General features: G+C 71.2%; 50 protein-coding genes, 1 tRNA gene, 1 rRNA gene and 2 other RNA genes (1 of these 54 only partly in view). 32 read left to right on the forward strand and 22 right to left on the reverse strand.

What is annotated here, in order from left to right; genetic code table 11:
* Window positions 1-10 precede the first annotated feature (10 nt).
* From rrf to FV233_RS07690, 5 genes are all read left to right on the forward strand, one after another.
* Window positions 11-126: ribosomal RNA gene (gene rrf, locus FV233_RS07670) — 5S ribosomal RNA — on the forward strand.
* 128 nt (window positions 127-254) lie between these two features.
* Window positions 255-331, forward strand: a tRNA-Met gene (locus FV233_RS07675).
* A gap of 549 nt (window positions 332-880) precedes the next feature.
* Window positions 881-2,827 (forward strand): BamA/TamA family outer membrane protein, encoded by a 1,947-nt coding sequence (locus FV233_RS07680; protein ID WP_187277854.1) that lies wholly within the window; start codon window positions 881-883, stop codon window positions 2,825-2,827.
* Between the two features lie 228 nt (window positions 2,828-3,055).
* Window positions 3,056-7,324 (forward strand): translocation/assembly module TamB domain-containing protein, encoded by a 4,269-nt coding sequence (locus tag FV233_RS07685; protein ID WP_246689938.1) that lies wholly within the window; start codon window positions 3,056-3,058, stop codon window positions 7,322-7,324.
* Window positions 7,325-7,598: 274 nt separating this feature from the next.
* Window positions 7,599-7,916, forward strand: a complete 318-nt coding sequence (locus FV233_RS07690) for an HPr family phosphocarrier protein (protein ID WP_147857130.1) — start codon at window positions 7,599-7,601, stop codon at window positions 7,914-7,916.
* A gap of 9 nt (window positions 7,917-7,925) precedes the next feature.
* Here the strand turns inward: FV233_RS07690 and nth are convergent, their stop codons facing one another.
* From nth to FV233_RS07710, 4 genes are all read right to left on the reverse strand, one after another.
* Complete coding sequence (nth, locus tag FV233_RS07695; protein WP_147857129.1) at window positions 7,926-8,633, reverse strand: endonuclease III; 708 nt, start codon at window positions 8,631-8,633, stop codon at window positions 7,926-7,928.
* 57 nt (window positions 8,634-8,690) lie between these two features.
* On the reverse strand, window positions 8,691-9,203 hold the full coding sequence (locus tag FV233_RS07700; RefSeq protein WP_147897128.1) for a hypothetical protein: 513 nt from the start codon (window positions 9,201-9,203) through the stop codon (window positions 8,691-8,693).
* Between the two features lie 103 nt (window positions 9,204-9,306).
* On the reverse strand, window positions 9,307-10,395 hold the full coding sequence (locus tag FV233_RS07705; protein ID WP_147897129.1) for a GTP-binding protein: 1,089 nt from the start codon (window positions 10,393-10,395) through the stop codon (window positions 9,307-9,309).
* A 64-nt stretch (window positions 10,396-10,459) separates the two neighbouring features.
* A complete protein-coding gene (locus FV233_RS07710) occupies window positions 10,460-11,965 on the reverse strand; it encodes a D-alanyl-D-alanine carboxypeptidase family protein (RefSeq protein ID WP_147897130.1) in 1,506 nt (501 codons plus the stop codon).
* A gap of 254 nt (window positions 11,966-12,219) precedes the next feature.
* Between FV233_RS07710 and queE the strand changes: the two genes are divergently transcribed.
* Window positions 12,220-12,852: a 7-carboxy-7-deazaguanine synthase gene (gene queE / locus FV233_RS07715; RefSeq protein ID WP_147856631.1), complete on the forward strand. Its 633-nt coding sequence runs from the start codon at window positions 12,220-12,222 to the stop codon at window positions 12,850-12,852.
* 135 nt (window positions 12,853-12,987) lie between these two features.
* Here the strand turns inward: queE and FV233_RS07720 are convergent, their stop codons facing one another.
* From FV233_RS07720 to fumC, 4 genes are all read right to left on the reverse strand, one after another.
* Window positions 12,988-13,605 (reverse strand): ParB-like protein, encoded by a 618-nt coding sequence (locus FV233_RS07720; RefSeq protein ID WP_147897131.1) that lies wholly within the window; start codon window positions 13,603-13,605, stop codon window positions 12,988-12,990.
* Between the two features lie 81 nt (window positions 13,606-13,686).
* Entirely contained in the window at window positions 13,687-13,917 is a 231-nt protein-coding gene (locus FV233_RS07725) for a ribbon-helix-helix domain-containing protein (RefSeq protein ID WP_147856633.1), read from the reverse strand.
* A gap of 25 nt (window positions 13,918-13,942) precedes the next feature.
* Complete coding sequence (locus tag FV233_RS07730; protein ID WP_147856634.1) at window positions 13,943-14,146, reverse strand: DUF4169 family protein; 204 nt, start codon at window positions 14,144-14,146, stop codon at window positions 13,943-13,945.
* A gap of 63 nt (window positions 14,147-14,209) precedes the next feature.
* The gene (fumC, locus tag FV233_RS07735) at window positions 14,210-15,625 is read right to left on the reverse strand and encodes a class II fumarate hydratase (RefSeq protein ID WP_147897132.1); all 1,416 of its coding nucleotides are present in this window, start codon (window positions 15,623-15,625) and stop codon (window positions 14,210-14,212) included.
* Between the two features lie 122 nt (window positions 15,626-15,747).
* Here fumC and FV233_RS07740 point away from each other — a divergent pair, with 122 nt between their 5' ends.
* A complete protein-coding gene (locus FV233_RS07740) occupies window positions 15,748-17,154 on the forward strand; it encodes a cytochrome P450 (protein ID WP_147897133.1) in 1,407 nt (468 codons plus the stop codon).
* Between the two features lie 35 nt (window positions 17,155-17,189).
* On the opposite strand, the gene FV233_RS31605 is transcribed toward FV233_RS07740, so the two are convergent.
* From FV233_RS31605 to ssrA, 4 genes are all read right to left on the reverse strand, one after another.
* Window positions 17,190-17,324 carry a hypothetical protein gene (locus tag FV233_RS31605; RefSeq protein WP_279596777.1) on the reverse strand — a complete coding sequence of 45 codons (135 nt, stop codon included), beginning with the start codon at window positions 17,322-17,324 and terminating at the stop codon, window positions 17,190-17,192.
* A gap of 4 nt (window positions 17,325-17,328) precedes the next feature.
* Complete coding sequence (locus FV233_RS07745) at window positions 17,329-17,577, reverse strand: hypothetical protein (RefSeq protein ID WP_238260008.1); 249 nt, start codon at window positions 17,575-17,577, stop codon at window positions 17,329-17,331.
* 52 nt (window positions 17,578-17,629) lie between these two features.
* Entirely contained in the window at window positions 17,630-18,244 is a 615-nt protein-coding gene (locus FV233_RS07750) for a ClpXP protease specificity-enhancing factor SspB (RefSeq protein ID WP_147856589.1), read from the reverse strand.
* A gap of 66 nt (window positions 18,245-18,310) precedes the next feature.
* Window positions 18,311-18,692: a transfer-messenger RNA gene (ssrA, locus tag FV233_RS07755) on the reverse strand.
* Here ssrA and FV233_RS07760 point away from each other — a divergent pair.
* The 6 genes from FV233_RS07760 to FV233_RS07785 all read left to right on the forward strand — a co-directional run bounded on the left by FV233_RS07760 (window position 18,684) and on the right by FV233_RS07785 (window position 25,016).
* Window positions 18,684-19,529: a CPBP family intramembrane glutamic endopeptidase gene (locus FV233_RS07760; RefSeq protein WP_187278073.1), complete on the forward strand. Its 846-nt coding sequence runs from the start codon at window positions 18,684-18,686 to the stop codon at window positions 19,527-19,529. The two genes, ssrA and FV233_RS07760, sit on opposite strands and share 9 nt — an antisense overlap.
* A gap of 110 nt (window positions 19,530-19,639) precedes the next feature.
* A complete protein-coding gene (locus FV233_RS07765; protein WP_147857356.1) occupies window positions 19,640-20,434 on the forward strand; it encodes a thymidylate synthase in 795 nt (264 codons plus the stop codon).
* A complete protein-coding gene (locus FV233_RS07770; protein ID WP_147857355.1) occupies window positions 20,431-20,922 on the forward strand; it encodes a dihydrofolate reductase in 492 nt (163 codons plus the stop codon). The genes FV233_RS07765 and FV233_RS07770 overlap by 4 nt, the downstream gene beginning before the upstream one ends.
* Before the next feature lie 292 nt (window positions 20,923-21,214).
* Window positions 21,215-22,408, forward strand: coding sequence for an FtsH protease activity modulator HflK (gene hflK / locus FV233_RS07775; protein WP_147897135.1), 1,194 nt, complete (start codon window positions 21,215-21,217; stop codon window positions 22,406-22,408).
* Window positions 22,405-23,358 (forward strand): protease modulator HflC, encoded by a 954-nt coding sequence (gene hflC, locus FV233_RS07780; protein ID WP_147857461.1) that lies wholly within the window; start codon window positions 22,405-22,407, stop codon window positions 23,356-23,358. Before hflK ends, hflC begins: the two co-directional genes overlap by 4 nt.
* A 107-nt stretch (window positions 23,359-23,465) precedes the next feature.
* Complete coding sequence (locus FV233_RS07785) at window positions 23,466-25,016, forward strand: Do family serine endopeptidase (RefSeq protein ID WP_147857445.1); 1,551 nt, start codon at window positions 23,466-23,468, stop codon at window positions 25,014-25,016.
* Window positions 25,017-25,324: 308 nt separating this feature from the next.
* Here FV233_RS07785 and serB read toward each other — a convergent pair whose 3' ends face one another.
* The gene (serB, locus tag FV233_RS07790; RefSeq protein WP_147897136.1) at window positions 25,325-26,218 is read right to left on the reverse strand and encodes a phosphoserine phosphatase SerB; all 894 of its coding nucleotides are present in this window, start codon (window positions 26,216-26,218) and stop codon (window positions 25,325-25,327) included.
* A 26-nt stretch (window positions 26,219-26,244) separates the two neighbouring features.
* On the opposite strand from serB, the gene miaA reads away from it, so the two are divergent.
* The 5 genes from miaA to FV233_RS31610 all read left to right on the forward strand — a co-directional run bounded on the left by miaA (window position 26,245) and on the right by FV233_RS31610 (window position 34,237).
* Complete coding sequence (miaA, locus tag FV233_RS07795; protein WP_147897153.1) at window positions 26,245-27,147, forward strand: tRNA (adenosine(37)-N6)-dimethylallyltransferase MiaA; 903 nt, start codon at window positions 26,245-26,247, stop codon at window positions 27,145-27,147.
* A gap of 153 nt (window positions 27,148-27,300) precedes the next feature.
* On the forward strand, window positions 27,301-28,659 hold the full coding sequence (locus FV233_RS07800; RefSeq protein WP_147857108.1) for a hypothetical protein: 1,359 nt from the start codon (window positions 27,301-27,303) through the stop codon (window positions 28,657-28,659).
* Window positions 28,623-30,182 (forward strand): hypothetical protein, encoded by a 1,560-nt coding sequence (locus tag FV233_RS07805; protein WP_147897137.1) that lies wholly within the window; start codon window positions 28,623-28,625, stop codon window positions 30,180-30,182. The genes FV233_RS07800 and FV233_RS07805 overlap by 37 nt, the downstream gene beginning before the upstream one ends.
* Window positions 30,179-30,667: a hypothetical protein gene (locus FV233_RS07810; protein ID WP_147897138.1), complete on the forward strand. Its 489-nt coding sequence runs from the start codon at window positions 30,179-30,181 to the stop codon at window positions 30,665-30,667. Before FV233_RS07805 ends, FV233_RS07810 begins: the two co-directional genes overlap by 4 nt.
* A gap of 3 nt (window positions 30,668-30,670) precedes the next feature.
* Window positions 30,671-34,237, forward strand: a complete 3,567-nt coding sequence (locus tag FV233_RS31610) for a tubulin-like doman-containing protein (protein WP_147856452.1) — start codon at window positions 30,671-30,673, stop codon at window positions 34,235-34,237.
* 12 nt (window positions 34,238-34,249) lie between these two features.
* On the opposite strand, the gene FV233_RS07820 is transcribed toward FV233_RS31610, so the two are convergent.
* Complete coding sequence (locus FV233_RS07820) at window positions 34,250-35,182, reverse strand: hypothetical protein (protein ID WP_147897139.1); 933 nt, start codon at window positions 35,180-35,182, stop codon at window positions 34,250-34,252.
* A gap of 286 nt (window positions 35,183-35,468) precedes the next feature.
* On the opposite strand from FV233_RS07820, the gene rfbC reads away from it, so the two are divergent.
* From rfbC to rfbA, 4 genes are all read left to right on the forward strand, one after another.
* Window positions 35,469-36,020 (forward strand): dTDP-4-dehydrorhamnose 3,5-epimerase, encoded by a 552-nt coding sequence (gene rfbC, locus FV233_RS07825; protein WP_147897154.1) that lies wholly within the window; start codon window positions 35,469-35,471, stop codon window positions 36,018-36,020.
* Between the two features lie 109 nt (window positions 36,021-36,129).
* Window positions 36,130-37,179 carry a dTDP-glucose 4,6-dehydratase gene (gene rfbB, locus FV233_RS07830; RefSeq protein ID WP_147897140.1) on the forward strand — a complete coding sequence of 350 codons (1,050 nt, stop codon included), beginning with the start codon at window positions 36,130-36,132 and terminating at the stop codon, window positions 37,177-37,179.
* Window positions 37,179-38,084 (forward strand): dTDP-4-dehydrorhamnose reductase, encoded by a 906-nt coding sequence (gene rfbD / locus FV233_RS07835; RefSeq protein WP_147897141.1) that lies wholly within the window; start codon window positions 37,179-37,181, stop codon window positions 38,082-38,084. The genes rfbB and rfbD overlap by 1 nt, the downstream gene beginning before the upstream one ends.
* Window positions 38,081-38,971, forward strand: coding sequence for a glucose-1-phosphate thymidylyltransferase RfbA (gene rfbA, locus FV233_RS07840; protein ID WP_147855039.1), 891 nt, complete (start codon window positions 38,081-38,083; stop codon window positions 38,969-38,971). Before rfbD ends, rfbA begins: the two co-directional genes overlap by 4 nt.
* A gap of 62 nt (window positions 38,972-39,033) precedes the next feature.
* Here rfbA and FV233_RS07845 read toward each other — a convergent pair whose 3' ends face one another.
* Window positions 39,034-39,300 (reverse strand): hypothetical protein, encoded by a 267-nt coding sequence (locus FV233_RS07845; RefSeq protein WP_147897142.1) that lies wholly within the window; start codon window positions 39,298-39,300, stop codon window positions 39,034-39,036.
* A 161-nt stretch (window positions 39,301-39,461) separates the two neighbouring features.
* Here FV233_RS07845 and FV233_RS07850 point away from each other — a divergent pair, with 161 nt between their 5' ends.
* From FV233_RS07850 to FV233_RS07865, 4 genes are all read left to right on the forward strand, one after another.
* Entirely contained in the window at window positions 39,462-40,559 is a 1,098-nt protein-coding gene (locus FV233_RS07850; protein ID WP_147897143.1) for an OpgC domain-containing protein, read from the forward strand.
* A complete protein-coding gene (locus FV233_RS07855; protein WP_147897144.1) occupies window positions 40,520-41,407 on the forward strand; it encodes an SGNH/GDSL hydrolase family protein in 888 nt (295 codons plus the stop codon). Before FV233_RS07850 ends, FV233_RS07855 begins: the two co-directional genes overlap by 40 nt.
* A gap of 190 nt (window positions 41,408-41,597) precedes the next feature.
* The gene (locus FV233_RS07860) at window positions 41,598-42,953 is read left to right on the forward strand and encodes a lipopolysaccharide biosynthesis protein (protein WP_147897145.1); all 1,356 of its coding nucleotides are present in this window, start codon (window positions 41,598-41,600) and stop codon (window positions 42,951-42,953) included.
* Window positions 42,950-44,095 carry a GNAT family N-acetyltransferase gene (locus tag FV233_RS07865; protein ID WP_147897146.1) on the forward strand — a complete coding sequence of 382 codons (1,146 nt, stop codon included), beginning with the start codon at window positions 42,950-42,952 and terminating at the stop codon, window positions 44,093-44,095. Before FV233_RS07860 ends, FV233_RS07865 begins: the two co-directional genes overlap by 4 nt.
* A 57-nt stretch (window positions 44,096-44,152) precedes the next feature.
* Here FV233_RS07865 and FV233_RS07870 read toward each other — a convergent pair whose 3' ends face one another.
* Window positions 44,153-44,437 carry a hypothetical protein gene (locus FV233_RS07870; protein ID WP_147856825.1) on the reverse strand — a complete coding sequence of 95 codons (285 nt, stop codon included), beginning with the start codon at window positions 44,435-44,437 and terminating at the stop codon, window positions 44,153-44,155.
* Between the two features lie 173 nt (window positions 44,438-44,610).
* On the opposite strand from FV233_RS07870, the gene FV233_RS07875 reads away from it, so the two are divergent.
* Window positions 44,611-44,865, forward strand: coding sequence for a hypothetical protein (locus FV233_RS07875; RefSeq protein WP_147856824.1), 255 nt, complete (start codon window positions 44,611-44,613; stop codon window positions 44,863-44,865).
* A 13-nt stretch (window positions 44,866-44,878) separates the two neighbouring features.
* Here the strand turns inward: FV233_RS07875 and FV233_RS07880 are convergent, their stop codons facing one another.
* From FV233_RS07880 to FV233_RS07905, 6 genes are all read right to left on the reverse strand, one after another.
* The gene (locus tag FV233_RS07880) at window positions 44,879-47,209 is read right to left on the reverse strand and encodes a PAS domain-containing sensor histidine kinase (protein WP_147897147.1); all 2,331 of its coding nucleotides are present in this window, start codon (window positions 47,207-47,209) and stop codon (window positions 44,879-44,881) included.
* A gap of 179 nt (window positions 47,210-47,388) precedes the next feature.
* A complete protein-coding gene (gene pepN / locus FV233_RS07885) occupies window positions 47,389-50,010 on the reverse strand; it encodes an aminopeptidase N (RefSeq protein WP_147897148.1) in 2,622 nt (873 codons plus the stop codon).
* Window positions 50,011-50,126: 116 nt separating this feature from the next.
* Window positions 50,127-51,314 carry an MFS transporter gene (locus FV233_RS07890; protein ID WP_147855463.1) on the reverse strand — a complete coding sequence of 396 codons (1,188 nt, stop codon included), beginning with the start codon at window positions 51,312-51,314 and terminating at the stop codon, window positions 50,127-50,129.
* A gap of 4 nt (window positions 51,315-51,318) precedes the next feature.
* Entirely contained in the window at window positions 51,319-52,614 is a 1,296-nt protein-coding gene (locus FV233_RS07895; RefSeq protein WP_147855464.1) for an arsenic transporter, read from the reverse strand.
* A gap of 27 nt (window positions 52,615-52,641) precedes the next feature.
* On the reverse strand, window positions 52,642-53,082 hold the full coding sequence (arsC, locus tag FV233_RS07900; RefSeq protein WP_147855465.1) for an arsenate reductase (glutaredoxin): 441 nt from the start codon (window positions 53,080-53,082) through the stop codon (window positions 52,642-52,644).
* Window positions 53,075-53,425, reverse strand: coding sequence for a metalloregulator ArsR/SmtB family transcription factor (locus FV233_RS07905; RefSeq protein ID WP_147855466.1), 351 nt, complete (start codon window positions 53,423-53,425; stop codon window positions 53,075-53,077). The genes arsC and FV233_RS07905 overlap by 8 nt, the downstream gene beginning before the upstream one ends.
* A gap of 50 nt (window positions 53,426-53,475) precedes the next feature.
* Between FV233_RS07905 and arsH the strand changes: the two genes are divergently transcribed.
* The 5 genes from arsH to FV233_RS07930 all read left to right on the forward strand — a co-directional run.
* Window positions 53,476-54,222 carry an arsenical resistance protein ArsH gene (gene arsH, locus FV233_RS07910; protein WP_147855467.1) on the forward strand — a complete coding sequence of 249 codons (747 nt, stop codon included), beginning with the start codon at window positions 53,476-53,478 and terminating at the stop codon, window positions 54,220-54,222.
* Window positions 54,223-54,351: 129 nt separating this feature from the next.
* Window positions 54,352-54,792: a VOC family protein gene (locus FV233_RS07915; protein WP_147897149.1), complete on the forward strand. Its 441-nt coding sequence runs from the start codon at window positions 54,352-54,354 to the stop codon at window positions 54,790-54,792.
* 52 nt (window positions 54,793-54,844) lie between these two features.
* Window positions 54,845-55,243: RNase P RNA component class A (rnpB, locus tag FV233_RS07920), an RNA gene on the forward strand.
* A 404-nt stretch (window positions 55,244-55,647) separates the two neighbouring features.
* Window positions 55,648-56,715, forward strand: a complete 1,068-nt coding sequence (gene rsmH / locus FV233_RS07925) for a 16S rRNA (cytosine(1402)-N(4))-methyltransferase RsmH (protein WP_147897150.1) — start codon at window positions 55,648-55,650, stop codon at window positions 56,713-56,715.
* Window positions 56,712-56,973: the 5' portion of a hypothetical protein gene (locus FV233_RS07930; RefSeq protein WP_147856841.1), read on the forward strand. The gene runs 152 nt beyond the window's last position; only the first 262 of its 414 coding nucleotides appear in the window; the start codon lies at window positions 56,712-56,714; the stop codon falls past the right edge of the window. Before rsmH ends, FV233_RS07930 begins: the two co-directional genes overlap by 4 nt.

Below are 56,973 nucleotides of genomic sequence, written 5' to 3' on the forward strand. Positions count from 1 at the left end.
GATGCGCCGGTCTGGTGGCTTGAGCGGCGTGCCCAGAACCCGATCCCATCTCGAACTCGGCCGTTAAACACGCCAGCGCCCATGGTACTGTGTCTCAAGGCACGGGAGAGTCGGTCGCCGCCAGACCCGCACATCGCAAACACACAGCGCACCCGCTCACATGAGCCCGCGCCATTCCCTCGACACGACCATCGCTACGGCCCCGGAGCGCGCCAACCAGCGCCAGCCAGCCCGGATCAGCCGCACAACCTTGGCGCGGGGTGGAGCAGCCCGGTAGCTCGTCAGGCTCATAACCTGAAGGTCACAGGTTCAAATCCTGTCCCCGCAACCAAATCCCTTCCGACCACCCGACCACCACCAAAAACCCGGCCCGCTCACGCGGACCGGGTTTTTCGTGTCTCAACACAGGATCTCGAAACCACTTCCGGAGGTCGCCTTGGTTCCAATGCCGGACTTCGCGCTTTTTTTCGGGGGAGGGGGGTCGGAACGCCGTTTGGGCTGTTCCGGTGTCAGACGGACACGGTCGCAATATTCCCGACTTGCAAGCGATCCAGATGATCGACGGCGCCCGGTCGTGCGTATCGATGCCGGCCTTACCCCACTGGCGCGCTGGCTCATCCGCGATACCGTGATTGTCGCGGCGCATATGCCATGATGCGACAAACTTCATCCCCGACCTAACCCTGAGCCGTTATTGGCCTGGGATCGCGAGACCGTTAAGGAGGGTCGGGGTACGCTGCAGGGCGTCTGGGGGGGAATGCGATGGATTTTGAAGCGAGCGGCACGGCCGACCGCCATCGGGGCTGACGAGCGCGCTTTGCGCCTCTCCGCTCGCCTCAACCGATCGCCCGTCTCCGGTGCGCGCCGTGCGCTGCCGACGCTGACGCTCGCCGCAGCCCTGTCCGTGCCGCTGGGCGCGCTGCTTGCGGAGCCGGCGCGCGCCTTCGACCTGTTCGGCCTGTTCGGCTCGGAGCCCGAGCCGCCGGCGCCCAGCGCGACGGCGTTGCCCTATGCGGTCCGCATCACGGGGACGGACGATTCCGACGTCCTCCAGGCGCTTCAGGACATTTCGACCCTGTATCGGCTGCGCCAGGATCCGCCGCCGGACGGGGAGGGGCTGCTGCGCCGGGCCGAGGTGGACCTGCCCAAGCTCGCCGACGTGCTCTCAGGCTACGGCTATTATCAAGGCACGGCCGCGATCCGGATCGACTCGGTTCCGGTGGCGGGGCAGGCCGGTCCCGCGGCCGCCGTGGGGGCCGCCGAACGGTGGCGCAACCGTGGCCTGGTGCCGGTGCGGATCGCGGTGGATCTCGGGCCGCTCTACACCTTGCGCCGGATCACGGTGCGGGATCGTGCGGGCCGACCGTTCCCTGAGGCGGTGCTACCACCGCGGATCACCCGGGTGGACGACGACGTTCCGGCCCGGTCGGCCACGGTGCTGGCCCGGGAGGCTCGGATCGTCGACCAGTTCCGGGCGCAGGGGCACCCCTTCGCCAAAGTGGTGGCGCGCGACCCGGTGGTGGACGACACCGCTCACGTCATGGATGTGACCTTCACGGTGGAGCCTGGCCCCGTCGCCGGGCTGGGGCCGGTGGCGGTCAGCGGTGCGCCAGGGATCGACCCGGCGACGATCCGGTCCTTCATCTATGCGGAGCCCGGGGACCCGTATTCGCCCCAGGCCGTGGCGGCGATCCGCCGATCGCTGACGCGCGTCGAGGCGATCGGCGCGGCGCGGATCCGCGAAGGTACGGCGCTCGACGCCGACGGAAACCTGCCGCTCTTCGCAGAACTGAGCGAACGCGAGCGCAATCTCGTCGGCGTCTCCGCGCGGTATTCCACCGTCGATGGGCCCGGCGTGCGCGCGTACTACGCCAACCGCAACCTGTTCGGCGGCGGCGAGACGTTCCGGCTCGATGCCGACATCTACTACCTCGGGTTGGGCAACGACCCGTTCGCAACCCAGCGCAAGATCGCCGGGATCGGCACCAACGGATTGGGCGGGCGCCTGTCGGCGACCTACGTTCAGCCTGCGCTCGGCGGCACCCGCAACGACTTCCTGGCCAACGCCTTCATCACCCGCGAGGTGCAGCAGAGCTACCTGGTCGATGGCGGCGGGGTCTCGGGCGCGATCCGGCATCGGTTCTCCGACACGTTCTCGGCGCAGATCGGGCTGGACGCGCAGGCCGGGCGCTCGAAGGACGCCCTCGGTACGGTCAATTACCGGCTGATCGGCGTGCCGGCCTCGGTGACCTACGATTCCACCGACAGCCTGCTCGATCCCACCGAGGGGTTCCGGGCGATCGCGTCGCTCGCCGCCTATCCCGGGGCGATCTCGTCGCCCGGGATCGTCGTCGCGAAGGCGCAGGGCTCGACCTATTATTCGCTGGACGACGAATCCCGCTACATTCTCGCCGGGCGGATCGGCTTCGGCTCGGTTTCGGGCGCGCCGCTCGGGGACATCCCGGACAATTTCCGGTTCTTCGCGGGCGGCGGCGGCTCGGTGCGCGGCTACCCGTACCGGACGCTCGGGCCGATCGGTCCGTTCAACTTGCCGATCGGCGGCCGCAGCCTGCTGGAGGCGTCGATCGAAGCGCGGATCAAGATCACCGACACGATCGGGGTGGTGCCGTTCTTCGATGCGGGCACCGCCTTCGCCTCGGCCCTGCCGGATTTCGATGAGAAGATCCGGAAATCGGTGGGCATCGGGCTGCGCTACTACACCGGCATCGGCCCGATCCGCGCCGATCTCGCTTTCCCGCTCGATCCCTACAAGGGCGGCCATGTCCGCCCGGCTGTTCTGTATCTCAGCCTGGGGCAGGCGTTCTGAATGGCAGATTTTTTTGGAGGTCGGGGCGGATCCGGACGCTCTCCCTCTCCCCTCTGCGGGGGAGGGTGGGCCGGCCGTCAGGCCGGGTCGGGAGAGGGACAGCGAGACGGCGCAGGATTTCACGCCCATCGCGTCATCTCCGGAGGCGTCGCTCCCCTTTCCCGCCCCCCTTCGGGGGCCACCTTCCCCCGCAAAAGGAGGAGGGGCGCCGCGCGGGTCCTGATCGCCCTGTGCCTGATTCTGGGATGCGCGATCTTCTCCGTCGCTCCGAACACGACCCACGCCGACGACGGCGAGAAAACCGTGCTCGGCGGGCTCCTGTCCCGGGCGCTCTCGACACCGTCGTCGCGCGTGGCGATCGGGGCGGTGGACGGGGCCCTGTCCTCGGACGCCACGATCCGCGACGTGGCGGTGAGCGACCGCGACGGCGTATGGCTCAAGCTCGACCGGGCCCGGATCGTCTGGCGGCGGCTGGCGCTGCTGTCGGGCCGGCTCGAGGTGGACAGCCTGGAGATCGGGCGGATCGAAGTGCTGCGCCGGCCGATTCCCGGCCCGACCCCGCCGGAGGCCAAGCCGGACGGCAAGCTGCTGCCGGACCTGCCCGTGAAGGTCGAGATCAAGGGCTTCAAGCTGGCCGAGCTGGTGCTGGGCGAGCCCGTGGCCGGTCAGCCGGCGCGGCTCTCGGCCGAGGGCAAGGCGCGGCTCGGGGCGGCAAGCGAGGGGCTCGATCTGCAGGCCCGGGCTCAGCGCCTGGACGCGGCCGGGCGCTTCCTGCTGTCGCTGGTCTACGTGCCGCAGGGCGACCGCCTGGAGCTGAAGGCCAACCTGGTCGAGCCGGCGGGCGGGCTGCTGTCCAAGGCGGCCAACGTCCCCGGCACGCCGCCGATCGATTTCGACCTCGTCGGCACCGGCACGCTGGATGCCTGGAACGCCCATCTCGATTTCACCGCCGGCCCGGATATCGGCGCCAAGGGCGGCGCCAAGATCTCCCGGATCGGTGCCGAGCGTCGGCTGGCCCTGGACCTCGCGGCCCGGATCGAGGGCCTCGTGCCGGGTCCGGCCGCATCGGTCTTCGCCGGCACGACCAAGCTCGACGGCGGCTTCGCCTTCGCGGATAGCGGCGCCTTCCGGATCGACCGGCTGGAGTTGACCTCGCGGACCGCGCGGCTCGCAGCCAGCGGCAGCCTGACCAAGGACCGGATCGCAGACCTGACGCTCCAGGCCCGCGCGCTGCCCACCGAGGGCGCGGTGACCAAGGCCGGCGAGGCCGAGATCGGCACGCTGGTTTTCGACGGCAGCGTGAAGGGGCCGCTCGCCGCGCCGACGGTGCGGGGGACCCTCGACGCGGCCGGCCTGCGCAGCCGGGATTCCAGCCTTGACCGGATCGAGGCGCGCCTCGGGGTCGATCCCCAGGGCGATCCGTCCGCCCAGCGTTTTTCCATCACGGCGGACGGCAAGGTCGACGGCCTGCGGTTGGCGGACCCGGCCCTGCGTCGCGCTCTCGGCAGCCGCGCGCAACTGACCCTGCGGGCGGCCTCCGGGCCGGACGGGGTGATCGACGTGTCGAGCCTCCGGATCGAATCCGACACCGCCAAGGCGAGCTACGCCGGACGGGTCGGACAGAACACGCTGACCGGCACCCTCGACGCCGCGCTGCCGGACCTGGCGGTGTTCTCCGGCCTCGCCGGGCGCGGGCTCGCCGGCAGCCTCGACGCCAAGGCACGCCTCACCGGCGATCCGGCCCGGAAGGCGCTGGCGGCCGACCTCACCGTCACCAGTGCTGGCCTCGCCACCGGCATCGCGGCGGCCGACCGGGCGCTCGGCCGCGCGCCGACGCTGCAGGGGCGGGTGTCGCAATCCTATGACGGCTACGGGTTCGAGCATCTGCGCCTGGAGGGCTCGGGCCTGACCGCCACCCTGCAGGGCGAGGCGACCTCGGCGACAGCCGATGTCACCGGCCGCATCGACCTCAAGAGCCTCGCCGACCTCGACGGGCGCCTGACCGGGCGCGCCGGCATCGACGCGCGCATGACCGGCTCCCTCGAGCATCCCCAGCTTGCCGCGACCGTCACGGCGCCGGCCGCGACCGCGGACGGCAAGCCGATCCGTGACTTGCGGGCCGAAGCCGTCCTCTCCGACGCCCTGCTTGCGCCGGACGGCACGCTCACGCTGTCCGGCGACGTCGCCGGCAAGGCGCTGCGCGGCGGCGCCCACGTGGCGAAGGCCGGGCCCGACTGGGTGCTCGACCGGCTCGACCTCAACCTCGGCTCGGTGGCCGTCTCGGGCAACGCCACCGTGGCGGCCGAGACCTGGCTGTCGGCCGGTACGCTATCCGTGAAGGCAGCCAATCTCGCCGACATCTCGCCGCTCGCCCCGGAGCCCGTGGCCGGGCAGCTCGACGCCACGGTCACCCTAGCCCGGGACGGCGGCCGTCAGGATGCCGCGATCCGGGCGACCGGCGCCGCCCTGCGCTACGGCGCCTACGGCCTCAACCGCCTCGATGCCGACCTGAAGGGCCGCGACCTGCGCGCCCACCCGGCACTCGACGGGCGCCTCGACGCCGACCGCCTCCTCGCCGCCGGCCAGCAGATCGACACGGTCCGGCTCGCCGCGCTCAGTAGCCCGGCGGGCAGCGACGTGACGCTCACCGCCAAGGCGCGCGGTTTCAACCTCGACGGCGCGGTCCGGGTCGTGCCGGACGACGACACCCGCATCGAGATCCAGCGCCTCTCGGCCGCCCGCGGCGGCGACCGCTTCGCCCTGACCGGGCCGGCCTCCGTCACTCTGCGTGACGGCGGCGCGGTGATCGAGGGGCTGTCGATCGCGGCGGGCACCGGCCGGGTCACGGTCTCGGGCCGGGCCGGCAAGGACCTCGACCTGAAGGTGGCGATCCGCGCGCTGCCACTGGCGCTGGCCCGGATCGCCGCGCCCGATCTCGCCCTCTCCGGCACGGTGGACGGCGATGCGGACCTGCACGGCCCCGCGGGGCGTCCGGAGGGCCATTACGCGCTCACCGTCTCGAAACTCGTGGCACCCCAGACCCGTCAGGCCGGCCTGCCGCCGGTGGATGCCAGCGCCAAGGGAGCCCTATCGGACGGGCAGGCCAGCCTCGACGGCCGGGTCACGGCCGGGCGCGGCGTCGCCCTGACGGTGGCGGGCTCGCTGCCCGTCGAGGCCGGAGGCCCGCTCAACCTGCGCGCCCGCGGCACCCTCGACGCGTCCCTCGCCAACACGTTGCTGAGCACCGGCGGGCAGAGCGTCACCGGGCGGGTCGCCATCGACGGTGGCGTCACCGGCACCCTGGCGGCGCCCAAGGCCCAGGGTTCGGCGGTGCTGAGCGGCGGCAGCTTCACCGACCCGGTCAACGGCATCCGGCTGACCGCGATCGACGGGCGCGTGACCGGCCGCGGCGACAGCCTCGTGGTCGAGAGCCTCACGGCGTCCGCCCGGAACGGCGGCCGCCTCTCGGTCACAGGGCGGGTCGCCCTGGAGCCGGATTTCCCCGGGCAGTTCCATGTCACCGCCGACAAGGCGGAGCTGGTCTCCAGCCCGCTGATGAATGCGGTGTCGAGCGTCGATCTCACCCTGGCCGGCCCGCTGGCCCGGACGCCGCGGATCGCCGGCCGGGTCGACATCGTGTCGATCGACGTGGCCGTGCCCGATCGGCTGCCCTCAACGGTGAAGCCCCTGCCGGGCGTGCGCCACGTCAACACGCCGCCCGACGTCCGGGCGCGGCTGGCGCTGCGGGCCGACCGCAAGGCGGCAGTCACACCCGGCAAACGGCAGAAGAAACCCGCCGTACCGTTCGACGCCACCCTCGACGTGCGCATCGAGGCTCCGAGCCGGATCTTCGTGCGCGGGCGCGGCATCGATGCCGAACTCGGCGGATCGCTCCGAGTCACCGGAACGTCGCGGGCGCCGAACGCGGTCGGCGGCTTCGGCATGCGCCGCGGGGTGTTCCAGCTGGTCGGGCAGCGTCTCGATTTCAGCCGCGGCAACCTGACCTTCGCGGGCAGCCTGACCACGCCGGAACTCGATTTCGCCGCCGAGACCAAGGCCGGCGACGTCACCGCCCGGGTCGCGGTGAGCGGCTATGCGGACGCACCGCAATTCAGCCTGACCTCCGATCCGGTGCTGCCCCAGGACGAGATCCTGTCACGCCTGCTGTTCAAGAAGGCCGCGGGAGGCCTGTCGCCGTTCCAGGCGCTGCAGCTGGCACAGGCCGTGGCGCAGCTCTCGGGCGGAGCCGCCGGGCCGGATGTGTTCGAGCAGGCCCGCAAGAGCCTCGGGCTCGACAGCCTCGACGTCTCCACGGGCGCCAGCGGCGCCTCGCGCTACATCTCGGACCGGGTCTCCGTCGGCGTGAAGGCCGGCGCCAAGCCCGCCGACACCGCCGTCGGCGTCGATTTCGATGTCACCCGCCGGATCAAGCTCAAGGGCGAGGCGGGAAGCGACGGGCGCACCAGTTTGGGCGTGGGTGCGGAGTACGAGTGGTAGGGACGGGGGCTTTCTCCTCGCGCTCGCGGATTTGACTGTCGAGACCTGACACCCTCGCTTCCTCCCCCCTCTGCGGTGGAGGGGGAATGCGCATAGACCGTTCGACCAATGATCAGGCTGCGCCCCATCAGGTGGCCGCGCAATTCTGTCTTCAAAACTTGCGTCGGCTTAAAGTGCTCGGCCGAAGATCCGTTGGCCGCGCGGGCCAAGTCTGCTTAGGTGTCGAAGCAAGCCGCGCGGTCAGCTGCGGTACGGGTGGGAAACACGAAGGGCGATGGACGAGCTGTTCGAGACGGATGACGATCCGGAGGTTCCGGAGGGCGGCTTCCTGCGGATGCTGCCGATCATCAACCGGCGCGGCCTCCACGCCCGCGCCTCGGCGAAGTTCGTGCAGACCGTGGAACGCTACGACGCCGTGGTGACCGTCACCCGGGCTGGCGAGACGGTGGGCGGGCGCTCGATCATGGGTCTGCTGACGCTCGGCGCCGCCATGGGCACCCGCATCGCCGTCACGGCGGTCGGCCCCGATGCGCAGACCTGCCTCGACGGCATCGAGGCCCTGCTGGCGAACCGGTTCGGCGAGGACGAGTAGGAGGCCGGCTCAGATCTCCCGGCCGGGCCACGTGCACAGATCCGAGACCGGGCAGCGCGGGCAGTCGGGCTTGCGGGCCGTGCAGGTGTCGCGCCCGTGCCGGAACAGCCAGACATGGGCGCCGTCCTTGAAGCGCTCCGGCACCGCGAGGGCGAGGCCGTCGGCCACCGCATCCACGGTGCCGCCGGAAGCCAGCGGGATCCGGTTCGAGACCCGGAACACATGGGTGTCCACGGCGATCACCGGCTCATGGAACGCGAAGTTCGCTGTCACCTCGGCGCTCTTGCGGCCGATGCCGGGCAGGAGGCGCATCTCTGCCGCACTGCGCGGCACCGTGCCGCCGTAGGTCTCGATCAGGGCTGCGGACAGCTTGACGATGTTACGTGCCTTCGAGGGCCCGAGCCCGACCGGCCGGATGATGTCGGTGATCTCCGCCTCGCCCAGCGCCCGCATCCCCGCCGGATCCTTGGCCCGGGCGAACAGCGCGTCGGCGATGCGCGCCACCGTCGGGCCGGTGGACTGGGCCGAGAGCAGCACGGTGACCAGTAGCCGGAACGGATCGGTGTCGTCGAACCCCGCCTTCGGGTCCGGATCGGCGCCTGCGAGGCGCCCCATCACGGCCTCGACCCGCTCGGCCGCCCCGGGGGATGCGGGCGCCGCTGGGGCCTTGGTCCGGCGGGGTTTGGGCCGGAGGCCGTGGAGTGTGTCGCGCGCCATGCGGACCAGCTAGGGTGGCGACGGCCGGCCCGACACGCGGCGGATTGACGGCCCCGCTCAGCCCCGCGCCCGGCGCCAGGCCACCGGGCCGGCGCCGAGGTTGAACAGACCGACCGCGATCGCATCGACCCGGCGCAGCAAGGCCCGCCGCAGCGCGCCGCCCCGGGCGGAGTTGCGGCCGGCCGCCCCGACCCGCGCGGGCTCGGCCGGTGCGGTGGCGGCCGGAACGCGATCATCGAAGACCGGGACGGACACCGCCTGAGGCGCCCAGCCCGGGGGCCGTACGCCCAGGACGCTGTCCGCCGGGATCGTCCGCGTCCGGCGCGCACGCTCCACGGCCCGAACCGGCGCCGTGACCGCACCCGCGCTGCGGACCGGACGGCCGAGGGCCGCCAGGCGGGTGCGGATCGCGCGGTCCACCGCCTCGGCGGCCTCCAGCGGCGCAAGGGCGCCGGCCTGCACGTCCCGGCTCCAGGCCAGGGCGAGGCCGGGATGCGGCCGCTCCGACGCGGGCTCGCGCACCGCCGTCCCGGTGAGGCCGCCCTGTATCACGGTGAAGCGTTGCGCCATCGCCTGTCCCGATCCTTCGACCAACCGTCCCAGTCCGGGACGTAGGGGCGCCTCGGAAGCGCCGTTCGGGTCGATGGCTTCAAGGACGGTGCCGCCCGGCGGATCAGCCCCCCGGGATCGCCAGCGGGTTGTCGGTGAGCGCGGCGGCGTCGGGCGCGTCCACCCGCGGCCGGCCCAGGAACGCGTCCCAGAGCCGCTGGACGAAGGCCGGGTCGAGGTCGCGCAGGATCAGCACGAGCCGTGAGGTGTGGTCGGGGTCGGGCCAGGCCGGCAGGGTCAGGGGCGCGTGGAACACGTGCTGGACCCCGTGCACCACGATCGGGTGCTCCGGGTCGTCGGCCAGCGCCACGATGCCCTTGAGCCGGAGCAGCTTCGGGCCGTGGCCGGAGCGCAGCAGGTCCATGAACATCTCGAAGGCCGGGCGCGGCACCGGCGCAGCGCTGGTCAGGCATACCGCCTGGATCGCCGCATCGTGTCGGTTCACGTCGGCCTGGTGCGGGAGGTCCAGGGCCGCGTCGCCGAGCCAGGCACGCACGTCGGCGCCCTTGCCGTCGAGGCCGAACAGCCCGCCGAGCAGGTCCTCGGCCGACGCGTCCGGGGACAGGATCGGGGCTGCCGGGTTGAGGGCGGCGAGCCGCGCGCGGATCCCGGCGGTGTCGCCGGCGAGGTCCGCCTTGGTCAGGACGATGCGGTCGGCCACCGCGGCCTGCCGCACCGCCTCCGGGTGGGCGTCGAGGGAGGCGGCACCGGTCGCCGCATCCACCACCGTCACCACCGCCTGCAGGCGGTACCGGAGCACCATGTACGGGTGATAGATCAGCGCGTGCAGGATCGGCGCCGGGTCGGCCAGCCCGGTGGTCTCGATCACAACCCGGCGGAACGGCGTGATCCGGCCGTTGTCGCGCTTGCGCAGCAGGTCCTCGAGGGTGGCGATCAGGTCGCCCCGCACCGTGCAGCACAGGCAGCCGGCGCCGAGCAGGACCATGTCCTCGTCGATGGACTCGATCAGCAGGTGGTCGAGCCCGATCTCGCCGAACTCGTTGACGATCACCACGGTGTCGGCGAGCGCCGGATCGCGCAGCAGCCGGTTCAGCAGCGTGGTCTTGCCGGCTCCCAGGAAGCCGGTCAGCACGGTGAGCGGGATCGGCTCGGGGCGGAGCGGATCAGAGGCGGGCGAGGCGGTCAACGACATGGCCGCCGAGATGGGGGTTTTCGGGTCCGGAGGCAACGCGCCCGGGTGCGATGCCGGACTGACGCTACTCCTCGGCCGCCGCCTTCTTGCCCTGAGGCTTCTTCACCTCGGCCTTCCGGGCCTCGGGCTTGGCCGGCGCCTTGTGAGCGGCGGGCTTGGCGGCGGGCTTCGAGAGACCCTTGCCCGGCTTGGCCTCCGGCATGCCCGGGGTCTCGACGGACGTGTAGGCGCTGGCGTTGCGCGGCAGGCCGTGGGTTGGCTTCACGGCGACCTTCGAAGCCGGCCTGGCCGCGGCCTTGGCGGCGCTCGCCGCCTTGGCCTGCTCAAGCCGGGTCTCGCGAGCCTGCTTGGCGGCCTGCAGCGCGGCCTCGCGCTTGGCCTTGGCGGCTTCGAGCTTGGCGGCGCGCGTGTTGGCGGCGACCGCCTTCTGGGCGTTCTCCTGAGCCTCCAGGATCTGCTGGCCCTCGGCCGGATTGCGCCCGACCCAGACCGCGATCGGCTGGAGCGGGGCCCGCGGCGGCAGCGTCCGGGCACGCAATGCCGAGCTGGAGAAGGCCGCCATCGCCAGCGCCGGGGAATTGGCCGCCGAGCCGCCGATGAGCTGCGCCGCCGAGCCCGGGGCGCTGACCGCGCCGGCGCCGTCGTCGATCGCCGGGGGCTTCTTGCCGCCGCAGACGTAGGGGCGGATGTCCGGCGGCGCGCCGAGCGCGGAGGCCGGCAGGGCGTCGAGGGTCGGGCTGGTCCAGCCGGCGCTCTGGGTGAAGGCGTAGTCGAACAGGTCGGCGGCCTTCACGTCGCGCTCGCGGGGGCTCGGCTGGCCCATCACGATGGTGATGACCCGTCGGCCGTTGCGCGAGGCGGTCGCCACCACGTTGAACCCGCCCGAGCAGATGAAGCCGGTCTTCATGCCGTCGGCGCCGGGATAGCGCCCGAGCAGGCCGTTGTGGTTGGCCATGACGGCGCGGCCGAACTGGATCGCCGAGATCGAGAACAGGTCGTGGGAATCCGGGAAGTCGCGGATCAGCGCCCGGGCCAGCACCGCCATGTCGCGGGCCGAGGTCCACTGGCGCGGGTCGGGCAGGCCGTTGGGGTTGGTCCAGCGGCTGTCGCGCATGCCGATCCGCTGCGCGGTCTCGTTCATCTGGTCGGCGAAGCCCTCGACCGAACCGCCGAGCGTCTCGCCGATCGCGTAGGCCACGTCGTTGGCCGACTTGACCATGATGATCTTGAGGGCGTTGTCGAGGGTCAGCTGCGTGCCCGGCCTGAAGCCCATCTTGGAGGGCGGCTCGGAGGCCGCCGCCGCCGAGATCGTGATCATGGAATCGAGCGAGACCTTGCCCTGCCGCACCAGGTCCAGGGCGACATAGGTGGTCATCAGCTTGGTGATCGAGGCCGGGTACCAGGGATCGGTCGGGGCCTGCGAATAGATCACCTTGCCGGAATCGACATCGACCACGAGAATCGGGGCGGTGAACGCGCCGGCGGCCTGGATCCCGATCAGGCTCGTGCCGAGAAGACCCGTCAACGCCGCGAATCCGACGGTTACGCGCCGGAGGAGAGAAGAGGACATTCGAGCCCGACTCGTCAGAGGATCGCCAGGGTCGGCGCCGAGGCACCGGACGTCCGGCCGGCAGGCCGGGATTCGCGCGGCCCGGACCGTTGGGGGCGGTCGTCGTGCTGCATCACGGCATGAACGTCGCTACCGTGGCAAGAGCAAGGCGAGACGGATCCCGGGGTCTGCGCCGCGTGGTTGTCGGTGGTCTACGGGCCGCCCGCCGCTTATGTGCGGGATGGCGGTCGGGCGAAAAGAGTTCGGGAACAGCGGTGGCTTACGCGGTCAAGGAGATCTTCCACACCCTGCAGGGGGAGGGCGCCCAGGCGGGACGCGCCGCGGTGTTCTGCCGATTCGCCGGCTGCAATCTATGGTCGGGGCGCGAGGCCGACCGCGCGGCCGCTGCCTGCCGGTTCTGCGACACCGACTTCGTCGGCCTGGACGGGGAGGGCGGCGGACGCTTCGCCGACGCGGCGGCGTTGGCCGGCGCCATCGCGCGGACCTGGTCCGGGGGTCCGGAGAGTCGCTACGTCGTGTTCACCGGCGGCGAGCCGCTGCTCCAGCTCGACACGCCCCTGATCGAGGCTGTGCATGCCGAAGGCTTCGAGATCGCCATCGAGACCAACGGCACGCTGCCTGCCCCCCCGGGGATCGACTGGATCTGCGTCAGCCCCAAGGGCGGCAATCCCCTGGCGCAGAAAACAGGGCACGAATTGAAGCTCGTCTATCCCCAGGCCGACGCCGACCCGGCGGATTTCGTCGGCCTCGCCTTCCGGCACCGCTTCCTGCAGCCGATGGACGGCCCGGAGCAGCGCGCCAGCACCCAGGCCGCCATCGCGTATTGCCGGCAGGACGCCCGCTGGCGCCTGTCCTTGCAGACGCACAAGATCATCGGGATTCCGTAGGGGGTCGGACGCGCCTTGCCCCTCGGCGATCGGATCCCGCTGTCGCTGAACGGGATCATGGTCGCCCTCCGCGAGCCGGTGCCGGGCCCGGTGGCCGATGCCCTGTGCGGAGCGATTCGCACCGCGCTCAGCCCGTCACCCCTTGGAGGGGCCGCACCAGCCGGGGAGGTAGCCCGCGTCCTTGGACTTGGCCAGTGCCATCGCCTTCTCCAGCGCCTCGGAGAAGTCGGCCTCGATGCGCTTCTCCTTGATGTTGCGGCGGAGAAAGTCCGCCCACAGGAACTCGCTGAACGGCGTCGTGTCCTTGGCGAAGCCGCCGGCCCGGCGCAGCTCCCCCGCGAGGCTTCGGAACGGGTCGTCGACGAGGTCGCCGATCGCCTTCGGGATGGCCTTGAAATCCTGGCGGACGCCCGCGGCGTCGTAGGGATAGACCCAGGATTTGTGATCGCAGACCGTCCAGAACGCATCCTTCTTGAGGTGGTGCAGGTCGGCCAGCACCGTGACCAGCACGCTCTCCACGCCCTCTTCCTGCAGGGCCCGGGACAGATGGTGATGGTCCACCACGTAGTGGCGCTTCTTGGGGCCGAGCACGGTCGGGATCATGTGCGCCCCGAGGAAGGCCTTCTTCTTGTCGCCGTCGTAGCTGCGCCAGCGCCGCCGCTTCTCTTCGACCTCCCGGTAGCCCACCGTCATCTGCGTCGGGCGCAGATCGGCGATCGGGATCGGCTTGAGCAGCGGCTCGCGGATAGGCATGGCTCGGGCTTTCTGCGTTGTTCTGTCGCGCAGATCACACGGACGGACGGGGAGCGGAAGGGCGGCGCAGCCCGATCGCGCTCACGATTTGCCGAGCGGTCCGGCCCGCACGGCGTCCAGCACGAAGACCCGGATCGCCGAGGACAGGTTCTGGCCGCCGCGCCCGGCATCGATAGCCCCGACCAGTGCCTGGACCGACTGGTCGCGCGCCTCCGCAACCTCCCGCAACGCCACCCAGAACGGATCCTCCAGGGATACGCTGGTGCGGTGGCCGGCGATCACCACGGAGCGCTTGCTGATGCCCGCGCTCACGCCGCGCGGGCCGCACGTGAACCGGTCATACGGTCGCGTCCGGATCCGGCTCGTCGCGTTCGAGCCGGTGGCCTTCGTGGCGCTCGACCTCAAGGGCCTTGCGCCGCTGCTGCAGAGTCTTGGCCTTCTTCGGCCGCCCGAAGGCGATCCGGTTGTCCGCGGCCTTCGACTCCTCGGCCGCGCGGGCCTTTGCCTTGCGGACCTGGCGCAGGTTGATGATCTCGGCCACGGATCGCCTCCCGGTTCCCGCGGCCGGCGCAGGACAACCCGCACCGGCCAAGTCTCAAAAAAATCAATCGGCGCTGGGGGCCAGCATCGTCTCCGGCCGGACCACGCGCTCGAACTCCTCTTCGGTCACGTAGCCCAGGCGCAGCGCCTCCTCCTTGAGGGTGGTGCCGTTCTTGTGGGCGGTCTTGGCGATCTCGGCGGCCTTGTCGTAGCCGATCGAGGGGGCGAGCGCGGTCACCAGCATCAGCGAGCGGCTCATCAGGTCGGCGATCTTGTCCTCGTTGGCCTTGATGCCGACCACGCAATTGTCGGTGAAGCTCACCGCGGCGTCGGCGAGCAGCCGGATCGATTGCAGCACCGCGTTGGCGATCACCGGCTTGAACACGTTCAGCTCGAAATTACCCTGCGAGCCGGCGAAGCTCACCGTGGTGGCGTTGCCGACCACCTGGCAGCAGACCATGGTCAGCGCCTCGCACTGCGTCGGGTTGACCTTACCGGGCATGATGGAGGAGCCCGGCTCGTTCTCGGGCAGCGACAGCTCGCCGAGGCCCGAGCGCGGGCCGGAGCCGAGCAGGCGGATGTCCTGGGCGATCTTGAACAGGCCGGCGGCCAGCGCCGAGAGCGCTCCTTGCGTGAACACCAGAGCGTCGTGGGTCGCGAGCGCCTCGAACTTGTTGTCGGCGCTGGTGAATTGAAGGCCGGTCAGCGCCGCGACCTGGGCGGCGAATTTTTCCGCGAAGTCGGGATGCGCGTTGAGGCCGGTGCCGACCGCGGTGCCGCCCTGGGCGAGCGCCAGCACGCCCGGCAGCGTCGCGGCGACGCGCGAGCCGCCGAGCGCCACCTGGGCGGCGTAGCCCGAGAATTCCTGGCCCAGCGAGACCGGGGTCGCGTCCTGCAGGTGGGTCCGGCCGATCTTGACGATCGATTCGAACGCCTTGGCCTTGGCGTCCAGCGCCGTGTGCAGGTGGGTCAGCGCCGGCATCAGCCGGCCGCTGATCTCCCGGGCGACCGCGATGTGCATGGCGGTCGGGAAGGTGTCGTTGGAGGATTGGCCGCGGTTGACGTGGTCGTTCGGGTGGATCGGCGTCTTGCCGCCACGCTTACCCCCCAGGGCCTCGTTGGCGAGGCTGGCGATGACCTCGTTGGCGTTCATGTTCGACTGCGTGCCCGAGCCGGTCTGCCAGACCACGAGCGGGAACTCGTCGTCGTGTCGGCCGGCCACGACCTCGGCGGCGGCCGCCGCGATGGCGTCGGCGAGCTTGGGCTCCAGCGCGCCGAGATCCTTGTTCACCAGCGCGGCGGCCTGCTTCACCAGGCCCAGGGCGTGGACCAGCGGCGCCGGCATGCGCTCGGTGCCGATCTTGAAGTTCTGGATCGAGCGCTGGGTCTGCGCGCCCCAGTACCGGTGGGCCGGGACCTCGATCGGCCCGAAGGTGTCGGACTCGGTGCGGGTGGCGGTTCCGGTCTCGGTGGGCGACATCGTGGCCTCTACGTTTGGTGCAGTGCGGTGCCTACTTAAATGAGGCGCGGATGAATCGCGATGCCGGTTTTTCCCCGGCGCCGGACAAGCGCGGGGCTCTGTTCCCGCCGGATAGGGAGCCGATGAGCGCGACGATCGACCGAACCGACCGCGATCTGGCCGAGGGCGCGTCCGCGCGATTCCGCCCGCCCGTGCCGCGCCCGCTGCGCGAACCGCTGGGCCTGTTCGAGTTCCTCCGGGCCGCCCGCAAGAACCCGATCACCACCTGGATGGACGTGCACTTCAAGGAGCCGGTCGTGGCCGCCGAGGGCGCGATGGGCCGGATCACCGTGGTCAGCGATCCGTCTTTGATTCGCTACCTGTTGGTCGAGAACGTCGAGGGTTACCGCAAGGACGACCTGCAGCGGCGGGTGCTGGCGCCGGGCCTGGGCAACGGTCTGCTCAGCGCCGAGGGCGACGAGTGGCGGCTCCAGCGCCGGACGCTCGCCCCCATCTTCAACGCCCGCACGGTCCAGGGCTTCTCCGATGCGATGAACGCGGCGGGGGCCAAGCTGGGACGCCGCCTCGCCCGCCGGGGCGGCAAGAAGGTCGACGTGGCGCTGGAGATGACCCGCGTCACCCTCGACGTGCTGGAGCGGACGATCTTCACCCAAGGGCTGCCGGGCGATCCCGACGCCCTGGGCCGCGCGATCACGCGGTTCCTCGAGGCGGTGGGGCCGATCGACCCGCTCGACGTGTTCGGGGTGCCCGACTTCGTGCCGCGCATCGGCCGCCTGCGGGCGCGGCCGGCCGGGCGCTTCTTCGCCGAGGTGGTCGACGAACTGATCGCCCGTCGCAAGGCGGCGATGGCGCAGGGCGATGCGCCGCGCGACCTGCTGACCCTCCTGCTCGCCGCCCAGGACCCCGAGACCGGCAACGGGCTGTCAGACCTCGCCGTGAAGGCGAACATCGTCACCTTCATCGCGGCCGGCCACGAGACCACGGCCAACTCGCTGACTTGGGCACTCTACTGCCTGTCGCAGGATCCGGCCGCGCAGGCGCGGGTCGAGGCCGAGGTCGACGCCGCGGGCGCGGGCGACTTCGCCGTCGAGCAGTTGCCCTACACGCGGGCGGTGATCGAGGAGGCGATGCGCCTGTTCCCGCCGGTGCCGTTCCTCAGCCGGCAGGCGACCCGGGACGACCGGCTCGGCCGGATCAAGATCCCGCGCGGCTCGCTCGTGATGGTGGCGCCCTGGGTGCTCCACCGCCATCTGACCTTGTGGCAGGACCCGGAGGCTTTCATGCCGGAGCGGTTCCTGCCCGAGAACCGCGACGCGATCCCGCGCTTCGCCTACCTGCCCTTCGGGGCCGGCCCGCGGGTCTGCATCGGCCAGAGCTTTTCCATCCAGGAGGCGGTGATCGTGCTGGCCCATGTGGTCCGGGCGGTGCGCTTCCACCTTCCGGCGGACCACCCGCCGGTCAGCCCGCTCCACCGGGTGACGCTGCGGCCGGAGCATGGGTTGCGGATGGAGGCGGAGCTGCGGGGCTAAAGGCGGCAGGCACCAGCTCTCAGCGCGCGCCGGTCTCAATCACCTCGGCGCGCTTCGAGCCGGCGCGTGTTGCGATCGTAGATGCGCGCGGCCACGAAGAGGCCCCCGAGGCCGAGCACCGACATGGCGACGGCGATCATCAGGATCTGAAGGGCATAGCTCTGGGGCATCCAGCTACTCCTCGGCGCGCAGAAACACCCGAAGCGCGATCTGTCCGATCAGATGTAGGATGACGGACGCGAGCAGGAAAGCCCAGCCGTTGTTGGTGAACACATCCGCGGGATGCTGAACCAGCGGACTGATGAACGCCGTTCCGAGCGTGAGGATCGCCGTAGCGTTGAAGAAGGTCGCGATAAGCTTCACGCCTTCGTCGAAGCGTTTCGCGCGATGCTTGCGCTCCGCCGCCGACAGGATCGGCTGCACGACAGTCTCGTCCACCGATGAAGCCCTGGGCCGTTGATTCGGCCCGGAGAGTTCAGTTCTTCTTCCGGAACGCGTCTAGGCTCACCACCTCGGCGCTGCCCTCCTCGCCGTCCTTCTTGGCGGCGGGGCGGGGAGCCTTCTCGTCGGGCTTGTCGCCTTGCGCGGCGGGGGCCGGCAGGCCCTTCGGGGCGGCCGAGCCGATCGTCGCGAGCCCGGACCCCTTGGGCCGGACCTCACTGGGCTCGGAGCCCGCCCCGCGCGGGCCGGCCTTAGCCGGGGCGGCGTTGGCCTCCTCGGGCACTTCGCCGGCCTCGGTGAGGTCGAACTTCAGGCCGAACTGCACGGACGGGTCGAAGAAGCCCGACAGGGCGTCGAACGGCACCAGCAGCCGCTCCGGCACGCCCGAGAAGGACAGGCCGACCTCGAACGTGTGCTCGTGGACGCTGAGGTCCCAGAACTGGTGCTGCAGGACGATGGTCATGTCCTGCGGGTATTTCTCGCGCAGGGCCTGCGACATCCGCACGCCGGGCGCCTCAGTCCGGAACGAGACGTAGAAGTGATGGTCTCCCATCAGCCCGTCCCGGGCGGCATCGGTCAGCACCTTGCGGACGACGCCGCGGAGGGCGTCCTGCACCAGGAGATCGTAGCGAATCAGGTCGTCTGCCATCTGCGGTCGCGCTCTAGCCCGGTCTGCGCCCGGCGCCCCGCCGCGGATGGCCGGACCGAGGAAATGAGTGACGGCTTCTGGTGCCGGGCGCCTTCATGCCCCGCCTCTGCGGCGAGAACCGCGAGGACTTGAGACCGATCTTGGAGACCGCTTACGCGGCCCCCGCCACCGAAGCAAAAGTGTCGTTGGCAACTCTTGCAAAGGCCCGATAACGGCGGAACCATGCCGAACGAAAGATCAACCCTTACGCCGTCGTCGAACCTGCTTCGCCCCCGCCTGAGACCAGTCGAACTCCGTTGGCCTTGCGGCCATCGGTCCTGGGCTCAGGTGGAGGCGCCGGGTACCGCCCCCGGGTCCGATCGGTTTATTGCGAAGATCGTTTATCGCCATAGCCGGCCTCGCGACCGGCTCCCAAGATATAGAGGGGATCGGTCCGGTTTTGAAGCCCGATCGTGTCGCGCCACTGTCTCAGGGCGAACCTCTTGACCAGGCTGTTGCCGGAAGTGCGCAGTCGAGCGTCCCCGCGCCCGTGCTCGACCGGATCTGGGGGGTGATCTGGCGGCTCGCACTGCTGGTCGGCCTCGTGATCGTCTATCTCGGCGCCGCGAGCCTGCTCTCCCTGGTGACCGTCCGGGTCGGGTTCGACCTGTGGGCGGGGATCGATCCGTTCCTGCCGACCGAGCGCCGCCCGTTCCTCGGCGCCGTGGACCTCGCGCACCGCGCCTTCGCGGTCGATGCCCTGCGCCAGATCTACCTCGCCGCCCTGGTGCTGGGCGGGGCCTGGTGGCGCGACCCCGCGGGCTGGCGCCGCCGCCTCGCCCTCGACCGAGAGCGCCCGAACGGGATGCGGCCGGTCGTGCTGCTGGGACTCCTGCTGGTGTGGCCGGTGCTGCACATCGCCTGGGTCACAGGGACCGCCGAATTGTTCGGCGCGAGCTTCGGCCAGCGGGTGAGGCTGTCGCCGTTCATGAGCCAGAGCGCGGTCGCGGCCTGGCTGCTCTATCTCGCGGTGCTGGCGCCCGTGGCCGAGGAGTTGCTGCTGCGCGGGGAGGCCTTCGCCCGCGCCCGGGAGGCCCTGGGGCCGTTGGGCGCGGTGCTGGTCACGGCGGTGATCTTCGCGGCGGCGCATGTCTCGTCCTGGGGGCTCGCCCGGCCGGTCTCGCTGCTGCCGCTCGCGCTCGTGCTCGGCTGGCTGCGCTGGCGCACCGGCCGGCTGTGGCCCGGCATCGCGTTGCACGGCTGGTCGAACCTCGCCTTGGTGACATACGTGCTGTGGCCGGGGTAGCGCATCCGCCTGTAAAGGGGACGCTCGTCCCGCATCGAGACTCACACCCCCAATGCTCCTATACGGGGTTGGAACATGCCAGCCGCCATTCTGGTGCTCTGGAGTGCTCGATGGACGCTTATCACGACTTGCTGCGGCGCATCCTCGATGAGGGCGCCGTAAAGGACGACCGCACCGGCACCGGAACGCTCTCGGTGTTCGGCCACCAGATGCGCTTCGACCTGTCCGCGGGCTTTCCGCTGGTCACCACGAAGCGGCTGCACCTGCGTTCGATCATCCACGAGTTGCTCTGGTTCCTGGCCGGCGACACCAACGTGGCCGCCCTGCGGGCCAACGGCGTGACGATCTGGGACGAGTGGGCCGACGAGCACGGCGACCTCGGCCCGGTCTACGGCCGGCAATGGCGCTCCTGGGCCAAGCCCGATGGCGGCAGCGTCGACCAGATCGCTTGGCTGCTCGGCGAGATCCGGCGCAATCCCGATTCCCGCCGCCTGATCGTCTCGGCCTGGAACCCGGCGGACCTCGACCGGATGGCGCTCGCACCCTGCCACTGCTTGTTCCAGTTCTACGTGAGCGACGGCCGCCTATCCTGCCAGCTCTACCAGCGTTCGGCCGACGCCTTCCTGGGCGTGCCGTTCAACATCGCGAGCTACGCGCTCCTGACCCACATGATCGCCCAGGTAACTGGGCTCGCAGTTGGCGACTTCGTCCACACGTTCGGCGACGCGCATCTGTATATGAACCACCTGGAGCAGACACGGACCCTGTTGGACCGGGCGCCGCGCCCGCTGCCGCAGGTGCGCCTCAACCCGGAGGTTCGCGACCTGTTCGCCTTCCGGTACGAGGACATCGCCATCGAGAATTACGACCCGCACCCGGCCATCTCGGCCCCGGTGGCGGTATGAGCACGACCATTTCGCTGGTCGCGGCGCTCGCCCGCAACGGCGTGATCGGCCGCGACAACGGGCTCGCCTGGCACCTGTCCAGCGACCTAAAGCGGTTCAAGGCGCTGACCATGGGCAAGCCGATGCTGATGGGCCGGCGGACCTGGGCCTCGATCGGCCGTCCGCTTCCGGGCCGCCGCACCCTGGTGCTCACCCGGGATCCCAGCTTCCGCGCCGAGGGCGCCGAGGTCGTCCACGACTGGGACGCCGCCGTCGCGGCCGCTTCCGGCCCGGAGCTGATGGTGGTCGGCGGGGCCGAGATCTACGCCCTCGCCCTGCCGCATGCCGACCGGCTCCACTTCACCGAAGTCGAGGCCGAGCCGGAGGGGGACGTGCGCTTCCCCACGTTCGATCGGGTTGCGTTCCGCGAGACCTTCCGCGAGGCACACCCGGCCGGCCCGCGCGACGAGCACGCCTTCGCGTTCGTCGATTGGGCACGCATCCGCTGAGGCGCGCCGCCGCGGTTGTGTTCCGGCCTGTGCGTGCCCACCTGCCAGCCTTGACAGCGTGGGGCGCACACCCGCAGGTGCCTGTCGGGCGTGCGATCTCATGGGGCTCCTGGCCTCTCGAGAAGAGTCGCCCGCGCAGGCGTTTAGCCACCAAACCGACCCACCGGTCCCGCGAACGGGCCGGCGGGCGGGATGAGGTGGGCGAGCGTGGCCGTTCAGGCAGGGAGACGCGGTCCGGGGAGCACGCTCAGCGTGCGGACCGGGTGCGGGCAGGCAGGAGACGACGGCTAGGATGCTTTGGAGCAATCAGAGCGGCGGTGGCGGCGGCGGCCCGTGGGGTCGGCCCGGCGGCAACGGCGGCGGCCCATGGGGTAGCGGCGGCGGCGGCAAGACCCCGCCCAACCTTGAGGACCTGGTCCGGCGCGGGCAGGATCGCCTGCGCGGCCTGATCCCGGGCGGCGGCAACAGCGGCAACGGCTATGGCGGCGGAAGCCCGAGCGGCATCGGCGGCGGCCGCAGCGCCGCGGTGATCGCGGGGCTTGCGGTCGCGGTCTGGCTCGCTACCGGCTTCTACACCGTCTACCCGCGCCAGGTCGGCATCGAGACGATCTTCGGCCGCTACGTCGGCACCAAGGGCGAGGGCCTGCGCTACAACTTCCCCTATCCGATCGGCGGCGTGGTCAAGCCGGATGTCGGCTCGCAGAACTCGATCCAGATCGGTTTCCGCGCCGGGCCCGGGGGCCAGGGCCGCAACCGCGACGTGCCGGACGAGAGCCTGATCCTCACCGGCGACGAGAACATCGTCGACCTCGACTTCGAGGTGCAGTGGCGGATCAACCCGCTCAAGGCCTCCGACTTCGTGTTCAACCTCCAGAACCCCGAAGGCACCATCAAGGCGATCTCCGAGAGCGCGATGCGTGAGGTGATCGGCCGCCGCAACATCCAGGCGATCCTGACCAACGAGCAGTCGAGCATCGCCCAGGAGGTCAAGGAGATGGTCCAGAAGGCGCTGGACGAGTACGGCGCCGGCGTCCGCATCGAGGTGGTGCAGCTCGTCTCGGTGAACCCGCCGCCGGAAGTCCGTCCGGCCTTCATCGACGTGAACGCCGCCCAACAGGACGCCGACACGGCACAGAACGAGGCCAAGACCTACGCCAGCCGCGAAGTGCCGCAGGCGAGGGGCCGGGCGTCGCAGATCTTCCAGCAGGCCGAGGCCTACCGGACGAAGGCGACGGCCGACGCGACCGGCCAGGCCGCGCGCTTCAGTGAGGTCTACGCCTCCTACAAGGCCGCGCCGGCCATCAGCCGCGAGCGGCTCTTCCTGGAGACGATGGAGAAGGTTCTGGGCTCCGTGAACAAGGTGATCATCGACCAGAACGGCGCACAGCCGGGCTCGGGCGCCGCAGCGGGCGTCCTGCCGGTGTTGCCGCTCACCGAGTTCGGGGCCCGCGCCCAGTCCCCGGCCGCCACGGGAGCCGCCCGATGAAACAGGCTCTCCGCACCGGCCTGATCGCCATCGCGGCGATCGTCGCGATCGGGCTCTACGCCTCGATCTTCACCGTCGGCCAGATGCAGCAGGCCCTCGTCCTGCAGTTCGGCCGCGTCCGCGCCGTGCTCAACGCCACCGGCGAAGAGAAGCCCGGCCTCTACTTCAAGGTGCCGTTCGTCGAGAACGTCGTGATCTTCGATAAGCGCGTGCTCGACCTCGACCTGCCGGTGCAGACGGTGCTCACCGCCGACCGGCAGAACCTCGAGGTGGACGCCTTCGCGCGCTACCGCATCCTGGATCCGCTGCGCTTCTACCAGGCGGTGGGCAATATCGGGCTCGCCAACCAGCGCCTCGCCAGCTTCACCAATTCCGGCCTGCGCAACGTGCTCGCCCGCTCGACCCGCGACGCCATCGTCAAGACCGAGCGCGGCCAGTTGATGCACCAGATCCAGGAGGACGTGAACCGGCAGGCCAAGGCGCTCGGCATCGAGATCGTCGACCTGCGCATGACCCGGGTGGACCTTCCGGCGCAGAACTCGGCCGCCGTCTACAAGCGGATGAAGACCGAGCGTGAGCGCGAGGCCGCCGACATCCGCGCCAACGGCGACCAGAGCGCCGCCACAATCCGCGCCAAGGCCGACCGCGAGGTCACCGTGATCCTCGCGGAGGCGACGCAGAAGTCCGAGCAGCTGCGCGGCCAGGGCGACGCCGACAAGAACCGGATCCTCGCCGAGGCGTTCGGCAAGGACCCGGACTTCTTCAGCTTCTACCGCTCGATGCAGGCCTACGAGACCGGGCTGAAGGGCTCCGACACGCGGCTGGTGATCAGCCCCAGCTCGGACTTCTTCCGCTACTTCAGCGACCCTCAGGGTCGGGCGACGGCTTCGGCGCCGCGTACGCCCCGCGGGCCCACGGACCCGACCGCCTCGACGGGCGCGACGCGCTGACCGCTGGCGCCCCGGCGCCGGCGGACTACGATGCAAGAAAATGCGCGGGCTGCCGATCCCGGTCGGCGGCCCGCGAAACCGGAAACGCGTTCTTGAAGAGGTCGACCATGCACCCCGTCGCGAGCGCCCCCCGGGCGCCCTTCGGCCGCGCGCAGGCGCAGCCCCGTTCCCGCACACGCTCGTTCATGGCGGCGATCCTGGTCGGCGCCTCGTTCGCGACCGCGTCCCTGCCGGCCCCGGCCTTCGCCAAGGGTCCGGCCTCGCTGGCCGACCTCGCCGATCAGGTCACCGACGCGGTGGTCAACATCTCCGCCTCCACCACGGTCGATGCGCGCAGCAGCCGCACCATGCCGCAGCTGCCCCCGGGCACGCCCTTCGAGGACCTGTTCGAGGAGTTCTTCAACCGCCGCGGGGGCAAGGGCGGCGACAAGGGCGGCGAGCGGGGCGACAACGATTCGCCGCGCCAGCAGCGCAAGTCGAACTCCCTGGGCTCCGGCTTCATCATCGATACGTCCGGGATCGTGGTGACCAACAACCACGTCATCGGCGACGCCAACGACATCCAGGTGATCCTGCACGACGGCACCAAGCTGAAGGCCGAGATCATCGGCAAGGACTCGAAGATCGACCTGGCTGTGCTGCGGGTGAAGCCCACCGCCGAGCGTCCGCTGAAAGCCGTCCCGTTCGGGAACTCCGACACGATGCGCCCGGGCGACTGGGTGATCGCCATCGGCAACCCGTTCGGCCTCGGCGGCTCGGTCTCGGCCGGCATCGTCTCGGCGCGCGGCCGGAACATCGAGTCCGGCCCCTACGACAACTACATCCAGACCGACGCGGCCATCAACAAGGGCAATTCCGGCGGTCCGCTGTTCAACATGGACGGCGAGGTGATCGGCATCAACACGGCGATCCTGTCGCCCACCGGCGGCTCGGTGGGTATCGGCTTCGCGGTGCCGTCGGATACGGCCAAGCCCGTCATCGACCAGCTGCGCGACTTCGGCGAGGTCCGCCGCGGCTGGCTCGGCGTGCGCATCCAGAACGTCGACGACGCCACAGCGGAGGCGCTGAACCTCAAGGGCGGCGCGCGCGGCGCGCTGGTGGCCGGGGTCGACGAGAAGGGACCGGCCAAGACCGCCGGGATCGATGTCGGCGACGTCATCCTGAAGTTCAACGGCGCCCCGGTGAAGGCCTCGGGTGACCTGCCCCGGATCGTCGCCTCGACGCCCGTGGGCCAGAAGGTCGACGTGGTCGTCGTCCGCAAGGGCGAGGAGCTGACCAAGCCGGTCACGCTCGGCCGGCTCGAGGACACCGACAAGCCGCAGCTCGCCAACCTGCGCCAGCCCGAAGCCGAGAGCGCGACCCGTCAGGCGCTCGGCCTCAACCTCTCCGGCATCACCGACGAGCTGCGCAAGAAGTACTCCATCAAGGACACCGTGAAGGGCGTGGTCGTCACCCGGGTCGACCCGAACTCGACCGCCGCCGACAAGCGGATCCAGCCCGGCGAGGTGATCGTCGAGGTCGGCCAGGAAGCGGTCAACACCCCCGCCGAGGTGTCCAAGCGGGTCGAGGCCCTGAAGAAGGACGGGCGCAAGTCCGTGCTGCTGCTGGTGGCGAGCGCCACAGGCGACGTGCGCTTCGTGGCGATCGGGCTCGAATAAGTCGGTCCCTTATCGAGGGGCCTAGGGCCGCCGCTCCGGACGGATGCGGCGGCCTTTATTTTTGGGACAAGGCCAGGCGGCTCAGGGGGAGCCGCTACGCGGCAGTTTTGCGCTGGGTTCTAGGTCGCTTGCCGCGCTGACGCTGCATGCGCCTGGGAAAGGGCGTGGCGTTTCATGCGGCCCCGCCCCTTTCCCGGACAGGTGAAGCGAAGCGGAACCTGATCCGGGACCCGGTACGAAACGCGCCGCGAAGCGGCTCGACTCTGGGTGCCGTCGTCACGCTCGTCCGGATCCTCATCCACTGAACCTCACGCCACGAACTCGGCCGCAGCGTAGCCCTGCAGATACAGCAGCGCGGTGAGGTCGCCGTGCTCGATCCGGACCCGGGCGGCGGCGGCCACCGCGGGCTTGGCCCGGAAGGCCACGCCGAGGCCGGCTTCCGCCAACATGTCGAGGTCGTTGGCGCCGTCGCCGACCGCCAGGGTCTCGGCGGGGCCGAGCCCGAGGCCGTCGCGCAGCTCGATCAGCGTGGCGCGCTTCTCGGCCTTGCCGACGATCGGGTCTTCCACGGTGCCGGTGAGCCGTCCGTCCGCGACGCCGAGCACGTTGGCCCGGTGCTCCTCGAAACCGATCATCCCGGCAATCGGGCCGGTGAACAGGGTGAAGCCCCCGGAGACGAGGCAGGTCCGGGCGCCATGCGCTCGCATCGTCCGCACCAGCGTCGTCCCGCCCGGGGTGAGGCTGAGATGCTCGGCGATGAGCCCGTCCACCGCCGTGATCGGGATGTCCTTAAGCAGCGCCACGCGCTCGCGCAGCGCCGGCTCGAACGCGATCTCGCCGCGCATCGCCCGCTCGGTGATCGCCGCGACATGATCCTTGAGGCCCAGCGTCCCGGCGAGTTCGTCGATGCATTCCTGCTCGATCATGGTCGAATCCATGTCGGCCAGGAACAGGCGCTTGCGCCGATGCGCATCGACCGGCAACACCGCGAGGTCGATCGGCTCGCCGGAGAGCGCACTCCGCAGCCGCTCCGTGAGGGCACCGGCGTCGGCGGGATCGCCCGGCACCAGGATTTCGGCGGCGACCTCTCCGTGCAGGATCCGCGGCGGGTGCTCCGTCCCGAGCGCGGCGCGCGCCTCGGTCAGCACCGCGTCGGTGATGGACGGCCGAGCCGGGTTTGCTATCAGGACCGCGACCAGCATCGTGGAGGTTCGCCTTGCCAGACCGGATGGAGGCCGGGGGGCGCCCGGCGGCGATCCTCATCGCAGGGCCTACCGCGTCGGGCAAGTCGGCGCTGGCCGCCCGGCTGGCCGAGCGCCACGGCGGCGTCGTGATCAACACCGATTCCATGCAGGTCTACGGCGATCTGCGCCGCCTCACCGCCCGGCCCGACCCCGACGAGGAGGTCCGCGTGCCCCACCGGCTCTACGGCCATGTCGACGGAGCCGTGAACTACTCCGTGGGACAGTTTTCCCGGGACGTGACCGCACTGTTGGCGATGCTCGACGGCTGCCTGCCGGTCTTCGTCGGCGGCACAGGCCTGTATTTCCGGGCCCTGGAACAGGGCTTTTCGGAGTTGCCGCCGGTACCGGAGGCGGTGCGCGCGCAGGTGCGCCGCGAAGCCGAGGGCCGCCCGACCGAGGCGCTGCACGCCGACCTCGCCCGGCACGACCCCGCGGGCGCGCTGCGCCTGCGCCCGAGCGACCGCATGCGGGTGATGCGTGCCCTGGAGATATTCTTGGCCACCGGCCGGCCCATTGCGAGTTTCCATGGCGACCCGGTGCCCGGGCCCTTGGCCGGCCAGAACCTTCAAAGGTTATTCCTGGCTCCCGACCGCACGGTCCTGCGCACCCGCATCGACGCCCGCTTCCGGACGATGATCGCCGAAGGTGCGCTGGATGAGGTGTCCCGCCTGCGCGCCCGCGCGCTCGATCCGATGCTTCCGGTGATGCGCGCGCACGGCGTGCCGGGGCTGATCGCCCATCTCGACGGGGCAATGGATCTCGAGGACGCAATCGCACGCGGCCAGGCCGACACGCGGGCCTACGCCAAACGGCAGGTCACCTGGTTCCGCCACCAGATGGGAACCGGCTGGCGCTGGCTGGACCCGGAGGCGGCGGCCGAGCTGTGACGGATGCGCTGCGCTCACGCCTCCTGAAAGGCTCCGATGTGCGCGCATCGGCTCTCGCGCAGTGAGTCGCGCGCTCCTCTCCCCGTCCGCCCTTCCCATCCCGCGAAAAATCGGGAACGATCCCGTCGCTTTCCCACCCATGGACCGGTGCCTGTGAGCTTGGACGACCCATCGCCGCTCGCCCGCGCCACACCGGAGGGCGTCTGGCCGATCGATCCGGACCCGCGTCTCACGAGCCTCCCCGGCCGCCAAATCTGGCGCTTCGCCGGCGGGCGGCCGGTGGCGGCCGAGGTAGCGGGGGTCGCAATCGCCACCGGGGATGCCCGCATCGCCCATCTCGGCATCCGCCGGGATGCCGAAGGTCGGCCGTTCCCGGGCGCCTTCGCGTACGCCCCCGGCACCGGCGTGGCCCTGGGTCCGCCGGTCCCGGTACCGGCCCCGGAGATCCTCGACGTCGAGGCCGAGAGCGTCACCGAGGTGCCGCTGCCGAGCGGCGTGCCTCTTCTGATCCGGGCCGGGCATCCGGCGGCGCTCTACCTGTTCCAGGAGAATCTGGGCGCGTTCGAGGGCTGGGACGGAAGCAGGTTCGGCGGACTCGGACGGCTGCCCCCGGCTCCCGTAGGGTCGGGCCTGACGGCGAGCCGCCGGGGCATCGCCTATGCCACCGCCGACACGCTGGTCGGCGTGCGGCTGCCGCAGCTCGGGTCCCGCCTGGACCATGCCGAGGTCCGGATGCCGGGGCTGCGCTTCCTGTCGGCCCCGTGCTGGCGGGGCGGGGACATCCTTGCCCTGGGCGCGCGGCATGGACGCCTGAACCTGTGCCGCATGGCGGCCGCATCGACCGTCCTCACCGTGCGCGACCTCGACGCCCCCGCGCCGGATGCGGATTTCGCCGGCCCCTGGATGAACCGGCTCGGCGATTCGTTCTGGACGGGTCCGGATGGGTTCGTCGCCTGCCGGACGCTCGATGACGACACCCGGGTCTCGCCCTGGCCGGACAGCTTCGCGCCGGTGGTCGCCCAGGCCCCGTGGCGCGACCGCGCCGACCTGCACCATCAGCTCGGCATGATCGCGGGCCGCTACCACGTCGCCGCCCTGGCATCGGATCCCGGACTCCACGGGCTCGACGGGCCGCATCTCGCGGCCGGGGCTTGCACCTATGCCGGCGCGGAGCGGTTCGATGTGCCCTGGCAGGCTCCGGAGGAGACGCTCAACCTCGGCACCCATACCGGCAACCTGCTGGTGCCGCGCTTGGCGATGGCCCGCGACACAATCCTGCTCGCCCTCGACATTCCCGGCCCACGCGGGGGCTTCCTGCGCGGCGAGAGCCTGCCGGCGCCCGTGACCGGGCACGTGCTCCACCACGCCCATGGGGCCGGCCTGCGCCGGCTGCCGGTGGGTCTCGCGGTGTCGCGGATCGGCGACGCGCGGGCGCTGGTGCACGATGGCGTGCTCTACCTGTGGAGCCGGTCGGAATGCCGCTGCCACGCCCTGCGGCTGCGCGCTCCATGAGCCGGGCGCTCCTGCGGGCCTTGCTGATGCTCGCCCTCCTGCTCGGTGGGCGCGCGCTCGCCGATGCGCCGGTGCGGCAGGTCTTCCTGGTGCAGGATTCCGGCTGGATGGAGCCGTTCCTCACCGCCGAGGGCTCGCAGTTCCGGCCGCTGGTGGAGGCCCTGGTGGCAGCGGCCCGGGTCCCGGGGGCCGACCTCGCCGTGGCGACCTTCGACCAGGACGGGCAGGTCCCGGGCCGGCCCTCGCCGCGCATCCTGTACGAGGGCGCCTACGACGCCGCGCGGGTCCGGTCGGCGATCGCGGCGATCGACCTGCCGCGCAAGGCCGGCAGCGCCGCCTATGCCGACGCCGACTTCAACGGCGCGCTGCTCGGCGCGATCCGCACCGGCCTGCGCGGTCGGGATGGGGTGATCTGGATGATCACCAACAACAAGAACAGCCCGGGCAACAGCGCCGAGGTCGAGCGGAACACCGCCGCCTTCTACGCGGCGCTGCGCGGGTCGGACGCGATCAGCCGGATCGTCGCCTACCCGGTTCGGATGCCCCTGAAGGGTCGCAACTTCTCGGAGGGCGGCTTCGTCATCTACGGCATCGGCTACGGCGCGGCCGGCGGCCGGGCGCTCGAGGCCGCCTTGGCCGCACCCGGACTGAAGGCCCTGTTCAGCCATCCGCCGGTGAGCCTGAAGCCGGTGCTGACCGGCGGCCTGACGCTGCGCTTCGATCGCCTCGACGCCGGCGGGTTGCAGGCCGGGCTGGAAAACGGCGTGCTGGTGGTGCGCGGGGCCGACGCCTCGGCCGGGACGGTCCTGCGGCTCACCGCCCACCTGCGGAACGACCTCTATCCGCAGCGGGTCGCGGCGGCCCGGCTGGCGCTGCGCTGGAGCGAAGTGGGGGCCGGGCTGGCGCAGGCGGCGGTCTCGCCCGCCGACATCGCCGACCTGGCGCCGCAGGCGGAGAGCGGGCCGCTCGCCGTGGTGCTGACCCTGCCCCCGATCCCGCGTCCGGGCGGCCTCGCCGGGCTGGTGTCCGACGGCCGCACCGTGGATGGCACACTGACTCTGCGCCTCGCGGACTTGCGCCTGGCGCTGGATCCGGCCTTCCTGGAACGGGTGCGGCCGATCTTCGGCAGCGGATTGTTGTCCGGGGACAAGATGGGCGGGCCGGTTGGGGATGCGAGCGCCGTGGAGGGCCGGCTGCCTGGCCTGTTCCGCGATTATCGCGGCGTCTCGGAAGCCTCGGTGAGCCTGCCGGTGCGGATCGAGGCGGCGTTCTCGCCCTGGCCGCTCATCGCTGCCGCCTCCGGCGGGCTGGCGCTCGCCGCCGCCGCCGGCCTCGGGGCGGTGGCCGCCACCCGGACCCGGCCGCACACCGTGACGCTCGGCACTGCCCAGAAGCGGGTGAGCCTCAGGCCGTACCGGGCCCAGACGATCCGCGCCCCCGACGGCAGCCGCTGGCAGGTGCGGGCGGGCCTGTGGGGGCCGGCCCGCGCAACCCGTCTCCAGGAGCCCGGATCCGGCGCATGATGTTTTTGTACAGGGACGGCGCTGGGCCTGCCGGGATCGTCCGCGTCCAGGCGCGAACGGGCCAGGATTTCACCATTCCCGCCCCGCAGAACCCGGCGCCCCAGGCCGATCCGCTCCAGACCGCGCCGCCGCCGGCTCAATCCAGCACCCCGGCGAACCCGTTCAGCGGCCTCGAACGGGGGCCGACCACCACGGAGCTGGCGCTGGGCGCCGCCGCCTTATTGGTGCTGGCGGTGCTGTTCCTGTTCGTCCGACAGGGCGTGCGCGCCCACCTGATCAACCGCCGCGCGACGCTGGACGCCGCCAACGGCGCGAGCTGGATGCTGTTCTCCGCGCTGATGCTCACCGCGTCGATCCTGGTGAGCGCCACGGTCGGCCGGCTTTGGCAGGCCTGGGCGGGGCTGGCGGCCGGGTTCGCGCTCTGCATCGTGCTGTTTTGCGCCGCCCTGGTGCTGTTCCTGCGCGCACCCGACCGGAGGCGCTGAGATATGGCTGACACCCGGCCCGCTGCCGAGACCGAGACACTCCTGAAGGTCCGCCCCACCGTGTTCGTGGCGCTCGGCGGCACCGGCATGGAGGTGCTACTGCGCCTGCGCCGCCGGATCCTCCAGGCCGATTGGAACGGGACGCGGATCAGCGCCCTCGACCAGTTCCCGGCCGCATCCTTCCTGTACTTCGACACCGACACCCTGGAGGCCCGCGAGGCCGGCCGGGCGGCGGCCACCGATGCACTCTCGGCGAAGGTGGCGTTCCGCGAAGGCGAGACCCTGCAGAAGGCGGTCAACCTCGCCCGCTACCAGGCCGAGCGGCGCAGCTACCCGCACATCGATTCCTGGCTTCCCGCCCGGGACCTGTCGCGCATCGACGCCTCGAAGGGCGCCGGCCAGATCCGCGCGATCGCGCGGCTGCTGTTCTTCGACGAGGTGCGCAACTTCACCGACCGGCTCACCGCCAAGGCCGGCGCGGTGCTGGCCAACGTCTCGAACGAGGCGCAGCTGCGCGCGCTGGGCCTCGACACCTCCACGGACCTGCGCGTCGTCGTGGTGGCGTCGGTGGCCGGCGGAACCGGCTCCGGGGCGGTGATCGATGCCGGCTACGCGATCTCCTCGTTGGAGACGCCCAAGCGGCCCGACGCGGTCGACCTCTTCCTGGTCCTGCCCTCGGGCTATGTCGGGGCCAACAAGGACCGGGTCTTCGCCAACGGCGTCGCCACCCTGTCCGAACTCGAATACGCCATGCGCGGCAATCCCGAGCCGCCCTATGTCGAGAGCTGGGGCGACCACGCCCGGGTGGCGCGCGGGGTCGAGCGGCCGTTCAGCGACGTCTACCTGTTCGACACCCAGAACCTCGCCGACCAGCGCACCGGCGCGATCGGCGACCTCTACGACATGATGGCCGACGTGCTGTTCGAGGATTTCGGCAATTCCGAATTCTCAGGCCGCAAGCGCTCGACGGGGGTCAACCAGACGCAGCACAAGATGCGCAAATGGGCGCCGCCGAGCCCGGACCGCGCCGGCCGCGCCGCCCTGTTCTCGCTGAACTACTCGGCGCTCGGCCAAGCGGTGCTCGCCACCCGCGGCAGCCTCGAATTCGAGGAGCACGCCGCCCGGGCGGGCCTCGGCATGGTCGAGGCGTTCTTCGGCGTCGCCCGCGGGCAAGGGGAGCGTCTGGCGGAGCGTCACATCCCCACGGTGGAGGAGCGCGACCGCTTCGCCGCCGACCGGCTCGCCCTGCGCTTCTCCGCCTTCGAGGCGTTTCCGAAGGTGCTCCAGCCGGCCCCGCCCGGCATCCCCGAATACGACCTTGTCGGCACCCTGCTGCAGCGGGCGGACGGCTCCTCGATCCAGGAATCGGTGGCGCTGGGCGTCGAGGAGGCGGTGGACGCGATCAAGGCCGAGATCGCCAGCCCCCGGGACTGGGCGCCGAACCTGCGCAAGGCAGCCGAGCGCCTGCGCGACGACATCCTGGGCCGCACCGGCTCGGGCTCCGCCTACGGTCCCCGCGGCGCCGAAGTGCTGGACGTGCGCGCCAAGCTCGAGGCGGCCTGGCTCTCCGACCGGGACGGCGCTTTGCCGGCCGCGCTCTATCGCCTCCTCGACGACCAGGAACGTGGCGGCCTCGACTACGCCCGGGCGCTGATCGAGGGCGTGAAGGACCTGATCGAGGCCGATGGCGGCGCGCTCGCCCGGCTCACCGGCGCCGCAGACACCTACGCCCGCCTCGCCGACGAGATGCTGGCGGAGCACTTCTCCGCCTCGCTGAGTCGGCTCGACCAGGTCCGCCCCGGCCTGATCTTCTCGCACCGGCGTGACGCCGAGCGCTACCTGGAGCAGGCCCGGGAGGATCTGCGCGGCTCCTGCGTCCTGCGCATCCGGGCCGTGGCTGCCCGCGAGGGGGCCGAGCTGCTGCGCCGGGTCTCCGCCAGGCTCGGCGCCCGGACCGGGCGCGACCCGGAGACCGGCGTAGCCCGCTACGACGGCCTGCTCGGCGCCCTGAACCAGGGCCACGAGGATGTCGGCCGGCTGATGCGCGAGCTGCGCCTCGACATCGCCGAGATCCGCAACGCCATCGAGCGCCCGTCAGGCGGCACTTTCCTGGTCCTGCCCTCCGGCGACCTGCCGGACAAGATCGCGGTCGCCCCGGCCGAGCAGCTCGCCTGGGCGCGCGAGGCATTCCGCGCCTATGGCGGGTCGCGGGCGATCTTCGCACTGCTGCGCGAGGAGGAGACCCGGGCCGACCTGCTCAACGCCGTCCGCGAGATGGCCCGGCGCCGGCTCGGGCCGCACCGCGCCCGCATCCCGTCGGCGCTGGATGCGCTCCGCGAATTGCCGCCCGCAAAGCAGCGCGAGACCCTGGAACTGATGCTGCTGCGCTGCATGCCCTGGATCTACGCACGGTTCGACGCCTTCAGCCCGGGCGGCGACCAGTTCAAGACGATCCTGGCGGTGGAGGGCTCGCGTGCCTTCCAGGCGGAATTCGGCCCGATCCTGCGGGCGAGCCTGCCACCGGTGCTGGGCGCCGGAGAGATCGGCTTTCTCGAATCGAGCCAGCGGGGCCGCATCGTCTGCTACTGCGAGCTGTCGGGCGTACCGCTCGACGTGCTCGGTCCCCTACGCCGCGACTGGCGGACCGCCTACGCGCAGGAACTGGACCGCCTCGACGCGATCCCGCTCCACAACCACAAGGACTATCTCCGCTTCCCGGACCCGGTCGCCCCCTCGGCCGAGGAATCGGATGCCCTGCGCGAGACCCTGTCGCTGTTCCTGCGCGCGGTCTGCCTCGGCCTGCTCCAGCGCGCTCCGGAGACCGGGCTGTGGCGCTTCGCGTTCGAGCCGGGGGACTGGCGCAGCGTCGGGTCCGAGCGGACCCTCCGGCGCAAGCTGTTCGACCGGGTCCAGCGCGAGGCGATCGCGGCCCAGGTCGCTGAAGCCGAGGCGGCCCTGTCGCCGGTCCAGACTCTGGCCATGGCGGCCCTGTTCGCCTGGACTGCCAAGCGCGCCTACGCACCGCGGCGCGAGACGGTGAACTTCGACGCCGAGGCCCGGGTCGGCGGTGTCGGCAACGCGGTCGCGGTGTCGCTTGCTCTGCGCTGGCGCCAGGCTGCCATCGAGGCCGGCGGCCTACCGGGGGATCCGGACCGGCTGTCCGACGCGCTGCTCGCCCGGGTGGAGGACTGGACCAAACCGATCCCGGGCAGCCTCGCCGACGTGCCCCCCGAGGAGGCCAACCGCGACCCGGCCGACCCGCCGCTCCTACGGGCCGTGGACAAGCGCGTGATCGAGCCCTCAGCCTTCACCACGGAGGGCCTGATGCGGCTCGCCAACCCGGCCGCGTCCGTCCCGCCGCCACCGCCGCCGGCTGCTCTCTTCCACGTCTACCGGGACACGGTCGAAGGGCCGTTCCCGCTCGCCGAACTCGTCGCACAGGCGCGCGCCGGCACCCTGAGCGCAGCCACCCAGATCCACCCGCAGGGAGGCGCCTGGATCGCCGCCGCCGACCATCCGACACTCGCCCCGCTGCTGGCACCACCGCCTCCGCCGCCGCCAGCGCGCTGAGAGCGTTTTCGGTCAACGAGGGTGGTGGTCGAAGGATTCACACCAGCCACGCATCGCCACAACCTGCGCCCGGGCCGCCCGGATCGCCGAGCGGGCGAAGCGGCTATTCGCCGAAACGGGATCCGGCTCATCGCCGGCCAGCACCGTCCGGCTGAGCGCGGTGAGCGCGGGGTCGCCCCAGGCGTCGAGCAGGCTTCCGAACGCGGCGTGGCGGGCGGCGTCGAAGCCGGACCGACGGCCCGTCGCGTCCTTGGCCGGGTGCGCCGGGTGCAGCGCCGCGCAGGGCACGAGGCCCGCCGGGATCGGAGCGGTGGCCGCATGCGTCCGGCCGAGCCGCAGGAGCTTGGGCAGGATGTGCGTATGCGGACCCGGCGCGCTCGCGCCGCCGACCGGCGGGATCGGCGTGTAGACCTCGATCCGGCCGATGCGCGCCAGGAACACCCGATGCGGGCTTGTCTCGAGCAGGATGGGTCCGACCGGATTGCCGGGCGCGAAGATCGGTCGCCCGCACGCGGCTCTCAGACAGTCGATCAGGCCGGGATCGGCCACCCGCACACAGGCATCCACCGCCCGGAGCCCGAGGCCGAGATCGAACAGGATTGCCCCGCGATCTTGCGCCCGAGAAGCGGCATCGTCCGGCCCGAGTTCGGTCAGCACGGCGCGGCAGCCCATGGCACAGGCTTGGGCAGGCAAGCATAGGGCGACCGCCTGGCTCCAGCCGTCGGTGAAGCCGGTCTCGTAGGCGAACGGCACCAGATCCTGCGTCGCGGCGAGAGCGACCGCGCCCCGCGGCGTCACAAGCCCGATCCGGCCGCCCTCGCGGGACACGACGGGCTCCGCCGGATCCCGGGAGAAGGCCGCCACAGCCCCGTAGGCGCCGAGGCTCCAGGCGCAGGCCGGGTCGGCGAGGTGGTCGCGCAGCAGGGACTCGACCGAGCCCGTCATCGGCTCTCCTTGGACCGCATCATCCTCGAAGCCGAATCGTTCTTGCCAGAACTGTTTTGGCGAAACCCGTTCCGGCCAAGACTGCGCCCCCGAAAACAACCACCGAGACAGCCGCTCGACCGGCGGCCCCGCAGCCAACACGCCTTGACACGGCCGGCGAATGACCGGAAGTCGCGCTGCGATCATCGAGGTTGATCTCGGCGCGGCCGGCGCGATGCCCGGGACGACCGAGGCGGAGAGGTCCGCGGGGCTGCCCGGCAGCATCCGCGGGGAGGGGCGCGCTGGCATGGACGTGGTCGAGACCGAAATCCCGGACGTGAAGCGCATCAAGCCGAAGCGCTTCGGCGACGCGCGCGGGTGGTTCTCGGAGACGTTCCGAGCCGATGCGATGGCCCGGGCCGGGATCACCACCCCGTTCGTGCAGGACAACCAGTCGTTCTCGGCGCCGCAGGGCACAATCCGCGGCCTGCACTTCCAGGTCGCCCCGCAGGCCCAGGCCAAGCTGATCCGGGTGCTCCAGGGCACGATCCTCGACGTGGCGGTGGATATCCGCAGCGGATCGCCGACCTTCGGTAAGTACGTGGCGGTGACGCTCGACGCCGAGGGCGGCGAGCAGCTCTACATCCCGCACGGCTTCGCCCACGGCTTCTGCACCCTGACCCCGGACGTCATGGTCGCCTACAAGGTCGACGCCTATTACAGCCCGGAGCACGACCGGGCGCTGGCCTGGGACGATCCCGAGATCGGGATCCCGTGGCCGGTCTCGGGCGAGGCCGCGATCCTGTCCGACAAGGACCGCCGCGCGCCCCGGCTCGCCGATCTCGGCCGGGTGTTCTGATCCCGCGTTTCCGGCCGCCGTGCGGCCTGGCCGTATTTCCGTCACGCCGGGCGGTCTTTAGCTTCCGGCAGTTCATTTCCGCACGCGAACGATTTGAAGGGGACCCACCATGCGCATTCTCGTGACCGGAGGCTGCGGCTTCATCGGCTCGGCGCTGGTGCTGCACCTCGTCAACGATCTCGGCCACGAGGTCTGCACCCTCGACGCGATGACCTACGCGGCCAACCCGATCTCCCTCGCGCCGCTCGCCGACAACCCGCGCCACCGGCTGGTCGAGGCCGACATCTGCGATCGCGCCGCCGTGCAGGCCGCCATGGCCGACTTCAAGCCGCAGGCGGTGATGCATCTGGCCGCCGAGAGCCATGTCGACCGCTCGATCACCGATCCGGGCGCGTTCGTGCGCACCAACGTCATCGGCACCCAGACCATGCTGGACGGGGCCCGCGGGTATTTCGAGACCCTGCCGGAGGCGGAGAAGAAGACGTTCCGGTTCCTCCACGTCTCCACCGACGAGGTCTACGGCTCGCTGCCCCCGGAGGCGTTCTTCACCGAGGACAGCCGCTACGACCCGCGTTCGCCCTACTCGGCCTCGAAGGCGGCGTCCGATCACCTGGCTCGCGCCTGGCACGAGACCTACGGGCTGCCGGTGCTGGTGACCAACTGCTCGAACAATTACGGCCCGCGGCACTTCCCGGAAAAATTGATCCCGCTGATGATCCTCAATGCCCTCGAGGGCAAGAAGCTGCCGGTTTACGGCGACGGCCTGAACGAGCGCGACTGGATCCATGTCGAGGACCACGCCAAGGGTTTGGTCGCCGTGCTGGAGCGTGGCCGGATCGGCAACACCTACCTGCTCGGCGGGCGGGCAGTGCGCAACAACCTCGCGGTGGTGAAGGCCCTCTGCGCGGCCTTCGACCGGCTGCGGCCGGCGAACGGGCCCCACGAGCAGCTGATCAGCTTCGTCACCGACCGGCCGGGCCATGACCGGCGCTACGCCATCAACTGCACCAAGGCCGAGACCGAGCTCGGCTGGAAGCCTCAAAAGACCTTCGAGCAGGCGCTCGAAGAGACCGTGGCCTGGTACCTCGACAACGAGAGCTGGTGGCGCCCGATCCGCGAGGGCCGCTACACGGGCGAGCGCCTCGGGCTGACCCGCTGATGGACTTCCTGGTCCTCGGCGGCGCCGGCCAGGTCGGCACCGAGCTGCAGGCCCTGGCCTGGCCGGTCGGAGTTTTGGTGCACGCGCCGAGCCGCGCCGAGCTCGACATCACCGACCCGGGCGCCGTCGCCCGGACCCTGGACGCGCGCGCCTACCGGGCGGTGATCAACACCGCCGCCTATACGGCCGTCGACAAGGCCGAGTCCGACGTCGTCGAGGCCTGGCGCCTGAACGCGCTCGCCCCGGCGATCCTGGCCGCCGCGACGGCCCAGAAGAAAATCCCGCTCGTTCACGTCTCGACCGACTACGTCTTCGCCGGCACCAAGCCCGACCGCGCCTATGCCCCAGACGAGGCGATCGACCCGCAGAGCGTCTACGGCGCCAGCAAGGCCGCGGGCGAACTCGCCGTGCGCACTGCCAACCCGCGCCACGCGATCGTGCGCACCGCCTGGGTGGTGAGCCCGCACCGGGGCAACTTCGTCAAGACGATGTTGCGGCTCGCCGGCGAGCGCGACGCCCTCACGGTCGTCGACGACCAGCATGGCTGCCCGACCTCCGCGGCCGACCTCGCCGCCGCCCTGGCGACCATCGCGCAGCGCTTGGCCGAGGATGCGGACGCGCCCACCGGCACGTTCCATTATGTGAATGCCGGCGCCACCACCTGGCACGGCTTCGCCGAGGCGATCGTGGCCGGGTCCGCCCGGCGCGGGGGCCGGTCGATCCCGGTCACCGGCATCCCGACCTCCGCCTATCCGACACCGGCCCGGCGGCCGGCCAATTCGCGCCTGTCCACTGACAGCCTGACGGCGGCCTACGGCCTCGCGCCGCGGCCCTGGCAGGCGGCGCTCGACGACATCCTCGACCGGCTCGTGGGGCCGGTTCGAGAGGGAGCTTCCAAGCCATGAAGGGCATCGTCCTGGCCGGCGGATCCGGCACGCGCCTGCACCCGGCCACGCTGTCGATCAACAAGCAGTTGCTGCCGGTCTACGACAAGCCGATGATCTACTATCCGATCTCGGTGCTGATGCTCGCCGGCATCCGCGAGATCCTGATCATCTCCTCGCCGGAGCACCTCGACAACTACAAGCGCCTGTTCGGCACCGGCGAGCAGTTCGGCCTGCAGTTCAGCTACGCGGTGCAGCCGCGGCCGGAGGGCCTGGCCCAGGCCTTCGTGATCGGGCGCGACTTCGTGGGCACCGACGACGTGGCGCTGATCCTGGGCGACAACCTGTTCTTCGGCGCCGGCATGAGGGAGTTGCTGAACCAGGCGCGGTCGCGCAAGGACGGCGCGACGGTGTTCGCCTACCACGTCGACAACCCGCAGGCCTACGGCGTGGTCAATCTCGACAAGAGCGGGCGCCCGACCAAGATCGTCGAGAAGCCGCAGAACCCGGAATCGACCTGGGCGGTGACCGGTCTGTACTTCTACGACAACCAGGTGCTCGACATTGCCGCCGCCGTGAAGCCGTCGGCCCGGGGCGAGCTGGAGATCACCAGCGTCAACGAGGCCTATCTCGAGCGCGGACAGCTCTATGTCGAGCGGATGTCGCGCGGCTATGCCTGGCTCGACACCGGGACGCATGACAGCCTGCTGGAGGCCAGCGAGTTCGTCCGCACCCTGCAGAACCGCCAGGGCCTGCAGGTGGCCTGCCTGGAGGAGATCGCCTTCCTCCAGAACTTCATCACCCGCGACCAGCTGATCGCCCGCGGCGAGATGTTCGCCAAGACCAATTACGGCCAGAACCTGCTTCGCCTCGCACGCGAGAGCGAGGACGAGTTGGCGCTGCGGTGACGCCCGAGTGAGAGATCCGGGGCCGAATCGATGGCCCCGGAACGGTCTGGATCGGAAAAGGCCTACTTCGGCGCGCAGCCGATGCAGATGCCCTGCGAGATCTTGTCGTCCTCGATCTGCTGCCGGGTGCGGTCGCGGCGGTCGTTGACCGTGGCGGCGCCGGCGCCGGAGGCGGGTGGCATGGTCTGGCCGACCGACGAGGTGTGCGGCGCCGTGATCGTCGAGGTCGGCCCCCCGCCGGTGCCGGTCTGAGCCTGTGCCGATGCGGCCGTGTTGGCCAGCACCGGCAGCAGGGCCGCGAGGCCGAGGATCGTGATCGTGCGGGTCATCGTGGTGGGATCTCCTTGCCCGGACCTAACGCGAGCGTGACCGCCCGGTTCGCCTGCCCCCGCGAACTCTCCCTTTGTTCGCCTTTGCAGAGGCGGTCCGGCGCCGTATCAGGGGCCGCCGATCCCCGATCCCGTGCCGAAACCCCGGAGCCGCCGCGACGATGCGCGACCCCAACGCGATCGACTTCTGGCGCGGCTTCGCCCTGGTGACGATTTTCATCAATCACATCCCGGGCAACACCTTCGAGCGCTACACCTTCTCGCAATACGGCATCTCGGATGCCGCCGAGCTGTTCGTGTTCCTGGCGGGTTGGTCGATCGGCATCGCCACGCGCGGGCGCGACGGCAAGCCGGAGGCCGCGGGCAAGAGCGTGGTGCGGCTGCTCGCCCGCACCGTGGAGGTCTACCGGGCGCAGCTCACCGTGATGCTGCTCGCCCTGGCGCTCATCGCCGGCGCGGCGCTGCTGCTCGACAACCCGCTGATCCTGGAATGGCACAATGCCGGCGGGTTCTTCGCAGACCCGATCCAGTCGGTCTGCGGCATGGCGCTGATGACCTACCAACTCGGCTTCTTCAACATCCTGCCGCTCTACGTGCTGCTGATCGGCATCGCACCGATCTTCGTGCTGGTCGGCCGCATCAGCCTGATCGCGGCGTTGGCGCTGTCGGGGGGCATCTATCTCGCCAGCCTCGTGTTCGAGTGGAACGTCCCGTCCTGGCCGGGGGAGGGGGATTGGTTCTTCGATCCGTTCTGCTGGCAGGTGCTGCTGGTGCTGGGTTTCGTGCTCCAGGGCTGGAGCCTGCGCTCGGACACCCTGCGCCGCTGGTCGCGGCGCCTGGTCCCGGTCGGCTTCGCCATCGTCACCGTCGGCGTCGTGCTGGCCGTGACCGAGATCCGGCCGGATCCCCTGATGGTGCCCGAGCCGCGGCTGCTGTTCACGTTCGAGAAGACCTACCTGACACCGGCGCGGCTTCTTCATTTCCTGGGGGTATTGCTCGCCTTCGCTCCGCTTTACGCACTTATAGCTCCCCGAATCGGGGTCGTCGGGCGCTATCTCAGTCAGCTGGGCCGGAACTCGCTGGCGGTCTTCTCGATGGGCTCGATCCTGAGCCTGTTCGGGCAGCTCGTGCGTTTCCAGACCGGCGGCGGCGTGCTGGTCGATATGCTGGTCGCCGGAAGCGGCCTGGTGGGTCTGGGGTTCACCGCATGGTTCGTCGAATGGCGCACCCGCAGCAAGTCGTCCCGGCCCCGGCCGTGAGGCGCAGGCGCGCCTCCGGGATCCGCCGGGCGCTGGCCGGCCTGATCCTGGGTCTCGCGGCGCCGATCCTGGCGGTTGCGGCGGAGCAGCCGGCGGATCCGGGTCCGGGCGATCAACCCGGCCTGTCGCTGGAATGCCGGGTGCCGGGTGCGCAGCTCTACACCATGGCCAAGCTCGGCGCGGTCCGGACCGCGCTCAGCGAGAACCGCGCCCTCAAGATCCTGGCGATCGGCGGCAGCTCCGCGCCGGGCGCCTCGGCCTCGTATCCGGCCAAGCTCGAAGCCGCCCTGGAACGGGCCCTGCCCAAGATCGACGTGACCATCGACCACCGCGGGCTGCCCGGGGAGATCGCCTCCGGGGCGTCCGAGCGCCTGCGCACCATGGTGGCCGAGGCGGAGCCCGACCTCGTCGTCTGGCAGGTCGGGACCCACGACGCCATCGCCCGGGTGGATGCCGACGCCTTCGCCAGCTCGCTGAGCGAAGCCGTGGCCTGGATCCGCTCGCACGGGATCGACGTGGTGCTGGTCGATCCGATCTACACCGCAAGCATGGTGGCGGATGTCGACTACAACCGGATCGTCGACGCGGTCCGGACGGTGGCGAACGAGCAGCAGGTGCCCCTGGTCCGGCGCTACGAGGCCCTGCGCTACCTGTCGAGCCGAACCGAGAAGGGTGAGAGCCACATGCTCGGGCGGCAGTTCCGGCTGAACGATCTCGGCCTGCGCTGCATGGCCGAGCACGTGGCGTTGACCATCGCCACCTCACTCGCCCGGACCGAGGCCGCCCCGGAACCGACGACCGCGCCGGGCCCCGCGCCCTTAACCGAGCCGCAACGCGCCCCGGGCTAGACCCCTCATCCCGAGACCGTTCTTCGGCGGTGACTGGAACAGCGTCCTGGATACAGGATCCGAGGATCCCGCGTCCGAGGATCCCTGGTGTCTGGCGCCGCCTTCACGGGATCGACGGGCATCATCCGGCTTCGAAGGCCGGCCCCGCCTTCAGGGTGATGCGCGAAATGAGCCCGGCGCGGAGCGCGTAGTGTCAGCCACGGCCGTCCCAGCCCGCTCCCTGCTCGCCGCCGCCGGCCGGCGCCTGCATGCCCTGCGAGGCGGCCCGGCGCGGGCCGCGCTTACCGTCTTCGCCATCCGGGTCGGCGCGGCCGGCTTCGCGTACGCAGCGCAGGTGCTCGCCGCCCGGCTGATGGGCTGGGACGCCTACGGGGTGTTCGCGTCGGTGTGGGTCTGGACCGCGATGCTGGGCCATACCCTGACGCTGGGCCTGTCGCAGGGCGCCTGCCGGTTCGTTCCCTGTGATCAGGCCCGGGGCGACCTCGACCTGGCTCGCGGATACATCCGGGCCGGCGCCCTGGTGACCGGCGGGGCGGCCATCAGCGTGGCCGCCCTCGGCGCGTCGCTGCTGTGGCTCGAGCCGGGCCTGTTCGCTCCGGCCTACCGGGCGCCGATCGCGGTGGCTGTGTGCGTGATGCCGCTCTTCGCTCTCCAGGATTACCTCGAAGGGGTGGCGCGCAGCCAGAACTGGGTCGGTCTCGCCATCGCGCCGCCCTACCTGCTGCGCCAGAGCCTGATGATGGCCTGCATGGTCGGCGCCGTCCTGCTCGGAGCCCCACCCCGGGCCGAGGTCGCGATGGCCTGCATGCTGGTCGCGGCCGCGATCGCCACGGCGCTCCAGGCCGCCCTGCTCGTGGCGCGCCTGCGGGCGGGCCTGCCGGCCGGGCCGCATCGCTATCATTGGCGGACCTGGCTCGGCACGAGCCTGCCGATCGCCGGGATCGACCTGGCCAATGCCGGCTTCACCTTCGTGGACGTGATCGTGCTCGGCGCCCTGGTGAGCCCGGCCGAGCTCGGCCTGTATTTCGCCGCGACCCGGATCCAGCAATTCGTGGTGTTCGTGCACTTCGCCGCCAGCGCGGCGACGCTTCAGCGCTACAGCGCCGCCCAGGCCCAGGCCGACCGCCCGCTGCTCGCCGACCTCGTCCGCCGGCAGGGCCGGCTGACCGCCGCCGCCACCCTGCTGGTCGGCGGCGGGATCGTGGTCGCAAGCCCCCTGCTGCTGGCGATGTTCGGCCCCGGCCTCGGCTCCAGCGTTCCGATCCTGGCCGTGCTGGTGGCCGGCAGCGTCGCCGCCAGCCTGTTCGGCCCCGGCGAGGACCTGCTGACCATGCTGGGCGGGGAGCGCCTCTGTGCCGGCATCACCGCCGCCATGCTGATCGCCGCCGCGCTCCTGTGCCTGGTCCTGATTCCACCGTTCGGAACCCTGGGTGCCGCGTTCGCGGTGGCGCTGGCGACGATCACCCGCGCCATGCTGCTGGCCGGCGCCGCGGGACGCCTGCACGGGCTGCCGACTCCGATCTGGTCCGCAGGAGCGACGCGATGATCGTCCACGCCGCCGCCGCGTTCGGAAGTCCTCCCGGCCTGGCGGCCTCGGTCGGTCCGGCCCCGGATCCGGAGGCGTGGGACGCCTTGTTCACCGCGAGCGCCACGCCCCACCCCCATTACGCGCACCACTCGGTCGCCGCACACCAAGCCACCGGGATGCTCCCCGAGGCTGTGAGCTTCGTCACGGTCCACCGCGGGGATCGCCTGGCCGCGCTCCTGCCGTTCGCGCTCCGGCGCGACTTGACCGGCCTCGGTGGCCGGGTCGCACGGCCGTTCTTGTCGCCGCTGGTGACGGCCACGGCGCCCCTGGTGATCGACGGCCCCGAGCGCGCCAGCGCGGTCGAGGCCCTCGTTGCCGGCCTGGAGCAGGCGTCCGGCGGCCGGGCCTGGCGCTGGCCCCTCCTGCCGGTGCAGGACGGCGCGGTGCCGGAGATGCTGGCGGCCATGCGCGCGCGCGGTTGGGTCATCGGCACGGTGGCTGCGTTCGAGCGCCCAGTGATGGAGCGCCGGGCCGACCACGCGGCCTTCCTGGCCGGGCATCCGAACCGCTCTCGGTTCAAGGATCTGCGCCGCCGCGCCCGTCGGCTCGGTGAGATCGGCCTCCTCGCGCCTGTGAGCGCCACAGGCGGCCCAGACCTCGCCGCGTTGGTCGCGGCGTTCCTCGCCCTCGAACGCCGGGGCTGGAAGGGTGAAGCAGGGACCGCCATGGCCTGCCGACCCGAGACGGAGACGCTCGCCCGCGCCCTGTTTGCCGAAGGGTCCGGCCCGGTCGGCGTCCGGGCGGATGCCTTGACGCTCGACGGGCGGCCGATCGCGGTCAGCCTCGCCCTGGTCGCCGGGGGCACCGCGACGCTGCTCAAGACCGCCTACGACGAGGATCTGCGCAGCCATGCCCCCGGCCTGCTGATGGAGGCCGAGATCGTTCGCGGCTGCCACGAGACCGGCTTCGCGAACAGGCTCGACTCGGCGACGCTCGAGGGCTCGGCTCTGGAGGATCTCTACCGCGAGCGCACGCAGGTGGCCGAACTCATCGCCCTGCCGCCGGGGGATCGCACCCTGTCCCTGGAGCGGCGCCTGCGGCTGGCTCGGTTCGAGCAGGAGGCGCGCATCGCGGCCAAGAAAGTGCTGCGGCGGCGCTGACGCTCAAGCCGCACGCGTCGTCGCCCGCCGAAGGCCGGGGCGCTTCGGGACGCTGCGCTACCGGTTGCGATATGGACCCTCGCCCTGAACCTGATCGTAGACACCGTGCCCGGTCCGGGCCCGGTAGGCCCGGCCGGCGATCTGGCCAGGCGTCGGCGGCGTGCCGGGCTGGGCGAAGCTGGTCTCGGGACGGTAGGCCGGCCCCCAACCGATCTCCTCGTCGCCGGCCGGGTCCTTACCCGGAAAGCCGGTAGCGTAGCCGACGCTCTGGGCCAGAGCCGGGGCGGTTGCCAGAACGAGCAGGGCTGCGAGGGTGAGGCGGAGCTGTGTCCTTGAACGCATCGTTGCAATGTCCCGAAGGTCGATCCGAAGCGTGGATCCTTTGCAAGGGAAACGCCGGACCGCGACACGCGTTCTGAGGGGGCGATTCCGTGTCGCGGGCGAGACCCCGGCCCATCGGTCGGCAACGGACGACGGTTCCCCGCGTAGACCGCGGTCGGCACGGAGAAGTCGCCATGGAGGATTGGAAGGCGGAGTTCCGGGCCGAGTTGCGGGCCATCGAGATCGCCACCGCCGACGCGGCCTCGGCGCTGTTGCCGGACCTGCTGCGACGCCTGCGCCGTCACGAGGCCGGGCTTGGCGGATCGGGATACCTCTCGCCCTATCGCCGCTGGCGGATCCGGCGCCTGACACGCGCCGTGGCGGATGCCCGCTGGCAGGTCGAGCAGGGCCGGCTGGCGCGGATGGGCGGCCTCGACACGAGTCGGTGACGCGCCGGCCGGCTCAGGCGGCGACCGACCTGCGACCGGCATTCCGGCCTGCGGCGACAGCGCGGCCGAGGCGGTCCGTCTGCTCGGGGGCCGGGGCCGGCAGGCGCACGAGGACGACGGTGCCGACCGTCTCCTCGGAGCGGATCCGGAGGGTGCCGCCGTGCAGTTCGACCATGGAGCGGGTGATCGCAAGCCCGAGCCCCGAGCCCTTGTGGCTGCGGGTCATCTGCGCCTCGACCTGGGTGAACGGCCGGCCGAGCCGGGCGAGGTCGGCGCGCGGAATCCCGATGCCGCTATCCTCGACGAACAGGTGCGTGCTGGCCCCCGCGCGGCGGACGCGCACCGCAATGCGGCCCCCGGCCGGTGTGAACTTCACGGCGTTCTGCACGAGGTTGGCCAGGATCTGCTGCATCGCGCTCGGATCGGCGAGAAGCTCGATCCCGGGCTGCACGTCGATGCCAACCGCGATCCCCTTTTCCCGGGCGACCGCCTCGACGAGGCCGAGCGCCGACGCGACGGCGGCATCGGCGGGGATCGTCCGCGGGTTCAGCCGCACCCGCCGCGCCTCGAGCCGGGCCATGTTGAGGATGTCGTCGATCATCGAGAGCAGGTGCGAGCCGCTTTCGCGGATGTCGCGGCAATACTCGGTGTAGCGGGGGGTACCGAGGGGACCGAGAACCGCGTTCTCCATCACGTCGGCGAAGCCGATGATCGCGTTGAGCGGCGTGCGCAGCTCGTGGCTCATATTGGCCAGGAACTCGGACTTGGCCTGGCTGGCGGCTTCGGCCGCGGCTTTCTGGTCGAGGTAGCGCTCAGCCAGGTCGGCGAGCTGCTGGGTCTGGAGCTCGAGGGTGCGGCGGGAGCGCTTGAGATCCTTGACGGTCTCGATCAGCTCGCGCTCCGAGGCCTGGAGCTGTTCCTGGTGGCGCTTCAGGCTGGTGATGTCGGTCCCGACCGAGACGTAGCCGCCGTCCTTGGTCCGGCGTTCGCTGATCTGCAGCCAGCGGCCGTCGGTCAACTCGGCCTCGAAGGTCCGGGCGGCCAGCCCGGTGAGCGCCAGGTTGGCCTCGGGGGATTCGCGTCGGACCTGGGGCAGCACGCCCCGGCCCATCACGTCGATGTAGCTCCGGCCCGATTGCGCGTCCTCGGGGCTGAGGGCGTGGAGGTGGCGGAACTTCGAATTGCACAGGACGAGGCGGTTGCCGGTATCCCACAGGACAAAGGCCTCCGAGATCGCCTCGACGGCGTCGCGCAGGCGCATGTCGGAGGCCGCGTTGGTCTCTTCCAGGGCCCGCTGCTCGGTGATGTCGGTGGCGATGCCGACGAGATGGCGGCCGCCATCGGTGGCGTCGGGCATCACCTCGGCCCGGGCGCGCAGCCAGACGTAGGCGCCGTCGGCTCCGCGCATCCGGAAGGCGTGATCGACGCAGGTTTGGTTGGCTGCGAGCCCCCGGGCGAGGCTGTAGAGGTCGCCGTCATCGGGGTGAACCAGCGCGTTCACCGCCCCGAAGGAGAGATATTCGTGCTGCCGCTGGTAGCCGAGCAGCGCGTACATGGAATCGGACCAGTAGATCCGGCCCCGGGCGATGTCCCAGTCCCAGAGCCCGCAGGCGCCGCGGCGCAGGGCGGTCTCCAGGCGACCGCGGATCTGCTCGCGGGCGCGGTCGGCGCGGGTCGCCTGCCGGCTCTGCAGCCCGTAGGCGAGGCCGACGCCGACGATCACCAGGATCGCGGCCGCGACCAGGACGATCTGGTCCCGGGCCCGGGCGCTCCAGCCGCGCATCAGCGGCTCGATCGGCTGAAGTACGGCGACCTGACCGGCCCCGTCCGGCAGGCTGTGGATCGCCGCCAGCACGCTCTCGCCGCCGGGCAGGTCGAGGGCCATGGCACCAGCGCGCTCGCCGAGGCCCGAGAGCGGCTCGCTCTCGCCGAGCACCTCGGCCAGGGTCATGGAGCCCGCGGGCAGCGGCGGGTGGGCGGCGGCGATGCGGGCATCCGGCCGGAGCAGCAGCAGGCGCCGCCCCGGGTGCCGCTCGCTCTCCGGCAGCAGCGCGCGCAGGTCGCCCGCCCGGCCGCCGGCCGACGTGATCGCCCGGGCAGCCAGCCGGGCGAAGCCCTCGACCTCGGCCTTGGCGCCGGCCAGGATCTCGGCCCGTTGGCCCTGGATGTGGAGCGCCGCGAGGCCGATCAGGCAGGCCAGGAACACCGCCAGGATGCCCGGCACGGCGTAGCGCAGCCACCGCTCGACCAGACCGAGCCGCGGATCCTGGACGCGCATCGGCCAGGAAACGGCAAGACTCGATTCCGCACGCGCGGAGAAGGAAGCGGAAGCCGCCTCCGGCATGGCCGAACCTCACCCTTGGGAACTGCGATCCGTCCGCGGCGTCTCGCGCGCCCCGAATCTGATTGAATACAACCATCTTCGAGGGGCGCTTGTCCACGGATTTTTTACCATTCGGCCTTGACGCACCCCCTGGGTTAGGACTCGGCCAGAGAATCGTTTTCTACCGCAAGTTCAGTATCTTAGCCGCCTCCGAGGGTGCGCGCGACGATGTCCGCGGAGTCCCGCGAGAGGCCCGGGATGGCCTTGATCCGATTAAGCATTTCGCCGGCTTTGGCAGCCCGCGATTTTTCCAGCCGACGCCAGGATCCGAAGGCCGTCAGGAGCCGTGCGGCAACCTGTGGGTTGGCCGAATCGAGGGCTGCGACCGTATCGGCGACGAGCGAAAAACCCGCGCCATCGGCCCGCGCGAACTGAGTCGGATTGCCGAAAGCGAAGCTTCCCACCACCGCGCGGACCCGATTCGGGTTGGTCATGGTGAAAGCCGGGTGGGCCTTCAACCGGGCGATTCGGTCCAGGGTCCCGGGTTCGGGGATCTGAGCCTGGATGGCGAACCACTTGTCGAGCACGAGCGGCTCGTCGGCGAAGCGCTCCGCGAAGCCCGCCAGCGCCTCCTCCCGGGCCTGACCGGGGATCAGCGCCAGGATCCCGAGCGCTGCCAACCGGTCGGTCATGTTGGTGGCGCGCGCCAGACGGTCCGCGGCGCGCGATGCCCCGGTCTCGGGGTCGCCGGCCGCGATCAGGTCGAGGGCGGCGTTGCGCAGGGATCGGCGCCCGGCCGACGCCGCGTCCGGGCTGTAGGCCGCGTCGTCGGCCGCCGCGAGGGCGGCGTCGAGCCGCTCCAGGCGCGGCCGCAGGACTTGGCCCAGATGCGCCCGCAGCGCGAACCGCGCCCGGTGGATCGCGTCGGGATCGACGTCCGACAGCAGCGCGTCCGCGGCCTCACCCTCGCTCGGCAGGGCCAGGACCAGGGCCGCGAAGGCCGGATCGGACAGCGCCTCGCTGTCCAGAAAGCGGCCGAGCGCCTCCGCGAACGCGTAGGCGCGGGCCGGATCGGGCTCAAGGATGAGGCGGAGGGCCACGTCCTGCGCCGCCTGCCAGCGGTTGAACGGATCGCTGTCCTGCGCGAGCAGCCGCATGCGCTGGGCGTCGGTGAGCGCGAGATCCAGGCGCACCGGGGCGGAGAAGTCGCGCATCAGCGACGGCACCGGCTCCTCGGTGACGCCGTCGAACACGATCTCGGCTTCGGCCCGGTCGAGGACGAAGATTCCGTCACGCACATCCGGACAGGTCGCACCCGAGAGCGGTCCCGCGGCGCCGACGAGCCCGAGCGCCACCGGGATCACCAGCGGCGGCGTGTCCCGGCCGCCCTCGCCGGGCAGGCTCTGGGTGAACCGCAGGGTGCAGCGGGACGCAGCCGGATCGTACGCCATCGTCGCCGTCAGGCGCGGCGTTCCGGGCCGCTCGTACCAGCGGGCGAAGGCCGAGAGGTCGCGGCCCGTCACCGCGGCGAAGGCGGCCAAGAAGTCCTCGACGGTGGCGGCGCGGCCGTCATTGTCGGCGAAGTAGCGGTCCATGCCGGCCCTGAACGCGTCTGCGCCGATCAGCGTGCGCAGCATCCGGACGATCTCGGCGCCCTTGTCGTAGACGGTCGCCGTGTAGAAGTTGTTGATCTCGGCATAGGCGCGTGGCCGCACGGGGTGGCGGAGGGGGCCCGCATCCTCGGGGAACTGCCGCGCCCGCAGGGACCGGACCTCGGCGATCCGGTGGACCGGCCGGGAGCGCATGTCGGAGGAGAATTCCTGGTCGCGGAAGACCGTCAGCCCCTCCTTGAGGCAGAGCTGGAACCAGTCCCGGCAGGTGACCCGGTTGCCCGACCAGTTGTGGAAATACTCGTGGGCGATGATCGCCTCGATCGCCGCGTAATCGCCGTCGGTGGCGGTCTCCGGACTCGCGAGGACGTACTTGTCGTTGAAGATGTTGAGGCCCTTGTTCTCCATGGCGCCCATGTTGAAGTCGGACACGGCGACGACGTTGAACGCGTCGAGGTCATAGGGACGGCCGAAGGCGGTCTCGTCCCAGCGCATCGAGCGGATCACCGCATCGAGGGCGTAGCCGGCGCGGTCCTCCTTGCCGGGCTCGACGTAGACCGCGCAGGTGACGGCGCGCCCCTCCATCGTGGTGAAGCGCGTCTCGACCTGGCCGAGCCGGCCGCCGACCAGGGCGAATAGGTAGGCGGGCTTCGGGTGCGGGTCGTGCCAGATCGCAAAATGCCGATCGGTCCCGGCGGAACCGGATTCGACGAGGTTGCCGTTGCCGAGCAGAACCGGAGCCTCGGCCCGATCCGCCTCGATCCGGGTGGTGTACACCGCCATGACGTCGGGGCGGTCGAGGAAGTATGTGATCCGCCGGAAGCCGTCGGCCTCGCACTGGGTGCAGTAGACCCCGTTCGACCGGTAGAGGCCCATCAGCTTGGTGTTGGCGGTCGGGTCGATCTCGGTGACGAGCCGCAGGCTGAACGGCTGCCCGGGTGGTGCGTGGAGGCCGAAGCCCGATGGCGTGGCCGTGTACGCATCCGCGGCGAGCGCCGCGCCGTCGAGGGCGACCGAGACCAGCCGGAGGTCGTCACCGTCGAGATGAAGCGGCGCGCCCGCGCGGCCGGCCGGGTTCGGACGCAGGGCCAGGGTCGCGTCGATCCGCGTGGCGTGCGGATCCAGACGGATGTCGAGGTCGACGCGATCGATCAGGTAGTCGCTCGGCCGGTATTCCTCCAGGCGGATCAGCGGCGGCGTCTCGGTACGCATTCGGCTCTCTCTCCGATCGGGGGCCGACCCGTTCTGGTCCCTCGCGCGGCCCGGCGCAACGCGGTCGCGGAGCGCGGACTGATGATCGGAGAAGCTCAGCGCATCGCCCCCGGGGGTCAGGACGACCTGGCGGCGACGGCCTTCAGCCGCCACAGTCCGCCGATCAGCCCGAGGTTGATGATGGCCAACAGCGCCAGAAGGCCCCACAGGGCGTCGGGCCCGATCCGCACCAGCAGGAAGGCGCCGAGCGGCGGCGCCATAGCCTGAGCCACCAGCGCGGGCCGGGCCAGCCGGCCGACGAGCCCGGCATAATGGTCGGGCCCGAACAGCACGAGGGGCACGGTACCGCGCGCGATCGAGTAGACGCCGTTGCCGGCGCCATAGATCATCAGGGCGAGGCCGATCACCGGCTCGTGCGACGCCAGCAGCAGCAGCCCGCAGGCGACCAGCGCGAAGGCGGCGGTCAGCGTCCAGAGCGGGTGATGCCGGCCCCGGTTGGCGATCTCGATCAGCCGCGCGGCGACCTGCGACGGCCCGATCAGGCCTCCATACGCGACGGCGGCGGCGAGGGTGACGCCCCGGGCCTGCAGCAGGGTCAGCAGGTGCACCGAGACCAGCGCCATGATGGTGCCGCCGAGCACCAGCACGCCGGCCATCAGCAGGAAGGCCCGGACTTGCCGCGGCGTCAGCGGTACGACGGGCGCCCCTTGCCCGGTCGTCACCACCGCCGGGGGAGGGGCCGGCGGGATCAGCGCGAGGACCAGCGGCAGCGACACCGTCAGGTGCAAGCCGGCATAGGCGAAGCAGGTCTCCCGCCAGCCGACCTGCGCGACCAGGAACGCCGTGAGCGGCCAGCACACGGTGCTGGCGAAGCCGCCAACCAGCGTCAGAGCCGTGATCGCGGACCGCGCCTCGGCGCGGTACAGGCGTCCCAGGGTTGCGTAGGCGGGATCGTACAGGCCGCAACCCATGCCGAGGCCGAGGATCAGCCATCCGGCCAGGAAGACCGGCAGGGTGGGGGACAGGCCCAGCACCATGAGGCCGGCCGCGAGCAGCAGGGCTGCCAGCGCCAGGACCGGGCGCCCCCCGCGCGCCTGGATGACGCGCCCGACGCGCGGCGACACCGCGGCTGCGACCAGCAGGCCGAGGGACAGGCCGCCGACGATCCAGGCCAGCGGCCATCCGGTATCCCGGGCGATCGGCTTGGCCATCACGGCCGGGAGGTAGTAGGTCGAGCCCCAGGCGAGGATCTGCACGACGCCCAGCGCGGAGATCACCGGCCAGCGGCGGGTCCGATCGGCCACCGGATCATCCCGTCCCGAGCAGGGGCAGCCACAGGGCCAGGGCCAGCAGGGCGACGAGCAGCACAGGCACGGTGATGACGAGACCGATCCGCATGTACTGGCCCCAGCCGATCCGCTGTCCCTTGCTCGCCAGAACGTGCAGCCACAGCAGCGTCGCGAGGCTGCCGATCGGGGTGAATTTCGGGCCGAGGTCGCAGCCGATCACGTTGGCGTAAATCATCAGTTCGCGCATCAGCGGCGGCAGGTCGGGCGCCTGCTGGATCGCCAGCGCACCGATGAGCACGCTCGGCATGTTGTTCATGACCGAGGACAGGATCGCGGCGCCGAAGCCCGCCCCGAGCGTCGCCGCGAGCGGCCCGTAACCGGCGAGCCAGACCAGGCCGCCGCCCAGCGCATCGGTCAGCCCGGCATTCCGGAGCCCGTAGACCACCAGGTACATGCCGAGGCTGAACAGCACGATCTGCCACGGCGCGCCGGCCAGCACCTTGCGGATCGGGATGCGGCCGCCCCTCCGGGCGAGGAGCAGGAGCATGGCCGCGCCCGCGCAGGTGACCACCGAGACCGGCACCCCGAACGGCGCCGTGACGAAGTAGGCCCCGAGCAGCAGGCCGAGCAGCGGGAACGCCGCCCGGAACAGCAGCGGGTCGCGGATCGCGTCACGGGGCGGTTCCAGCTGGTCGACCGGGTAGGTGACCGGCAGCGCGGACCGAAAATACAGCCCCAACACCAGAAGCGTGGCGGCGAGCGACACCAGATCGACCGGCACCATCACGGCGGCGTAACGCCCGAAGGTGATGGCGAAGAAGTTCGCCGAGACGATGTTGACCAGGTTGGAGATCACCAGCGGCAGGCTGGTGGAATCCGCCACGAATCCGCAGGCGACGATGAAGGCCAGGGCGGCCTGCGGCTTGAACGCGAGCTTCAGCAGGATCGCCAGCACGATCGGCGTCAGCAGCAGCGCCGCCCCGTCATTGGCGAACACGGCCGCGATGGCGGCGCCCAGCACCACCACCAGGGGGAACAGACGCCGGCCCCGCCCACCGCCCCATCGGGCGACGTGCAACGCCGCCCAGTGGAAGAAGCCGGCCTCGTCCAGCAGCAGCGAGATGACGATCAGGGCCACGAAGGTGAAGGTCGCGTCCCAGACGATGTGCCAGACCACCGGCACGTCGGCCGGCTGGATCACCCCCGTGGCGAGGGCCACGCCCGCACCGACCAGGGCGCTCCAGCCGATCCCGAATCCCCCCGGCTGCCAGATGACGAAAATCAGGGTGACGACGAAGATGGCGAGCGCGAGCATGCGGACGGGAATCTTTCCAGCGCCGAGTCAGGCGAGACCGACGCGGCGGCCGATTTCGTCCACCACCGGCTCGCCGTCTTCCTTGACGAACGCGCCCTGCTGCTGCGGCAGCAGATCGAGCACCCGCTCGGACGGTCGGCACAGCCGCACACCCTTGGGGCTGACCACGAACGGCCGGTTGAGCAGGATAGGGTGCGCCTGGATGGCATCCAGCAGCTGCTCGTCGGTCAGGGACGGGTCGGCGAGGCCGAGTTCGGCATAGGGCGTGCCCTTCTCGCGCAGCGCGTCTCGAACCGTGAGGCCGGCGCGGGCGAGGAGCTGCTTGAGCAGCGCCCGGGCGGGCGGGGTCTTGAGGTACTCGACGACGTGCGGTTCGATGCCGGCGTTGCGGATCATCGCCAGCGTGTTGCGCGCGGTGCCGCAATCCGGGTTGTGGTAGATCACAACGTCGAAGGCGCGATCAGGCATGGTCCACCTCGTTGGTTCCGGAGCCGCAGGCGGCCAGCGCGGGCGCGCAGATCTCGGGGTGCCCTTGGCAGCAATCCGTCATGAGAAATGCGATCAGGCTGGCGAGAATTGGGTAGGCGACGCTGTAGATGATCGAGCGCCCAGCCCGCCGGGACCCGATCAGCCCCGCCTGCTGCAGCTCCTTCAGATGGAAGGAGATGGTGGAGGCGGAGACCCCGATGGCGTTAGCGAGTGCGCCCGAGGCCATGCCGTCCGGGCCGGCCTTCACCAGCGCCCGGAGCGCCCGCAGCCGGTGCTCCTGACCCAGCGCCATGAAGGCCGCGAGGGCTTGCGGTTCGTCCATTTTCGTTTCAACAATCAAACGATAGTACGAACATATGAGAATGTCTGCCCGTGGACAAGCCCGCCCAACCGTTTGACGACGGCCTCCCGAATTTGAGCCGGCCGCATTTCGCGGTGCCGACCTCCGGTCAGCTCGCGGTGGCGCAACCCTTCGCGCACGCGCCGCGCTTCCTGATCCTCTACGGCTCGCTGCGGGAGCGCTCGTTCAGCCGCTTCCTTGCCTACGAGGCAGCCCGCCTCCTCGAAGCCATGGGCGGCGAGGTCCGGATCTACGACGCGCACGGCCTGCCGCTGCCCGACGATTCCACCGCCGACCACCCGAAGGTGCAGGAGTTGCGCGCGCTCTCGCTGTGGTCGGAGGGGCAGGTCTGGGTCTCGCCGGAGCGCCACGGCACTCTCACCGGCGTGATGAAGAGCCAGATCGACTGGCTGCCGCTCAGCGAAGGTTCGGTGCGGCCGACGCAGGGGCGTACCCTGGCCGTGATGCAGGTCTCGGGCGGCTCGCAGAGCTTCAACGCGGTCAACAGCCTGCGCCTCCTCGGCCGCTGGATGCGGATGATCACCATCCCCAACCAATCCTCGGTGCCGATGGCCTACAAGGAATTCGACGAGGCCGGCCGGATGATGCCGGGGCCGCTCTACGAGCGCGTGGTCGATGTCTGCGAGGAGTTGATGAAGTTCACGCTGCTGACCCGCGAGCGGGCCGACTATCTCGTCGACCGCTACAGCGAGCGAAAGGAGCGGGAGCCGGAGCGGCTGCGGGCGGTGGCGGCCGATATCGCCATGGGCAAGCCATGACCGGCCCGGGCGGCCTACTCGGCCGGGGGCGCGCGCTCTAGCTAGGACGGAGGCCGGCTCCGCCGGTCATGTTCGTTTCCGCAGAGGGCGTCGCGACGGCCCTCGCTCCGACAGAGGGATAGCCGCCTTATGGAATACCTCCACACCATGGTCCGGGTGGCCGATCTCGACCGGGCGCTCGCCTTCTACGTCGACGCGTTCGGCCTGAAGGAAGTCCGCCGCGTCGAGAACGAGAAGGGCCGCTTTACCTTGGTCTTCCTGGCCGCCCCCGGGGATGTCGAGCGGGCCCAGGCGACCAAGTCGCCGCTGGTCGAGCTGACCTACAACTGGGACCCGGAGACCTATACCGGCGGCCGCAACTTCGGGCACTTAGCCTACCAGGTCGACGACATCTACGCGTTCTGCGCCCAGCTCCAGGACAAGGGCGTGACCATCAGCCGTCCGCCCCGCGACGGCCACATGGCCTTCGTGAAGTCGCCGGACGGCATCTCAATCGAGATCCTGCAGAAGGGCGGCGCCAAGGAGCCGCAGGAGCCGTGGACGTCGATGGAGAACACCGGCAGCTGGTAATCCACCCGCGACTCTTGACCCGGACGGCGGCGCGGGCGCATCTGCCCGCGGATCAGCCGGCCGGGCGGCCGCTCCGGGCGCATCGACGTCCGGGGAGGAAAGTCCGGGCTCCATGGAGAGACGGTGCCGGATAACGTCCGGCGGGGGCGACCCCAGGGACAGTGCCACAGAGAGCAGACCGCCCCGGATGCGTCCGGGGTCAGGGTGAAAGGGTGCGGTAAGAGCGCACCGCGGACGCGGCAACGCGGACGGCACGGCAAACCCCACTGGGAGCAAGACCGAATAGGGGCGGCGCGCCCTTCGCGAGAAGGGCAGGCCCGCTCTCCAGGCCAGTCGCCCGGGTTGGTTGCTCGAGGCGGTCGGCAACGACCGTCCCAGAGGAATGGCCGCCACGTCGGCGCGCGCGAGCGCTCCGGCCTTACAGAACCCGGCTTATAGGCCGGCTGATCCAACTCCCCCCGGACCCGTGCGCCGCGGCGATCGCGCGGTAGCTCTACAGGCTCCGCGACGCGCAAAATTCGCGCCCGGCAAAAACCTTCGGTTAACCGTACCGGGGTCAGATCGGTCGGCTCGCCAGCGCCAGGCTCGCGCGTTGACGATCCTCCGAGGCCCATGATACCCGGCATCCTCCCGTCAACGGCGTGTATCGGATCGCCGGGCGTAACCTGCACAGGTGCAGGTCCCGTCCGTGCGCGGCGTTTCGCGCGCTCCGCATCCGGTGCCGTTCCCGTCACGCGCGCCGCGCTCGCGCGGCCCGGCACAGGGCACCATGAGACGCACGAGCCGCATCCGCGCCGGACTCTCCGGATCGCGCCGAACCCCCGACTGTCCCCGCACCGGCCCGGCGAGGCGCGCATGATCCGGCGCCGCCCCCCGGCCGAGACGGCGTCCGCGCACCGCGACGGCCCCGCCGCCTCCGGCCAGCCCCACGTGCCGGTGCTGCTCGCCGAAGTCGTCGAGTCGCTCAAGCTCGACGGCGGCGTCGCCGTCGACGGCACCTTCGGAGCCGGCGGCTACACCCGCGCTCTGCTGGCGGCCGATCCGACGCTTAAGGTGATCGGCATCGACCGCGACCCGCGGGCGATCGCCGGCGGGCAGGCCCTGGTCTGCGAGGCCGGCGGGCGCCTGCGCCTCGTCCCGGGCCGGTTCGGCGACCTCGACGCGCTGCTTACCGAGGCCGGCGAAGGCCAGGTCGCCGGCATCGTGCTCGATATCGGCGTCTCGTCGATGCAGCTCGACACCCCGGAGCGGGGCTTCTCGTTCCGCAGCGACGGGCCCCTCGACATGCGCATGGGCGGCGACGGCCCCAGCGCTGCGGACCTCGTGAACGAGGCCGACGAGACCGTGCTGGCCGACATCATCTATCATTACGGCGAGGAGCGGCGCTCGCGGGCCGTGGCCCGGACCATCCACGAGGCCCGCCGCCGCGGCCGGATCGAGACCACCGCCCAGCTCGCCGAGTTGGTCGCCGGCGTGGTCTGGGTCGAGCCCGGCAGCCACATCCATCCCGCGACCCGGACCTTCCAGGGCCTGCGGATCGCCGTGAACGACGAGCTCGGCGAGCTGGTCCGCGCGCTCCACGCAGCCGAGCGGGTCCTGGCCCCGGGCGGACGGCTCGCCGTGGTGACGTTCCATTCGCTGGAAGACCGGATCGTCAAGCAGTTCTTCGCCGCCCGCAGCGGTCGCGCCGCCCAGGGCTCGCGCCACCTGCCGGGCGGCCAAGCCGAGACGATCCGCAGCTTCCGCCTCGTCACCAAGGGTCCGGTCCTGCCGGGCGAGGCCGAGATCGCCCGCAACCCGCGCGCCCGCTCGGCCAAGCTGCGGGCCGCGGAGCGCACCGAATCCGACCTGCCCGAACCGCTCGCGGCGCTCCACGCGCTCGCGAGCCTGCCAGACACCGCCCGCGGGGGCCATCGCCGATGATCCGCCTGCTGAACCTCCTGGCGGTCGCCGGCCTCGTGGCCTCGGCGATCTACGCCTACTCGATCAAGTACGACACGCTTTACCAGGGCGGTCAGGTCTCGAAGCTGCAGACCGCCCTGCACAAGGAGCGGCAGGCGATCGCGGTGCTGCGCGCCGAGTGGCAGCTCCTGACCCGGCCGGACCGGCTGCAGGCGGCGGTGGACAAGCACCTCGCGCTGGAGCCGATCGGCACTAGCCACCTGGCCCGCCTGTCGGACC

Source organism: Methylobacterium sp. WL7 (assembly GCF_008040085.1).
GTDB classification, from domain to species: Bacteria; Pseudomonadota; Alphaproteobacteria; order Rhizobiales; family Beijerinckiaceae; genus Methylobacterium; species Methylobacterium mesophilicum.

Coding starts and splice junctions, on each gene's coding strand:
- FV233_RS07690 (WP_147857130.1), top strand. CDS start 7,599: ATGGACGAGCTGTTCGAGACGGATGACGATCCGGAGGTTCCGGAGGGC.
- nth (WP_147857129.1), bottom strand. CDS start 8,633: ATGGCGCGCGACACACTCCACGGCCTCCGGCCCAAACCCCGCCGGACC.
- FV233_RS07700 (WP_147897128.1), bottom strand. CDS start 9,203: ATGGCGCAACGCTTCACCGTGATACAGGGCGGCCTCACCGGGACGGCG.
- FV233_RS07705 (WP_147897129.1), bottom strand. CDS start 10,395: ATGTCGTTGACCGCCTCGCCCGCCTCTGATCCGCTCCGCCCCGAGCCG.
- FV233_RS07710 (WP_147897130.1), bottom strand. CDS start 11,965: ATGTCCTCTTCTCTCCTCCGGCGCGTAACCGTCGGATTCGCGGCGTTG.
- FV233_RS07720 (WP_147897131.1), bottom strand. CDS start 13,605: ATGCCTATCCGCGAGCCGCTGCTCAAGCCGATCCCGATCGCCGATCTG.
- fumC (WP_147897132.1), bottom strand. CDS start 15,625: ATGTCGCCCACCGAGACCGGAACCGCCACCCGCACCGAGTCCGACACC.
- FV233_RS07740 (WP_147897133.1), top strand. CDS start 15,748: ATGAGCGCGACGATCGACCGAACCGACCGCGATCTGGCCGAGGGCGCG.
- FV233_RS31605 (WP_279596777.1), bottom strand. CDS start 17,324: ATGCCCCAGAGCTATGCCCTTCAGATCCTGATGATCGCCGTCGCCATG.
- FV233_RS07750 (WP_147856589.1), bottom strand. CDS start 18,244: ATGGCAGACGACCTGATTCGCTACGATCTCCTGGTGCAGGACGCCCTC.
- FV233_RS07765 (WP_147857356.1), top strand. CDS start 19,640: ATGGACGCTTATCACGACTTGCTGCGGCGCATCCTCGATGAGGGCGCC.
- FV233_RS07770 (WP_147857355.1), top strand. CDS start 20,431: ATGAGCACGACCATTTCGCTGGTCGCGGCGCTCGCCCGCAACGGCGTG.
- hflK (WP_147897135.1), top strand. CDS start 21,215: ATGCTTTGGAGCAATCAGAGCGGCGGTGGCGGCGGCGGCCCGTGGGGT.
- hflC (WP_147857461.1), top strand. CDS start 22,405: ATGAAACAGGCTCTCCGCACCGGCCTGATCGCCATCGCGGCGATCGTC.
- FV233_RS07785 (WP_147857445.1), top strand. CDS start 23,466: ATGCACCCCGTCGCGAGCGCCCCCCGGGCGCCCTTCGGCCGCGCGCAG.
- serB (WP_147897136.1), bottom strand. CDS start 26,218: ATGCTGGTCGCGGTCCTGATAGCAAACCCGGCTCGGCCGTCCATCACC.
- miaA (WP_147897153.1), top strand. CDS start 26,245: ATGGAGGCCGGGGGGCGCCCGGCGGCGATCCTCATCGCAGGGCCTACC.
- FV233_RS07805 (WP_147897137.1), top strand. CDS start 28,623: ATGCCGCTGCCACGCCCTGCGGCTGCGCGCTCCATGAGCCGGGCGCTC.
- FV233_RS07810 (WP_147897138.1), top strand. CDS start 30,179: ATGATGTTTTTGTACAGGGACGGCGCTGGGCCTGCCGGGATCGTCCGC.
- FV233_RS31610 (WP_147856452.1), top strand. CDS start 30,671: ATGGCTGACACCCGGCCCGCTGCCGAGACCGAGACACTCCTGAAGGTC.
- FV233_RS07820 (WP_147897139.1), bottom strand. CDS start 35,182: ATGACGGGCTCGGTCGAGTCCCTGCTGCGCGACCACCTCGCCGACCCG.
- rfbC (WP_147897154.1), top strand. CDS start 35,469: ATGGACGTGGTCGAGACCGAAATCCCGGACGTGAAGCGCATCAAGCCG.
- rfbB (WP_147897140.1), top strand. CDS start 36,130: ATGCGCATTCTCGTGACCGGAGGCTGCGGCTTCATCGGCTCGGCGCTG.
- rfbD (WP_147897141.1), top strand. CDS start 37,179: ATGGACTTCCTGGTCCTCGGCGGCGCCGGCCAGGTCGGCACCGAGCTG.
- rfbA (WP_147855039.1), top strand. CDS start 38,081: ATGAAGGGCATCGTCCTGGCCGGCGGATCCGGCACGCGCCTGCACCCG.
- FV233_RS07845 (WP_147897142.1), bottom strand. CDS start 39,300: ATGACCCGCACGATCACGATCCTCGGCCTCGCGGCCCTGCTGCCGGTG.
- FV233_RS07850 (WP_147897143.1), top strand. CDS start 39,462: ATGCGCGACCCCAACGCGATCGACTTCTGGCGCGGCTTCGCCCTGGTG.
- FV233_RS07855 (WP_147897144.1), top strand. CDS start 40,520: ATGGCGCACCCGCAGCAAGTCGTCCCGGCCCCGGCCGTGAGGCGCAGG.
- FV233_RS07865 (WP_147897146.1), top strand. CDS start 42,950: ATGATCGTCCACGCCGCCGCCGCGTTCGGAAGTCCTCCCGGCCTGGCG.
- FV233_RS07870 (WP_147856825.1), bottom strand. CDS start 44,437: ATGCGTTCAAGGACACAGCTCCGCCTCACCCTCGCAGCCCTGCTCGTT.
- FV233_RS07875 (WP_147856824.1), top strand. CDS start 44,611: ATGGAGGATTGGAAGGCGGAGTTCCGGGCCGAGTTGCGGGCCATCGAG.
- FV233_RS07880 (WP_147897147.1), bottom strand. CDS start 47,209: ATGCCGGAGGCGGCTTCCGCTTCCTTCTCCGCGCGTGCGGAATCGAGT.
- pepN (WP_147897148.1), bottom strand. CDS start 50,010: ATGCGTACCGAGACGCCGCCGCTGATCCGCCTGGAGGAATACCGGCCG.
- FV233_RS07895 (WP_147855464.1), bottom strand. CDS start 52,614: ATGCTCGCGCTCGCCATCTTCGTCGTCACCCTGATTTTCGTCATCTGG.
- arsC (WP_147855465.1), bottom strand. CDS start 53,082: ATGCCTGATCGCGCCTTCGACGTTGTGATCTACCACAACCCGGATTGC.
- FV233_RS07905 (WP_147855466.1), bottom strand. CDS start 53,425: ATGGACGAACCGCAAGCCCTCGCGGCCTTCATGGCGCTGGGTCAGGAG.
- FV233_RS07915 (WP_147897149.1), top strand. CDS start 54,352: ATGGAATACCTCCACACCATGGTCCGGGTGGCCGATCTCGACCGGGCG.
- rsmH (WP_147897150.1), top strand. CDS start 55,648: ATGATCCGGCGCCGCCCCCCGGCCGAGACGGCGTCCGCGCACCGCGAC.